General features: G+C 62.0%; 57 protein-coding genes (2 of these 57 cut by a window edge). 31 read left to right on the forward strand and 26 right to left on the reverse strand.

What is annotated here, in order from left to right; genetic code table 11:
- The 5 genes from ACF8RA_RS15210 to gatC form a co-directional block, all read right to left on the reverse strand.
- Nucleotides 1-1,006 carry the 5' portion of a calcium/sodium antiporter gene (locus ACF8RA_RS15210; protein ID WP_176683760.1) on the reverse strand. It extends 38 nt beyond the left edge of the window, so the window shows 1,006 of its 1,044 coding nt (coding positions 1-1,006); it begins with the start codon at nt 1,004-1,006; its stop codon lies off the left edge, out of view.
- A gap of 60 nt (nt 1,007-1,066) precedes the next feature.
- Nucleotides 1,067-1,441: a septal ring lytic transglycosylase RlpA family protein gene (locus tag ACF8RA_RS15215; RefSeq protein ID WP_392487881.1), complete on the reverse strand. Its 375-nt coding sequence runs from the start codon at nt 1,439-1,441 to the stop codon at nt 1,067-1,069.
- Between the two features lie 128 nt (nt 1,442-1,569).
- Entirely contained in the window at nt 1,570-3,015 is a 1,446-nt protein-coding gene (gene gatB / locus ACF8RA_RS15220) for an Asp-tRNA(Asn)/Glu-tRNA(Gln) amidotransferase subunit GatB (RefSeq protein WP_176683758.1), read from the reverse strand.
- A gap of 11 nt (nt 3,016-3,026) precedes the next feature.
- A complete protein-coding gene (gene gatA / locus ACF8RA_RS15225) occupies nt 3,027-4,478 on the reverse strand; it encodes an Asp-tRNA(Asn)/Glu-tRNA(Gln) amidotransferase subunit GatA (RefSeq protein ID WP_176683757.1) in 1,452 nt (483 codons plus the stop codon).
- A 15-nt stretch (nt 4,479-4,493) separates the two neighbouring features.
- Entirely contained in the window at nt 4,494-4,781 is a 288-nt protein-coding gene (gatC, locus tag ACF8RA_RS15230; protein ID WP_003255165.1) for an Asp-tRNA(Asn)/Glu-tRNA(Gln) amidotransferase subunit GatC, read from the reverse strand.
- A 205-nt stretch (nt 4,782-4,986) separates the two neighbouring features.
- On the opposite strand from gatC, the gene mreB reads away from it, so the two are divergent.
- From mreB to tldD, 8 genes are all read left to right on the forward strand, one after another.
- Entirely contained in the window at nt 4,987-6,024 is a 1,038-nt protein-coding gene (gene mreB, locus ACF8RA_RS15235; protein WP_003255163.1) for a rod shape-determining protein MreB, read from the forward strand.
- Nucleotides 6,025-6,190: 166 nt separating this feature from the next.
- Nucleotides 6,191-7,243: a rod shape-determining protein MreC gene (gene mreC / locus ACF8RA_RS15240; RefSeq protein ID WP_176683826.1), complete on the forward strand. Its 1,053-nt coding sequence runs from the start codon at nt 6,191-6,193 to the stop codon at nt 7,241-7,243.
- Entirely contained in the window at nt 7,243-7,731 is a 489-nt protein-coding gene (mreD, locus tag ACF8RA_RS15245) for a rod shape-determining protein MreD (protein ID WP_176683756.1), read from the forward strand. The genes mreC and mreD overlap by 1 nt, the downstream gene beginning before the upstream one ends.
- A 32-nt stretch (nt 7,732-7,763) precedes the next feature.
- On the forward strand, nt 7,764-8,375 hold the full coding sequence (locus ACF8RA_RS15250; RefSeq protein WP_176683755.1) for a nucleoside triphosphate pyrophosphatase: 612 nt from the start codon (nt 7,764-7,766) through the stop codon (nt 8,373-8,375).
- A gap of 54 nt (nt 8,376-8,429) precedes the next feature.
- A complete protein-coding gene (rng, locus tag ACF8RA_RS15255; protein WP_021781845.1) occupies nt 8,430-9,887 on the forward strand; it encodes a ribonuclease G in 1,458 nt (485 codons plus the stop codon).
- An 82-nt stretch (nt 9,888-9,969) separates the two neighbouring features.
- Nucleotides 9,970-13,791, forward strand: a complete 3,822-nt coding sequence (locus tag ACF8RA_RS15260) for a YhdP family protein (protein WP_392513848.1) — start codon at nt 9,970-9,972, stop codon at nt 13,789-13,791.
- Between the two features lie 8 nt (nt 13,792-13,799).
- Nucleotides 13,800-14,651 (forward strand): carbon-nitrogen hydrolase family protein, encoded by an 852-nt coding sequence (locus tag ACF8RA_RS15265; protein ID WP_176683753.1) that lies wholly within the window; start codon nt 13,800-13,802, stop codon nt 14,649-14,651.
- Between the two features lie 2 nt (nt 14,652-14,653).
- A complete protein-coding gene (tldD, locus tag ACF8RA_RS15270; protein WP_209967842.1) occupies nt 14,654-16,093 on the forward strand; it encodes a metalloprotease TldD in 1,440 nt (479 codons plus the stop codon).
- A 57-nt stretch (nt 16,094-16,150) separates the two neighbouring features.
- On the opposite strand, the gene yjgA is transcribed toward tldD, so the two are convergent.
- Nucleotides 16,151-16,672, reverse strand: a complete 522-nt coding sequence (yjgA, locus tag ACF8RA_RS15275; protein WP_003255152.1) for a ribosome biogenesis factor YjgA — start codon at nt 16,670-16,672, stop codon at nt 16,151-16,153.
- Nucleotides 16,673-16,781: 109 nt separating this feature from the next.
- Between yjgA and pmbA the strand changes: the two genes are divergently transcribed.
- From pmbA to ACF8RA_RS15305, 6 genes are all read left to right on the forward strand, one after another.
- Nucleotides 16,782-18,128, forward strand: a complete 1,347-nt coding sequence (gene pmbA, locus ACF8RA_RS15280) for a metalloprotease PmbA (RefSeq protein ID WP_176683751.1) — start codon at nt 16,782-16,784, stop codon at nt 18,126-18,128.
- 243 nt (nt 18,129-18,371) lie between these two features.
- Nucleotides 18,372-18,773, forward strand: coding sequence for a hypothetical protein (locus ACF8RA_RS15285; RefSeq protein WP_012051310.1), 402 nt, complete (start codon nt 18,372-18,374; stop codon nt 18,771-18,773).
- Nucleotides 18,766-20,142, forward strand: coding sequence for a class II fumarate hydratase (locus ACF8RA_RS15290; protein ID WP_392487883.1), 1,377 nt, complete (start codon nt 18,766-18,768; stop codon nt 20,140-20,142). Before ACF8RA_RS15285 ends, ACF8RA_RS15290 begins: the two co-directional genes overlap by 8 nt.
- A gap of 27 nt (nt 20,143-20,169) precedes the next feature.
- Nucleotides 20,170-20,631 carry a hypothetical protein gene (locus ACF8RA_RS15295; protein ID WP_176683749.1) on the forward strand — a complete coding sequence of 154 codons (462 nt, stop codon included), beginning with the start codon at nt 20,170-20,172 and terminating at the stop codon, nt 20,629-20,631.
- 1 nt (nt 20,632) lies between these two features.
- Entirely contained in the window at nt 20,633-21,244 is a 612-nt protein-coding gene (locus tag ACF8RA_RS15300) for a superoxide dismutase (RefSeq protein ID WP_176683748.1), read from the forward strand.
- Between the two features lie 11 nt (nt 21,245-21,255).
- Entirely contained in the window at nt 21,256-22,149 is an 894-nt protein-coding gene (locus ACF8RA_RS15305) for a ZIP family metal transporter (RefSeq protein WP_049586462.1), read from the forward strand.
- Between the two features lie 23 nt (nt 22,150-22,172).
- On the opposite strand, the gene ACF8RA_RS15310 is transcribed toward ACF8RA_RS15305, so the two are convergent.
- From ACF8RA_RS15310 to ACF8RA_RS15355, 10 genes are all read right to left on the reverse strand, one after another.
- Entirely contained in the window at nt 22,173-22,445 is a 273-nt protein-coding gene (locus ACF8RA_RS15310; RefSeq protein ID WP_010952144.1) for an HPr family phosphocarrier protein, read from the reverse strand.
- 19 nt (nt 22,446-22,464) lie between these two features.
- The gene (gene rapZ / locus ACF8RA_RS15315; RefSeq protein WP_176683746.1) at nt 22,465-23,319 is read right to left on the reverse strand and encodes an RNase adapter RapZ; all 855 of its coding nucleotides are present in this window, start codon (nt 23,317-23,319) and stop codon (nt 22,465-22,467) included.
- A 2-nt stretch (nt 23,320-23,321) separates the two neighbouring features.
- Entirely contained in the window at nt 23,322-23,786 is a 465-nt protein-coding gene (gene ptsN, locus ACF8RA_RS15320; RefSeq protein WP_003255137.1) for a PTS IIA-like nitrogen regulatory protein PtsN, read from the reverse strand.
- 12 nt (nt 23,787-23,798) lie between these two features.
- On the reverse strand, nt 23,799-24,107 hold the full coding sequence (gene hpf / locus ACF8RA_RS15325; protein WP_003255135.1) for a ribosome hibernation-promoting factor, HPF/YfiA family: 309 nt from the start codon (nt 24,105-24,107) through the stop codon (nt 23,799-23,801).
- 79 nt (nt 24,108-24,186) lie between these two features.
- On the reverse strand, nt 24,187-25,680 hold the full coding sequence (locus tag ACF8RA_RS15330) for an RNA polymerase factor sigma-54 (RefSeq protein ID WP_028697418.1): 1,494 nt from the start codon (nt 25,678-25,680) through the stop codon (nt 24,187-24,189).
- A gap of 176 nt (nt 25,681-25,856) precedes the next feature.
- Complete coding sequence (lptB, locus tag ACF8RA_RS15335) at nt 25,857-26,582, reverse strand: LPS export ABC transporter ATP-binding protein (protein WP_176683745.1); 726 nt, start codon at nt 26,580-26,582, stop codon at nt 25,857-25,859.
- Entirely contained in the window at nt 26,583-27,107 is a 525-nt protein-coding gene (gene lptA / locus ACF8RA_RS15340) for a lipopolysaccharide transport periplasmic protein LptA (protein ID WP_209967834.1), read from the reverse strand.
- A complete protein-coding gene (gene lptC, locus ACF8RA_RS15345) occupies nt 27,094-27,666 on the reverse strand; it encodes an LPS export ABC transporter periplasmic protein LptC (protein WP_176683743.1) in 573 nt (190 codons plus the stop codon). The genes lptA and lptC overlap by 14 nt, the downstream gene beginning before the upstream one ends.
- 8 nt (nt 27,667-27,674) lie before the next feature.
- Nucleotides 27,675-28,199 carry a KdsC family phosphatase gene (locus ACF8RA_RS15350; protein WP_392519323.1) on the reverse strand — a complete coding sequence of 175 codons (525 nt, stop codon included), beginning with the start codon at nt 28,197-28,199 and terminating at the stop codon, nt 27,675-27,677.
- Nucleotides 28,200-28,211: 12 nt separating this feature from the next.
- Complete coding sequence (locus ACF8RA_RS15355) at nt 28,212-29,186, reverse strand: SIS domain-containing protein (RefSeq protein WP_176683741.1); 975 nt, start codon at nt 29,184-29,186, stop codon at nt 28,212-28,214.
- A gap of 248 nt (nt 29,187-29,434) precedes the next feature.
- On the opposite strand from ACF8RA_RS15355, the gene ACF8RA_RS15360 reads away from it, so the two are divergent.
- The 10 genes from ACF8RA_RS15360 (at nt 29,435) to hisC (ending at nt 37,524) form a co-directional block, all read left to right on the forward strand.
- Complete coding sequence (locus ACF8RA_RS15360) at nt 29,435-30,244, forward strand: ATP-binding cassette domain-containing protein (RefSeq protein WP_003255127.1); 810 nt, start codon at nt 29,435-29,437, stop codon at nt 30,242-30,244.
- A complete protein-coding gene (mlaE, locus tag ACF8RA_RS15365) occupies nt 30,244-31,041 on the forward strand; it encodes a lipid asymmetry maintenance ABC transporter permease subunit MlaE (RefSeq protein ID WP_003255125.1) in 798 nt (265 codons plus the stop codon). Before ACF8RA_RS15360 ends, mlaE begins: the two co-directional genes overlap by 1 nt.
- Complete coding sequence (mlaD, locus tag ACF8RA_RS15370; protein ID WP_176683740.1) at nt 31,041-31,526, forward strand: outer membrane lipid asymmetry maintenance protein MlaD; 486 nt, start codon at nt 31,041-31,043, stop codon at nt 31,524-31,526. Before mlaE ends, mlaD begins: the two co-directional genes overlap by 1 nt.
- Before the next feature lie 9 nt (nt 31,527-31,535).
- Complete coding sequence (locus tag ACF8RA_RS15375; protein WP_176683739.1) at nt 31,536-32,183, forward strand: phospholipid-binding protein MlaC; 648 nt, start codon at nt 31,536-31,538, stop codon at nt 32,181-32,183.
- Entirely contained in the window at nt 32,180-32,482 is a 303-nt protein-coding gene (locus ACF8RA_RS15380; protein ID WP_176683738.1) for a lipid asymmetry maintenance protein MlaB, read from the forward strand. The genes ACF8RA_RS15375 and ACF8RA_RS15380 overlap by 4 nt, the downstream gene beginning before the upstream one ends.
- 117 nt (nt 32,483-32,599) lie before the next feature.
- A complete protein-coding gene (locus ACF8RA_RS15385) occupies nt 32,600-32,839 on the forward strand; it encodes a BolA family protein (RefSeq protein WP_003255121.1) in 240 nt (79 codons plus the stop codon).
- A gap of 23 nt (nt 32,840-32,862) precedes the next feature.
- A complete protein-coding gene (gene murA, locus ACF8RA_RS15390) occupies nt 32,863-34,128 on the forward strand; it encodes a UDP-N-acetylglucosamine 1-carboxyvinyltransferase (protein ID WP_176683737.1) in 1,266 nt (421 codons plus the stop codon).
- A gap of 91 nt (nt 34,129-34,219) precedes the next feature.
- Nucleotides 34,220-34,855, forward strand: a complete 636-nt coding sequence (gene hisG, locus ACF8RA_RS15395) for an ATP phosphoribosyltransferase (RefSeq protein ID WP_176683736.1) — start codon at nt 34,220-34,222, stop codon at nt 34,853-34,855.
- 294 nt (nt 34,856-35,149) lie between these two features.
- Complete coding sequence (gene hisD / locus ACF8RA_RS15400; protein ID WP_176683735.1) at nt 35,150-36,475, forward strand: histidinol dehydrogenase; 1,326 nt, start codon at nt 35,150-35,152, stop codon at nt 36,473-36,475.
- 2 nt (nt 36,476-36,477) lie between these two features.
- Nucleotides 36,478-37,524, forward strand: coding sequence for a histidinol-phosphate transaminase (gene hisC, locus ACF8RA_RS15405; RefSeq protein WP_176683734.1), 1,047 nt, complete (start codon nt 36,478-36,480; stop codon nt 37,522-37,524).
- A gap of 407 nt (nt 37,525-37,931) precedes the next feature.
- On the opposite strand, the gene ACF8RA_RS15410 is transcribed toward hisC, so the two are convergent.
- Nucleotides 37,932-39,116, reverse strand: a complete 1,185-nt coding sequence (locus ACF8RA_RS15410) for an alkaline phosphatase family protein (protein ID WP_392487587.1) — start codon at nt 39,114-39,116, stop codon at nt 37,932-37,934.
- Between the two features lie 139 nt (nt 39,117-39,255).
- Between ACF8RA_RS15410 and ACF8RA_RS15415 the strand changes: the two genes are divergently transcribed.
- From ACF8RA_RS15415 to ACF8RA_RS15430, 4 genes are all read left to right on the forward strand, one after another.
- The gene (locus tag ACF8RA_RS15415; RefSeq protein WP_176683732.1) at nt 39,256-39,906 is read left to right on the forward strand and encodes a FadR/GntR family transcriptional regulator; all 651 of its coding nucleotides are present in this window, start codon (nt 39,256-39,258) and stop codon (nt 39,904-39,906) included.
- 13 nt (nt 39,907-39,919) lie between these two features.
- Nucleotides 39,920-41,200 (forward strand): CynX/NimT family MFS transporter, encoded by a 1,281-nt coding sequence (locus tag ACF8RA_RS15420; protein WP_392519325.1) that lies wholly within the window; start codon nt 39,920-39,922, stop codon nt 41,198-41,200.
- A 108-nt stretch (nt 41,201-41,308) separates the two neighbouring features.
- Nucleotides 41,309-41,785 carry a nuclear transport factor 2 family protein gene (locus tag ACF8RA_RS15425; RefSeq protein ID WP_176683730.1) on the forward strand — a complete coding sequence of 159 codons (477 nt, stop codon included), beginning with the start codon at nt 41,309-41,311 and terminating at the stop codon, nt 41,783-41,785.
- On the forward strand, nt 41,778-42,119 hold the full coding sequence (locus tag ACF8RA_RS15430; RefSeq protein WP_176683729.1) for a GIY-YIG nuclease family protein: 342 nt from the start codon (nt 41,778-41,780) through the stop codon (nt 42,117-42,119). Before ACF8RA_RS15425 ends, ACF8RA_RS15430 begins: the two co-directional genes overlap by 8 nt.
- Here the strand turns inward: ACF8RA_RS15430 and yejK are convergent.
- A complete protein-coding gene (gene yejK / locus ACF8RA_RS15435; RefSeq protein WP_021781869.1) occupies nt 42,067-43,074 on the reverse strand; it encodes a nucleoid-associated protein YejK in 1,008 nt (335 codons plus the stop codon). The two genes, ACF8RA_RS15430 and yejK, sit on opposite strands and share 53 nt — an antisense overlap.
- Nucleotides 43,075-43,444: 370 nt before the next feature.
- Here yejK and ACF8RA_RS15440 point away from each other — a divergent pair, with 370 nt between their 5' ends.
- Nucleotides 43,445-43,726: an HU family DNA-binding protein gene (locus ACF8RA_RS15440; protein WP_003255106.1), complete on the forward strand. Its 282-nt coding sequence runs from the start codon at nt 43,445-43,447 to the stop codon at nt 43,724-43,726.
- Nucleotides 43,727-43,773: 47 nt separating this feature from the next.
- Here the strand turns inward: ACF8RA_RS15440 and rlmF are convergent, their stop codons facing one another.
- The 5 genes from rlmF to ACF8RA_RS15465 form a co-directional block, all read right to left on the reverse strand.
- Nucleotides 43,774-44,727 carry a 23S rRNA (adenine(1618)-N(6))-methyltransferase RlmF gene (gene rlmF, locus ACF8RA_RS15445; RefSeq protein WP_176683728.1) on the reverse strand — a complete coding sequence of 318 codons (954 nt, stop codon included), beginning with the start codon at nt 44,725-44,727 and terminating at the stop codon, nt 43,774-43,776.
- 178 nt (nt 44,728-44,905) lie between these two features.
- Nucleotides 44,906-47,752 (reverse strand): valine--tRNA ligase, encoded by a 2,847-nt coding sequence (locus ACF8RA_RS15450; protein ID WP_176683727.1) that lies wholly within the window; start codon nt 47,750-47,752, stop codon nt 44,906-44,908.
- A gap of 180 nt (nt 47,753-47,932) precedes the next feature.
- On the reverse strand, nt 47,933-48,298 hold the full coding sequence (locus ACF8RA_RS15455) for a DNA polymerase III subunit chi (RefSeq protein ID WP_209967819.1): 366 nt from the start codon (nt 48,296-48,298) through the stop codon (nt 47,933-47,935).
- 5 nt (nt 48,299-48,303) lie between these two features.
- A complete protein-coding gene (locus ACF8RA_RS15460) occupies nt 48,304-48,732 on the reverse strand; it encodes a DNA polymerase III subunit chi (protein WP_176683725.1) in 429 nt (142 codons plus the stop codon).
- Nucleotides 48,733-48,782: 50 nt separating this feature from the next.
- Nucleotides 48,783-50,276, reverse strand: coding sequence for a leucyl aminopeptidase (locus ACF8RA_RS15465; RefSeq protein WP_392519327.1), 1,494 nt, complete (start codon nt 50,274-50,276; stop codon nt 48,783-48,785).
- Between the two features lie 301 nt (nt 50,277-50,577).
- Between ACF8RA_RS15465 and lptF the strand changes: the two genes are divergently transcribed.
- Together lptF and lptG are read left to right on the forward strand one after the other, a co-directional pair.
- Nucleotides 50,578-51,693: an LPS export ABC transporter permease LptF gene (gene lptF / locus ACF8RA_RS15470; protein WP_004575655.1), complete on the forward strand. Its 1,116-nt coding sequence runs from the start codon at nt 50,578-50,580 to the stop codon at nt 51,691-51,693.
- Nucleotides 51,686-52,747, forward strand: a complete 1,062-nt coding sequence (gene lptG / locus ACF8RA_RS15475) for an LPS export ABC transporter permease LptG (RefSeq protein ID WP_176683723.1) — start codon at nt 51,686-51,688, stop codon at nt 52,745-52,747. The genes lptF and lptG overlap by 8 nt, the downstream gene beginning before the upstream one ends.
- Nucleotides 52,748-52,895: 148 nt before the next feature.
- Here lptG and ACF8RA_RS15480 read toward each other — a convergent pair whose 3' ends face one another.
- The 3 genes from ACF8RA_RS15480 to gcvT all read right to left on the reverse strand — a co-directional run.
- A complete protein-coding gene (locus ACF8RA_RS15480) occupies nt 52,896-53,384 on the reverse strand; it encodes an RDD family protein (protein ID WP_003255094.1) in 489 nt (162 codons plus the stop codon).
- 90 nt (nt 53,385-53,474) lie between these two features.
- Nucleotides 53,475-53,684 (reverse strand): cold-shock protein, encoded by a 210-nt coding sequence (locus ACF8RA_RS15485; protein ID WP_014589840.1) that lies wholly within the window; start codon nt 53,682-53,684, stop codon nt 53,475-53,477.
- A 357-nt stretch (nt 53,685-54,041) separates the two neighbouring features.
- Nucleotides 54,042-55,009, reverse strand: the 3' portion of a protein-coding gene (gene gcvT, locus ACF8RA_RS15490; RefSeq protein WP_176683721.1) for a glycine cleavage system aminomethyltransferase GcvT. 154 nt of this gene lie beyond the right edge of the window; the window shows 968 of its 1,122 coding nt (coding positions 155-1,122); its start codon lies beyond the right edge, outside the window; it ends in the stop codon at nt 54,042-54,044.

A 55,009-nucleotide genomic window follows, 5' to 3' on the forward strand; every position in this document is an offset into this window, starting at 1 on the left:
GCAACACTGTGGCGAGCACCGGCAGTACATAGAACAGCATCAAGCGCTCCAGGCGACCAGCCAGCGGCATACCCATGGTAAAAGCCGCCACATGCAGGCCGTAAGCCAGGTACAGGCAAAGAAACACCAGGCCTTCGGCGCGAGTGATGCGGTAACCGGAATAGAACACTGGCAGGCTCAGGACGGCAACGCCGAGCATTACAGGCAGATCGAAAGATAGCGCGTTAGGCGAAATCGACAGTGGCTCCGGGGTGATCAGTGCGGTGAGGCCCAGTACGGCCAGCAGGTTGAACAGGTTGCTGCCGATCACCGTGCCCACGGCGATCTCCCGTTCGCCACGCAAGGCGGCGATCAGCGCAGCGGCCAGTTCCGGCAGGGAGGTGCAGATGGCGACCACCGTCAGGCCGATGATGCGCTCGGACAGGCCCAGGTCGGTGGCCACCTCGATGGCAGCTTCCAGCAGCAAGTGGCCCGCCAGGCTCAGCAGGCCGAGGCCGACCAATACCTGCAACAGCGTACCTGACCAGAAGCGCCCGGCCCCGGACCTGGTGGCGTCCGGGGCCGGGTAGGTGCGTGCATAGTGGCGCGACTGATGCCAGAGCATTGCCAGGTAACCGGCCAGCCCCAGCAATAGCAGTGCCCCTTCAACCCTGCCCAGGCGGGCATTGGCGGACAGTGCATACACCAGTCCGCTGGCGACGATCATCAATGGAATGTCCAGACGCACCAGTTGGCGTGACACCCGCAGCGGAATGATCAGCGCGGCCAGGCCGAGAATGACCAGTACGTTGAAGATATTGCTGCCGATCACGCTGCCTACTGCCACATCCGGCGCGCCTTGGTAGGCAGCCTGCAGGCTTACGGTCAATTGTGGCGCGGTGCTGCCGAAGGCCACCAGGCTCAGGCCTATTATCAGCGGGCGAACGTGCAGGCGCTGCGCCAGGCGCAAAGCGGAGCGCACCAGTAGCTCGGCGCCGCCGACCAGCAACAGCAGGGCAACGCCCATTTGCAGCAGGCTAAAAGTGGGAAGGGTGGCCAGGTCGAAAATGGTCGGACTCCTGTCGCGTCAGTCGCTAAGCCCTTGTACCCGGACGCGCGCTGTTCCGCTACGGAGCATGCCGATTTTTTCTGCTGCTGCGCGAGACAGGTCAATCAGGCGGCCCCGGGTGTGCGGGCCACGGTCGTTGATGCGAACCACCACACTGCGCTGGTTGGCCATGTTGGTCACCAGTACTCGCGTGCCGAAAGGCAGGCTGCGGTGGGCGGCGGTAAGGCCGTGCTGGTTGAATGGTTCGCCACTGGCAGTGCGTTTGCCGTGGTGGCGCGACCCGTAATAGGACGCGGTACCCGTCCGGTCGTAACCGCGCGGGTCGATGTCATGGCTGGCGCAACCGGCCAGGAAAGAAAACAGGGCGAGAGTGCCGAGGGATCGTTTTAGCAAGTCAGGTGCTCTCCGGTGCGGCCATTCGCGGGTAAACCCGCCCCTACAGGTAAAGCGCAGGCTTGTGTAGGAGCGGTTTTAGCCGCGAACGAGGGCGAAGCCCTCGCAGCATTACAGGGGGAAAATCATCACCCTTCGAGCTTGGCCTTGAGCAATTGGTTCACCTGCCCCGGGTTGGCCTTGCCTTTGGAGGCTTTCATGGCCTGGCCGACGAAGAAGCCGAACATCTTGCCGCGCTTGGCCTCATCGGCTGCACGATACTGTTCGACCTGCTCGGCATTGGCTGCCAGCATTTCGTCGAGCATCTTGTCGATCGCACCTGTATCGGTAACCTGCTTCAGGCCTTTGCTCTCGATGATGCTGTCGGCATCGCCTTCACCGGCGGCCATGGCCTCGAACACGGTCTTGGCAATCTTGCCGCTGATGGTGTTGTCACGAATGCGCAGCAGCATGCCGCCCAGTTGCGCGGCACTGACCGGCGCCTGATCGATTTCGACACCCAGCTTGTTCAGCAGGCTACCCAGTTCGACCATGACCCAGTTGGCCGCCAGCTTGGCATCACCCCCGATTTTCACCACTTCTTCGAAGTAGTCCGCCTGTTCGCGGCTGGAAGCCAAGACGTTGGCATCGTAGGCCGACAGGCCGTACTGGCTCTGGAAACGCTCGACCTTCTGGGGTGGCAGCTCCGGCAGGCCGGCGCGGATGGTTTCGAGGAAGCTGTCCTCGATGACCACCGGCAGCAGGTCCGGATCGGGGAAGTAACGGTAGTCGTTGGCTTCCTCTTTGCTGCGCATGGAGCGGGTTTCGTCCTTGTTCGGGTCGTACAGGCGGGTTTCCTGCACCACTTTGCCACCGTCTTCGATCAGGTCGATCTGGCGCTGGATTTCGCTGTTGATCGCGCGCTCGATGAAACGGAACGAGTTGACGTTCTTGATTTCGCAGCGAGTGCCAAACTCGGTCTGGCCTTTCGGGCGGATCGATACGTTGCAGTCGCAGCGCAGCGAACCTTCGGCCATGTTGCCGTCGCAGATGCCCAGGTAGCGCACCAGCGCGTGGATCGCCTTGACGTAGGCGACGGCTTCCTTGGCGCTGCGCATGTCAGGCTCGGAGACGATTTCCAGCAGCGGGGTGCCGGCACGGTTCAGGTCGATGCCGGTGGAACCGCTGAAGTCTTCGTGAAGGCTCTTGCCGGCGTCCTCTTCCAGGTGCGCGCGGGTTACGCCGATGCGCTTGATGGTGCCGTCTTCCAGTGCGATGTCCAGGTGGCCCTTGCCGACGATCGGCAGGTCCATCTGGCTGATCTGGTAGCCCTTGGGCAGGTCCGGGTAGAAGTAGTTCTTGCGTGCGAACACGTTGCGCCTGCCGATCTCGGCATCGATGGCCAGGCCGAACATGCACGCCATGCGCACGGCTTCCTCGTTCAGCACCGGCAGTACGCCGGGCATGCCCAGGTCAACCAGGCTGGCCTGAGTATTCGGCTCGGAGCCAAAGGTGGTAGCGCTGCCGGAGAAGATCTTCGACTGGGTGGCGAGCTGAGTGTGAATTTCCAGCCCGATCACAACTTCCCATTGCATGTGTGAATTCCTCAGAAGCCGTTGGGGGCGCGGGTGTGCCAGTCGGTCACCTGTTGGTAGCGGTGCGCGACGTTGAGCAGGCGGCCTTCCTGGAAGTATGGCGCCAGCAGTTGCACGCCGACCGGCAGGCCGTCGACGAAGCCCGCAGGCATCGACAGGCCTGGCAGGCCTGCCAGGTTGGCGGTGATGGTGTAGACGTCTTCGAGATAGGCGGCAACCGGGTCGCTGCTCTTGGCGCCGAGCTTCCAGGCCGGGTTTGGCGTGGTCGGGCCGAGAATCAGGTCGACATCGTTGAAGGCGGCCATGAAGTCGTTCTTGATCAGGCGGCGGATTTGCTGCGCCTTCACGTAATAGGCGTCGTAGTAGCCGGCCGACAGGGCGTAGGTACCGACCATGATACGGCGCTGTACTTCAGCGCCGAAGCCTTCGCCGCGTGAGCGCTTGTAGAGGTCGGTGAGGTCTTTCGGCTCTTCGCAGCGGTAGCCGAAGCGTACGCCGTCGAAACGCGACAGGTTGGAAGAGGCTTCGGCCGGGGCGATCACGTAGTAGGCCGGAATGGCATGCTGCATGTTCGGCAGGCTGATTTCCTTGACCACTGCGCCGAGCTTTTCCAGCTCTTTGACGCTGGCCTGGACCAGGTCGGCGATGCGTGGGTCGAGACCGGCGCCGAAGTACTCTTTCGGCAGGCCGATGCGCAGGCCCTGAAGTGAAGCGTTCAGGTTGGCGCTGTAGTCCGGCACCGGCTCTTCGATGCTGGTGGAGTCCTTGGCGTCGAAACCGGCCATGCCTTGCAGCAGCAGCGCGCAGTCTTCGGCGGTGCGGGCCAGCGGGCCGCCCTGGTCGAGGCTGGAGGCGTAGGCGATCATGCCCCAGCGTGACACACGACCGTACGTCGGCTTGAGGCCGGTGAGGTTGGTCAGTGCCGCGGGCTGGCGGATCGAGCCGCCGGTGTCGGTGCCCGTGGTGGCGGGCAGCAGGCGCGCGGCCACTGCAGCGGCCGAACCACCGGATGAGCCGCCTGGCACGTGCTCGAGGTTCCACGGGTTCTTCACCGCGCCGTAATGGCTGGATTCGTTGGCCGAACCCATGGCGAACTCGTCCATGTTGGTCTTGCCCAAGGTGACCATGCCGGCTTCGGCCAGCTTGGCGACCACGGTGGCGTCATAGGGCGCCTTGAAGTTGTCGAGCATCTTCGAGCCGCAGCTGGTGCGTACGCCGTTGGTACAGAACAGGTCTTTGTGGGCGATCGGTGCACCCAGCAGCGCGCCGGTTTCGCCAGCGGCGCGACGGGCATCGGCGGCACGCGCCTGGCCCAGGGCCAGGTCGTCGGTGATGCTGATGAAGCTGTTGATCTGAGGGTCGAGCTGTTTGATGCGCGCCAGTAGCGCGCCGGTCAGCTCTTCGGAAGAAAACGATTTGTCGGCGAGTCCGCGGGCGATCTCGGCCAGGGTCAATTGATGCATGGCAGGCTCTATCCCTTACTCGATGACTTTGGGAACCAGGTACAGACCGCTTTCGGTCGACGGCGCAATGGCCTGGTAGGCGTCGCGCTGGTTGCTTTCGGTGACTTGGTCGGGACGCAGGCGCTGGCTGGCCTCCAGCGGGTGGGCCAGGGGCTCGATGCCAGTGGTATCGACCGCTTGCATCTGGTCGACCAGGCCGAGAATGCTGTTCAGGGCGTCAGTAATGCGTGGCAGTTCGCCATCATTCAGGCCCAGGCGGGCCAGATGGGCGATCTTTTCCACGTCGCAGCGTTCAAGCGCCATGAGGATCTCCAAGGGAAACAAAGAACGGAATTTGGGTCCGCAGTGAGGAACATGTCAGCTTTCTGGCGGTCTAACGGCCGCGAAATTCTGCTGGCGTGCTCGGAAAAACAGCCAATTTAACATATTGGCTCCTTGCCCAAAATCCCTGCCATTGTTAGAGTTTGCCGCACTTTTTTACCCACGCTTTCCCCAGGGTCACTTTCCCATGTTCAAGAAACTGCGTGGCATGTTTTCCAGCGATCTTTCGATCGACCTGGGTACTGCCAACACCCTTATTTACGTGCGTGAGCGCGGTATCGTCCTGAATGAACCCTCGGTTGTTGCCATCCGTACCCATGGCAACCAGAAAAGCGTCGTCGCCGTCGGTACCGAAGCCAAACGCATGCTGGGCCGTACGCCTGGCAACATTGCAGCCATTCGTCCGATGAAGGACGGCGTCATCGCCGACTTCAGCGTCTGCGAAAAAATGTTGCAATATTTTATCAACAAGGTTCACGAGAACAGCTTCCTGCAGCCAAGCCCGCGCGTGCTGATCTGCGTGCCGTGCAAGTCGACCCAGGTAGAGCGCCGCGCCATCCGCGAGTCGGCCCTCGGTGCGGGGGCCCGTGAAGTGTTCCTGATCGAAGAGCCGATGGCCGCTGCCATCGGTGCAGGCCTGCCGGTTGAAGAGGCCCGCGGTTCGATGGTCGTCGATATCGGTGGTGGTACCACTGAAATCGCCCTGATCTCGCTGAACGGCGTGGTCTATGCCGAGTCCGTCCGTGTGGGCGGTGACCGCTTCGATGAAGCCATCGTGACCTACGTGCGCCGCAACTACGGCAGCTTGATCGGCGAATCCACCGCCGAGCGTATCAAGCAGGAAATCGGTACTGCCTACCCAGGTGGTGAAGTACGTGAAGTCGACGTGCGTGGCCGCAACCTGGCCGAAGGTGTGCCGCGTGCCTTCACCCTGAACTCCAACGAAGTGCTCGAAGCGCTGCAGGAATCGCTGGCGACCATCGTCCAGGCGGTCAAGAGCGCCCTTGAGCAATCGCCGCCCGAGCTTGCTTCGGACATCGCCGAGCGCGGCCTGGTGCTGACCGGTGGTGGTGCGCTGCTGCGTGACCTCGACAAACTGCTGGCCCAGGAAACCGGCTTGCCGGTAATCGTTGCCGAGGACCCGCTGACCTGCGTCGCCCGTGGCGGCGGTCGCGCCCTGGAAATGATGGACAAGCACGCGATGGACCTGCTCTCCAGCGAGTGATCCCGCTCGCTGTTCACGAGCGCCCGGTTTACAGGTAGTACACACAGTGCTACCTGTATGTGCTGCGCTGGTGCCCGTTTGGGGCACCGTATCCGTCAACCCGCAACCAGGCTGGTGCGTTGTTCCATGTCCAATGACCTCCTGAGTCGTCCACGAGGAACGGCCCATTAAACCGCTTTTCTCCAAGGGCCCTTCGCTGGGCGTTCGCCTCCTCGTTCTTGTGGTGATGTCGGTCGCGTTGATGGTTGTCGACGCGCGCTTCGACGTGCTCAAACCCGTGCGCAGCCAGATGGGCCTGGTGCTGATGGAATCGTACTGGATCACCGATTTGCCGCAGCGTGCCTGGCAAGGTGTGGCCGGCCAGTTCGGTAGCCGCACCGAGCTGATTGCCGAAAACGAGAAGCTCAAGACCGAAGCCCTGCTGCTGCAGGGGCGCCTGCAGAAGCTGGCAGCCCTGACCGAGCAGAACGTGCGGCTGCGCGAGTTGCTCAACTCTTCGGCGCTGGTCAACGAAAAGGTTGAAGTGGCCGAGCTGATCGGTGTCGACCCCAACCCGTTTACCCACCGCATTCTGATCAACAAGGGTGAACGTGATGGTGTGTTCCTGGGCCAGCCGGTGCTCGATGCCCGCGGCCTGATGGGCCAGGTCGTAGAGTTGATGCCCTACACCGCGCGGGTACTGTTGCTGACCGATACCACCCACAGCATTCCGGTGCAGGTCAACCGCAACGGTCTGCGTGCCATCGCCAGCGGCACTGGCAACCCGGAACGCCTGGAGTTGCGCCATGTGGCCGACACTGCCGACATCAAGGAAGGCGACCTGCTGGTCAGTTCCGGCATGGGGCAGCGCTTTCCTGCCGGCTACCCGGTGGCCACGGTCAACGAAGTGATCCACGATTCCGGCCAGCCCTTTGCCATCGTTCGTGCCATCCCTACCGCCGCACTCAACCGCAGCCGCTATATGCTGCTGGTGTTCAGTGACCGACGTAGCCCGGAGCAGCGCGCCACCGATGCCGCCATTGCCCAGGAAGAGGCTGATCGCAAGGGCGCTGCACCTGCTGGCCATCCGACCGCTACCAGTGATCAGGTCGCACCCGCCGCTGGCACGCCTGCCGCGTCGGTCACACCGGCAGCACCGGCCACTCCGGTCGCGCAGCCAGCAGTCCCGTCTGCTGCACCTGCCACGCCGGCCGCACCCGCTCAACTCCGGAGGCAATGATGGCTGCATCACGCCGCAATAACGGCTGGATCATCTGGCTTACTTTCGCCATCGGCCTGCTGCTCAGCGTTTCCCCCATGCCGCAGTTCATGGAGGTGTTCCGGCCCATGTGGCTGGCCTTGCTGGTGTCGTTCTGGACCCTTGCCGTGCCGAACAAAGTCGGCATGACCACGGCGTTCGTGTTGGGCCTGGCCGAGGACGTGCTGTATGGCACCCTGTTGGGGCAGAATGCGCTGGTTCTTACCTTCATCACCTTTCTGGTGCTGTCCCTGCAGCAGCGTCTGCGCATGTTCCCCATGTGGCAGCAAAGCCTGGTCATTCTGGTGATCTTTGGTATCGCCCAGTTGATCCAGTTGTGGCTCAGCGCACTGACCGGCAACCGCCTACCCACCCTGGCGCTGGTCTGGTCGGCGGTGATCAGTGCCTTGCTCTGGCCGTGGATCAGCTTTGCCTTGCGCGACCTGCGTCGACGCTTGCATATCAACTGACGGCAACGCGCCGCTGACAGGGAGATGTCTGAATGACCCCGTTATACCTGGCTTCCGGCTCGCCCCGTCGTCGTGAACTGCTGACGCAGATCGGCGTGCCGTTCATCGTCATCAGCGCCCCCGTCGATGAAACTCCGCTACCCAGCGAAAGCGCCCCTGCCTACGTCGAACGCCTGGCCCGGGCAAAGGCTGCCGCCGGCCTGGCCAGCATCGATGGCCCGGCTGTAGTGCTCGGCGCTGACACCGCAGTGGTACTCGATGGTCGTATTCTCGGCAAGCCGGAAAACCGCGAAGATGCCTTGGCCATGCTGGCTGACCTGTCAGGCCGTGAGCATCAGGTGCTGACCGCTGTCGCTCTGGACGATGGCCAGCGGGTGCACAGTTTTTGCGTTACCAGCAAGGTGCGCTTTCGCGCCATCGGCACCGATGAAGCGCAACGCTATTGGGCCAGCGGCGAGCCAGCAGACAAGGCTGGCAGCTATGCCGTGCAGGGGCTGGGTGCGGTTTTCGTCACCGGCCTTTCCGGCAGCTACTCGGCGGTGGTCGGCTTGCCGCTCTGTGAAACGGCCGATTTGCTTGGCCAGTTCGGCATCGCCTGCTGGCAATCGCTCGCGCATACGCCAGAGGTAACAAACCCGCAGTAGCCAGCAGTGCATACGCCATCCATCATAAGAAAGAACCTTTGACGAGAGCCTGCCATGAGTGAAGAGATCCTGATCAACATCACCCCGATGGAGTCACGTGTGGCGGTGGTGGAAAACGGGGTGCTGCAGGAAGTGCACGTCGAGCGCACCCAGCGCCGTGGCATCGTCGGCAATATCTACAAGGGCAAGGTGGTGCGTGTGCTGCCAGGCATGCAGGCGGCCTTCGTCGACATCGGCCTTGAGCGCGCTGCATTTATCCATGCCTCGGAGATCTCCCAGCGTGAAGGCTCGGCGGTAGAGAACATCACCGCACTGGTACATGAAGGCCAGGCTCTGGTGGTGCAGGTGACCAAGGACCCGATCGGCACCAAGGGGGCGCGCCTGACCACCCAGCTATCGATTCCGTCGCGCTACCTGGTGTACATGCCACGCAGCAGTCATGTCGGTATCTCGCTGAAAATCGAGGACGAAGCCGAGCGTGATCGCCTCAAACAGGTGGTCAGCGACTGCATGGATAGCGAGAACATCAAGGATGCCGGCGGCTTCATCCTGCGCACCGCCGCCGAAGGCGCGCGTGCCGAGGAGATCTTGCAGGACATTCGCTACCTGCGCCGCCTGTGGGAGCAGATTGGCACCCAGATCAAGACCTGTGGCGCGCCCACGGTCATTTATGAAGACCTTGGCCTGGCCCTGCGTACCCTGCGTGACCTGGTCAACCCGAAGATCGAGAAGATCCGCATCGACTCGCGGGAAACCTTCCAGAAGACCACGCAGTTCGTCGGCGAGCTGATGCCGGAAATAGCCGACCGCCTCGAACATTACCCGGGCGAGCGCCCTATCTTTGACCTGTACGGCGTCGAAGACGAGATCCAGCGGGCCCTGGAGCGCAAGGTGCCGTTGAAGTCCGGCGGTTACCTGGTGGTCGACCCGGCCGAAGCGATGACCACCATCGACGTCAACACCGGGGCTTTCGTCGGCCATCGCAACCTCGAAGAAACCATCTTCAAGACCAACCTCGAGGCCGCTACCGCCATCGCCAGGCAACTGCGCCTACGCAACATTGGCGGCATCATCATCATCGACTTCATCGACATGGAAGACGAAGATCACCAGCGCCAGGTTCTGCGTACCCTGGAAAAACAGCTGGAGCGCGATCACGCCAAGACCAACATCATCGGCATCACCGAACTGGGCCTGGTGCAGATGACCCGCAAGCGCACGCGGGAAAGCCTGGAGCAGGTGCTGTGCGAGCCGTGCCTGGCCTGTCAGGGCCGCGGCAAGCTGAAAACGCCCGAGACCATCTGCTACGAAATATTCCGCGAGATCCTGCGTGAGGCCCGCGCCTATCAGGCCGAAGGCTACCGTGTGCTGGCCAACCAGAAGGTGGTCGACCGCCTGCTGGATGAGGAGTCAGGCAACGTGGCGGAACTGGAAGCCTTCATCGGTCGAACCATTCGCTTCCAGGTCGAGTCGATGTATTCGCAGGAACAGTACGACGTGGTGCTGCTCTGAGGCCTTCTGAAACACGCCACGGTATCGTCGGGCTGGTAAAACCGGCACTACGGGCCATCATGGATAAACGACTTGGAGGGCCATGGCCATGGGACGTCTGAACCGCGTTCTTGTCGCTCTGACCCGCTGGGGGTTGGGCATTTGTGCCCTGCTGGCCGTATTGGTGGCGCTGTATGTCAGCCTTGGCCGTGAACTGGTGCCGCTGGTCGCCGAGTACCGTGCCGACTTAGAAAGCAAGGCCGAGCAGGCGCTGGGCCTGCCCGTGCATGTCGGTGCCCTGGAAGGGCACTGGAGCGGGTTGGCCCCCGTGCTGCGGGTGCGCGACCTGCAACTGGGCGAAGGCACCAAGGCGCTGCGGCTTGACGACGTCATGGTAGTGCCCGACATCTGGGCCAGCCTCACCGCCCGTGAAGTGCGCCTGGCGCGCATTCAGCTGGGCGGGCTGCAACTGATCCTTCGCGAGAACGAGCAGGGCGCCTGGAGCCTGGAGGGCCTGCCGAAGAAGGACGACGCGCCGCTGGACCCTGCCGACTTGCTGCAGCGCCTGCGGCAGTTGGGGCGCATCGATGTATTCGACAGTCTGGTCACCCTGCACCCCTGGCAGCGCGACCCGCTGACCCTGACTTATGTGAGTGCTGGCCTGCAGGCCGGTGCCACACGTCAGGCATTGGACTTGCGCGCGACCCTGCCTGATGGCCAGCCCCTGGCGCTGAGCCTGAACAGCCGTATGTCGGCCGAGGCTTGGCGTGATGGCGAGGTACAAGCCTATGTGAGCCTGCCGCAAAGTGACTGGGCACATTGGTTGCCACCCAGGGTGTTGGGGCAGTGGCATGCGGATACCCTGCGGGCGGGCGGTGAGTTCTGGATCGGCTGGGGCAAGGGGCAGTTGCAACGGGCCGTCGTAAGGCTCAATGCACCCAGGCTGCAGGGGGCCTATGCCGGGCGCAAGGCTGCCGACCTGAATAACCTCGCTTTGGGCGCCTGGTTCCAGCGCCGGGAGCAAGGCTTCGATGTGGTCGTCGACTCGTTGGCCATGGACCTCGGCAAGGCCCGCTGGGAGTCTCACCTGCAGTTGCAGCAGCGCCCTGGCCAGAACGCAGCCGATGAAAGCTGGCAGTTACAGGCCGACCGCCTCGACCTCACTCCGCTGACTCCGCTGATCGACGCCCTGGCACCATTGCCGGACAAGGTGAAGGATGTGGTCGATGGCTTGAAGGTGACCGGTGCGTTGCGCAATGTGCGCCTCGAGGTCAGGCCCAAGGCCGAGGGTGACCAGCGCCTGCAGTTCGCGGCCAACCTGGAGAAGGTAGGCTTCGATGCTTATTACAACGCTCCGGCGGCCGGTAACGTCAGTGGCAGCATCAACGGTGACCTGGGCCACGGCGAGCTGCGCCTGGATACCGATGCGTTCATGCTGCATCTGTACCCGATCTTCGCCAAGCCCTGGCACTACCAGAAGGCGAATGCGCGCCTGACCTGGACCTTGGACAAAGACGGTTTCACCCTGATTGCGCCCTATCTCAAGGTGCTGGGCGAAGAGGGCAAGATCGCCGGCGACTTCCTGATTCGCCTGTTCTTCGAGGAAGGCCGCGAGGACTACATGGACCTGCGCGTCGGCCTGACCGAAGGCGATGGCCGCTATACCGCCAAGTATCTGCCCGAAGTGCTCAGCCCGGCCCTCGACGAATGGCTGCGCAGCGCGATCATCAAAGGTGCTGTGGACCAGGGCTACTTCCAGTATCAGGGCTCGCTGAACCATGGCGCAGCGCCGGAGGCGCGCAGCATCAGCCTGTTCTTCAAGGTGCATGACGCCGCCCTGGACTTCCAGCCCGGTTGGCCACAGGTGCAGCATGTGGATGGCGATGTGTTCATCGAGGACAGTGGCGTGCGCATCTTGGCCCGGCGAGGCGTGCTGCTCGACACCAAGGTCAGTGATGTAACAGTGGATATCCCGCATGTCGACGGTGACCAGCACAGTCACCTTTACCTGGACGGCGACTTCGACGGTAGCCTGGGTGATGGCCTGAAGATTCTCAAGGAGGCGCCCATCGGCACTGGTGAAATTTTCGCCGGCTGGGAAGGTGAGGGGCCGCTGAAGGGCAAGGTCAAGCTCGATATCCCGCTGGCCCATGGGCAGCGCCCAAAAGTGCAGGTGGACTTCGCCACCAGCGATGCGCGCCTGAAAGTTGCTCCGCCCAGCCTGGAGTTGAGCCGCCTGAAGGGAGACTTCAGCTTCGATTTCGACAAGGGCCTGAGTGGCAAAGGCATCAGCCTACAGGCCTTCGGCAAGCCGGTAACGGCTCGAATAACCGCTGAAGGTCAGGCTGGGCAGATGCAGACCCGCATCAATGCCAATGGCCAGGTATCGCTCAAGACGCTGACTGACTGGCTGCAATTCAACCAGGCTTTGCCGGCATCCGGTGACCTGCCGTATCAGTTGCAACTCAGTCTGGGGAGCCGGGACAACCACCTGAGTGTCACTTCCAGCCTCAAGGGCCTGGCCATCGACCTGCCGGCTCCGTTTGGCAAAGCGGCGGCAGATACCCGTGACAGCCGTTTCGACATGAGCCTTCAGGGACCGGAGCGGCAATTCGATGCCGCCTACGCCGACCTTGCCCGCTTCGCCTATGCCGCACCGGCCGAGAAGTTGACTCAGGGCCGTGGCGAGCTAGTGCTGGGCACAGGCGACGCCCGGGTACCTGCCAGCCAAGGGCTGAGGGTGCGCGGGCGACTGGAGACGCTGGACCTGGCCCCCTGGCAGGAACAGGCTGCCCGGCTGGCTGGCGACGACCCGGGTGGCAGCGCGCGGCAGAACTTGCAAAGCGTCGACCTGAGCATAGGCCAGTTGAAAGCCTTCGGCATGGATCTGAACCAGGCCGTGGTTCGCCTGGCCCGGGCCGGCCCGGCCTGGGATTTGCGCCTCGACAGCAAGGAAGTCATCGGTAACGCACGCGTTCCGGATGCCAAGGGCGTGCCCATGGCCGTGCGCATGCAGACCTTGCGCCTGCCTGCCGCCAGCGCCGCTGAGCAGCAGGCTGAAGACGGCCCCGACCCGCTGGCCTCGTTCGATCCGCGCAAAGTCCCGGCACTGGACCTGAGCATCGACAAGCTCTATCGCGGTGACGATCTTTACGGCAGCGCCTCGATCAAGCTGCGGCCGACCGCACGTGGCGTTAAAGCCAGTGATATCGACCTCGATCTGAAGGGGTTGCGCATCGATGGCGGCGGTGGCTGGGAAGGTGAAACGGGCAAAACCAGCAGTTGGTACAAAGGGCGCCTTGACGGCAAGAATCTGGCGGATGTGCTCAAGGCCTGGGGCTTTGCCCCGACTGTGACCAGCCGCGACTTCCGCCTGGATGTGGATGGCCGCTGGCCGGGCTCGCCCGCCGCGGTGGGCCTGAAACGCTTCTCGGGCAGCATGGATGCGGCGCTGCGCAGCGGCCAGTTCGTCGAGGTCGAAGGCAGCGCACAAGCACTGCGGGTGTTCGGCCTGCTCAACTTCAACTCGATTGGCCGGCGCCTGCGTCTGGACTTTTCCGACCTGTTTGACAAGGGCCTGGCCTATGACCGGGTCAAGGGCTTGCTGGTGGCCAGTAGTGGCGTGTACGTGACCCGCAATCCGATTACCGTGACCGGCCCGTCGAGCAACTTCGAGCTCGACGGCACGCTGGACATGGTCAGCGACCGGGTCGATGCTGACTTGCAGGTGAGCCTGCCGGTGACCAACAACCTGCCGCTGGCAGCGTTGATCGTCGGCGCGCCGGCTGTGGGCGGTGCGCTGTTCCTGGTCGATCGGCTGATCGGTGACCGCGTGTCACGCTTTGCCAGCGTGCACTACCGTGTCGAAGGGCCGTGGAAAGAGCCTAGAATCACATTTGTGAAACCTTTCGAGAAATCCCGCTAGGAGTACCCATGAAGGCAGCGGTAATCCAGATGGTCAGCCAGGACGACGTGCAGGCCAACCTGCAGCGTGCCGGTGCCCTGTTGGAGCAGGCCGCGTTGGGCGGCGCGCGGTTGGCGGTGCTGCCAGAGAACTTTGCCGCCATGGGGCGCAAGGACGCTGCTGCCATCGGCCGTGCCGAGGCTTTGGGGCAAGGGCCCATTCTGCCATGGTTGAAACGCACCGCCCGCGACCTCAAGTTATGGATTGTTGCCGGTACTTTGCCCTTGCCACCGGCCGGCCAGCCCGATGCCAAGGCCCATGCGTGCTCGTTGCTGATCGATGAACACGGCGAGGTGGCGGCACGGTATGACAAGCTGCACCTGTTTGACGTGGACGTAGCCGACAACCGGGGCCGTTACCGCGAGTCGGATGACTACGCACAGGGTGCTCAGGTAGTGGTGGCTGATACGCCGGTCGGGCGGCTGGGGCTGAGCGTGTGTTACGACCTGCGCTTTCCCGAACTGTACAGCGCGCTGCGCGCTGCCGGCGCGGAGCTGATCACCGCACCGGCAGCTTTTACTGCAGTGACCGGCGCAGCACACTGGGAGGTGCTGGTGCGTGCCCGGGCCATCGAAACCCAGTGTTACCTGCTGGCTGCGGCACAGGGCGGCGCCCACCCCGGTCCACGGGAAACCCATGGTCATGCGGCGATCGTCGACCCTTGGGGGCGCATTCTCGCAGAACAGGCGCAAGGTGAAGCGGTACTGCTTGCCGAGCGCGACATTGAAGAACAAGCGTCCATTCGGGCGCGCATGCCGGTGGTATCGCACCGGCGCTTTTTTTCGCAGGGCGCGTTGCGGCCTGCGCATACCTCGGAGTGACTATGAGCCAGATGTTATCCACCGTCAGCGAGCAGCTCCTGGCCCCAGGCGGCTTGACCCTGGACAGCCTGCAGAGCGTGCTGGGTGAGTTGGCTGGCCCCGGCATCGACGCCGCCGACCTGTATTTCCAGGGCCAGATCTCGGAAACCTGGGCGCTGGAAGACGGCATCGTCAAAGAGGGCAGCTTCAACCTCGACCAGGGCGTGGGCGTGCGTGCCCAGTCCGGCGAAAAAACCGGCTTCGCCTACAGCAACGCGATCAACCTTGAAGCGCTGACCTCGGCAGCCCGTGCTGCCCGTTCGATTTCCCGTGCCGGGCAGAACGGCACGGTGCAAGCCTTCCGCAGCCAGGAGGTGGCCGCCCTGTATGCCGCGGACAACCCGCTGGACGTGCTCAGTCGTGCCGAAAAGGTCGAGTTGCTTAAACGTGTCGATGCCGCCACCCGTGCCCTGGACCCGCGCATTCAGCAGGTCAGCGTGAGCATGGCTGGGGTTTGGGAGCGTATTCTGATTGCTGCGGCCGATGGCAGCCTGGCCGCCGACGTACGTCCGCTGGTGCGCTTCAATGTCAGCGTCATCGTCGAGCAGAATGGCCGTCGCGAACGCGGTGGGCAGGGCGGTGGCGGGCGTACCGATTACCGCTTCTTCACCGAAGAGCGGGTGATGGGCTATGCCCGCGAGGCTCTGCGCCAGGCCCTGGTGAACCTGGAAGCGATCCCGGCGCCGGCCGGTACCTTGCCGGTGGTGTTGGGCCCGGGCTGGTCGGGCGTGCTGTTGCACGAGGCTGTTGGCCATGGCCTGGAAGGCGACTTCAACCGCAAGGGCAGTTCGGCATTCAGCGGCCGCATTGGCGAGAAAGTGGCGTCGAGCCTGTGCACCATCGTTGACGATGGCACCCTTGAAGGCCGCCGTGGTTCTCTGAGCGTGGACGACGAAGGCACCCCGACCGAATGCACCACGCTGATCGAGAATGGTGTGCTCAAGGGCTACATGCAGGACAAGCTGAACGCGCGCCTGATGGGCATGGCAGTGACCGGCAACGGCCGCCGTGAATCTTACGCGCACCTGCCGATGCCACGCATGACCAACACCTACATGCGTGCCGGCGAAAGCGACCCGCAGGAGATCATCGCGTCGGTGAAGAAGGGGATCTACTGCGCCAATCTCGGTGGTGGGCAGGTGGATATCACCAGCGGCAAGTTCGTGTTCTCCACCAGTGAGGCCTATCTGATCGAGGACGGCAAGATTACCGCGCCGGTGAAGGGCGCAACCTTGATCGGTAATGGTCCCGAGGCGATGAGCCGGGTTTCGATGGTCGGTAACGACCTGGCACTGGACAGCGGGGTAGGGACGTGCGGCAAGGACGGGCAGTCGGTGCCGGTCGGGGTGGGGCAACCTACCTTGAAGCTGGATGCGATTACCGTAGGCGGTACGGGCGCTTGATGGCTTCGGGAGTCGTTGTGGGAGCGGGCATGCCCGCTCTCACAGGGGCCCAGCCTGTCAGCGTAGCCCGCGTTGCAACTCGTCGAGGTCGCGAATGTACTTGAACACCTTGCGCGCGGCGGCAGGCGGCTTGTTCCGCGCCTTCTCGTGCTGGGCATGGCGCACCAGCGAGCGCAGTTGCTGGCGGTCGGTGTCGGGGTACTCGTTGACGAAGCGCTCGAGGTCTTCGTCGTTACCGTCGATCAACCGGTCACGCCAGCGCTCCAAACTGTGGAAGCGTTCGTTGTACTGGCGAGTCGAGCTGTCCATCTGCTCGAGCAAGGCGTGGATGGCATCGAGGTCTTGCACGCGCATGAGCTTGCCGACGAACGACATGTGGCGTTTACGGGCGCCATGAGCGGTGTGCTTGCTGGCCTCGGCCAGTGCCTTGCGCAGCTCGTCGGTCAATGGCAGGCGCGCCAAGGTATCGGCCTTGAGCGTGGTAAGCCGCTCGCCGAGTTCGACCAGCGCATGCAGTTCGCGCTTGATCTGGGTTTTGCTTTTTTCGCCGTCGAAGGCGTCGTCGTTTGAATCAACCATGGTGGCAGTCCGCTAGAAATCGCCGCCATGATAACCAGTCGGGGGCCGCTTGTCCGGCCCGGTCGTAGAATGACCCCAAGCCGTACGCAGAATTTGAGTGGAGAGAACCATGAGTGCAGTCCAGAGCGTAGGTCCGAGAGACCTGCCAGCATTGCAGGAACAGGTCGAGGCGATCATCGCCGAGGCGCGTCGTCAGGGGGCCAGTGCCTGCGAAGTGGCGGTGTCGCTGGAGCAGGGGCTGTCCACCACCGTACGCCAGCGTGAGGTCGAAACGGTCGAGTTCAACCGCGACCAGGGCTTTGGTATCACCCTCTATGCTGGCCAGCGTAAAGGTTCGGCCAGCACCTCGGCCAGTGGCCCGGAGGCGATCCGCGAGACCGTCGCCGCAGCGCTGGCAATTGCCAGGCACACCTCCGAGGATGAATGCTCGGGCTTGGCCGACGCGGCACTGATGGCGCGTGAAATCCCTGATCTGGACCTGTACCACGACTGGGATATCGAGCCCGAGAAGGCCATTGAAATGGCCTTGGCCTGCGAGGCCGCGGCCTTCGACGCCGACCCGCGCATCCTCAACGCCGATGGCACCACCCTCAATACCCACCAGGGCTGCCGCGTGTATGGCAACAGCCATGGATTCATCGGTGGTTACGCCTCGACCCGGCACAGTCTGAGCTGCGTGATGATTGCCGAAGGCGACGGGCAGATGCAGCGTGACTACTGGTACGACGTGAACCGCCAAGGCAACCTGCTGGCCGACCCGCGCAGCATCGGCGTGCGCGCTGCCCAGCGTGCCGCCAACCGCCTTGGCGCCCGGCCGGTGCCGACTTGCGAGGTACCGGTGCTGTTCTCGGCCGAATTGGCCGGTGGCCTGTTCGGTAGCTTCCTGTCGGCCATTTCCGGCGGCAACCTCTACCGCAAGTCGTCGTTCCTGGAGGGTACCATTGGCCAGCGCCTGTTCCCTTCCTGGCTGACCCTCGACGAGCGCCCGCATATTCCGCGTGCGTTGGGCAGTGCTGCGTTCGACGGTGATGGCCTGGCCACCTATGCCAAACCTTTTGTCGAAAAAGGCGAGCTGGTGTCGTACTTGCTGGGCACCTACTCCGGGCGCAAGCTGGGTTTGCCGAGTACTGCCAATTCCGGTGGCGTGCACAACCTGTTCGTCAGCCACGGTGTCGAAGATCAGGCCGCGCTGATTCGCCGCATGGGGCGCGGGCTGCTGGTGACCGAACTGATGGGGCATGGCTTGAACATGGTGACGGGGGACTATTCCCGCGGTGCGGCGGGGTTCTGGGTCGAGAATGGCGAGATTCAGCATGCCGTGCAGGAAGTCACCATCGCCGGAAACATGAAGGACATGTTCCAGCAGATTGTCGCGATTGGCAGCGATCTTGAAACCCGTAGCAACATTCATACGGGCTCGGTGCTGATCGAGCGGATGACCGTTGCTGGTAGCTGATCTTTAGCCTGCGCCGGCCCTTTCGCGGATCAATCCGCTCCTACACGGTAGTGGACGCACATCGGGGTTGGACACCGGCCGTTGTAGGAGCGGGTTTACCCGCGAAGAGGCCGGCACACACTACACCTTTCTCTGCAAATCCGAAGACCCGGCCCTCGCGCCGGGTTTTTATTTCATCACCTTTTTCTTGAAGTGATTCTGTTTATCACTTAATAATGAATATCATTATCCAGTAACCCGGCGATGATGTTCATGAAATCCGTCCTCCGCGAACTGCCCTACCTGGAAAACTGGCGCTGGCTCAGCCGGCGCATTCGCTGTGCGCTCGACCCCGACGAGCCGCGCCTGATCGAGCATTACCTGGCCGAAGGCCGCTATCTGGTGTGTTGCACCGAAACCTCGCCATGGACGGTGGCGCTGACAGCGTTTCGCCTGCTGCTGGATACCGCCTGCGATCGCATGCTCCCCTGGCATTGGCGTTGCCTGTGCCTGGATCAGGCGTGGCGCCCTCTGCTGGACCTGCGCAACCTCGACCGCCAGGAACAGAACCAACGCTGGCAACCCTACGCCCTGCAGTTGGCCAATTGCCGTCTGCTGCCTTCGATTTCTCCCGATGAACTGATGCAAGGATTTGATGATGAGTGATACCCGTATCGAGCGTGACAGCATGGGTGAGCTGCAGGTGCCGGCCCAGGCCCTCTACGGCGCCCAGACCCAGCGCGCGGTCGACAACTTCCCGATCAGCGGCCAGCGTATGCCGGCCCAGTTCATTCGTGCCTTGTTGCTGGCCAAGGCCGCTGCGGCCAAGGCCAACGTCGAACTGGAGCAACTGTCTGCCGGGCAGGGCCAGGCTATCGTCAAGGCTGTCGAGCAACTGCTGGCCGAGGACTTCATCCAGCACTTCCCGGTGGATGTGTTCCAGACAGGCTCTGGCACCAGTTCGAACATGAACGCCAATGAGGTGATCGCCACCTTGGCTACCCATGTACTGGGTGAGGCGGTCAATGCCAATGACCACGTCAACTGTGGCCAGAGCAGCAATGACATCATTCCGACCACCATCCACGTCAGTGCCGCGCTGGCCCTGCACGAGCAGTTGCTGCCAGCCCTGGCGCACCTGGTACAGGTGATCGAGGTCAAGTCGGCACAAGTACATTCATTCGTGAAGACCGGTCGTACTCACCTGATGGACGCGATGCCCGTGCGCATGAGCCAGGTGCTGGATGGCTGGGCTGCGCAGATCAATGCTGCCAAGGCGCATATCGAAGCGATGCTGCCGCACCTGCAGGCGCTGGCCCAGGGCGGAACTGCCGTGGGTACCGGCATCAATGCCCATCCACAGTTCGCGGTCGGTTTCGCTCGCCAGCTCAGTGGCCTGACCAAGGTCGAGTTCACGCCCGGCCAGAACCTGTTCGCCCTGATCGGCTCGCAGGACACTGCCGTGGCGTTGTCTGGCCAGCTCAAGACCACCGCTGTGGCGTTGATGAAAATCGCCAACGATCTGCGCTGGATGAACTCCGGCCCGCTGGCCGGTCTGGGCGAAATCGAGCTGCAAGCTCTGCAGCCGGGCTCTTCGATCATGCCAGGCAAGGTCAACCCGGTGATCCCGGAGGCCACTGCCATGGTCTGCGCCCAAGTGATTGGCAACGACGCGACCATCGCCGTCGCCGGCCAGTCCGGTAACTTCGAGTTGAACGTGATGCTGCCGGTGATCGCCCGTAACCTGCTGGAAAGCATCGAACTGATGGCCAACGTCAGCCGCTTGCTGGCCGACAAAGCCATCGCCACCTTCAAGGTCAACGAAGACAAACTCAAGGAAGCCCTTGCGCGCAACCCGATCCTGGTCACTGCATTGAATCCGATCATCGGCTACCTCAAAGCCGCCGAAATCGCCAAGACCGCCTACAAGCAAGGTCGCCCAATCATCGATGTTGCGCTGGAGCACACCGACCTGTCCCGCGACCAGCTCGAAGCGCTGCTGGACCCGGAAAAGCTCACCGCCGGCGGTATCTGACACTGCGTCACCGCCCAGGAGACAGCCATGCAGCACTGGAAACGCACCACGGAAACCGCCAACCGCCTATTCGAACAAGGCGAGCTGGTGGACGCCCGGGAACACTACCTGCAAGCCTTGGCGTTGGCCCAGGTGCTGTTCGAGCGCTGGCATGACGTGGACGAAGCGGTGGCTGCATTCGTCATCGCCCACCACAACCTGGCTGACCTGCACCTGCGCCTTGACCAGCCGCATGAAAGCGCCGACTACCTGTGCGCTGCTCACCAGCGACTGCTGCAGGCCTGCCAGGAAGTGCGCCTGCCTCAGGCGCTGCGTGATGCCGCCTTGCGCCACAGTGCGCGCACTTACACCGAGCTGCTGAGTTTCATTGCCGAGTATGGCCAGTACCCGCGTACCGAGCGCTTGCTCAACCGCCACAGCGCCGGGGCCAGCGAGCTCGCTGCCCAGCCGGATGTAACACCCAGAACCCATGCCTACGGAATTCACTGACATGCCCCATACCTTGCCTGCATTGCCATACGCCTACGATGCGCTGGAACCACACATTGATGCCCAGACAATGGAAATCCACCACACCAAGCATCACCAGACTTACGTGAACGGCCTCAATGCCGCCCTCGAAGGTACCGAGTGGGCCGAATGGCCGGTGGAAAAACTGGTCGCTGCCGTCAAGCAACTGCCGGAAAACCTGCGTGGCGCCGTGACCAACCACGGCGGTGGTCACGCCAACCACAGCCTGTTCTGGACTGTCATGTCGCCTCAGGGCGGTGGCGAGCCTGTGGGCCAACTGGCGCAAGCCGTCACTGCACAACTTGGCGGCTTCGAGGCTTTCAAGGAGGCTTTCACCAAAGCCGCGTTGACCCGCTTCGGCAGCGGATGGGCCTGGCTCAGCGTGACGCCGCAAAAAACCTTGATGGTGGAGAGTAGCGGCAACCAGGACAGCCCGCTGATGCACGGCAATACGCCGATCCTCGGCCTGGACGTGTGGGAGCACGCGTACTACCTCAAGTACCAGAACCGTCGTCCGGAATACATCGGTGCCTTCTACAACGTCATTGACTGGGTGGAAGTTGAACGTCGTTACCTTGAAGCCCTGAAGTGAGTCGGACCGGTATGCGCTCTGAGGTGATGTCTGTCAGCAGTGTGCGCCTGTTCCGCCTGGCGCTTGGGACTTTGCTTTTGCTGGCTGGCGCCGCGTTATTGGTGGCGCGGGGCCTCGCCTGGCTAGACCTCGACCCGCGCATGCTGCGCGCCCTGGAGGGCGGTGCTTTGTGCGCACTGGGTACGGCACTGGGCGCAGTACCGGTACTGGTCATTCGCAATATGCCGGTGGCGCTGGCGGATACGCTATTGGGCTTCGGTGCTGGCGTGATGCTGGCGGCCACCGCGTTTTCCCTGATCATGCCGGGCCTGGCGGCGGCTCAGTCTATTGGCTTCAGCCCTTGGGGGGCAGGTGGCCTGGTCAGTTTTGGCCTGATGTTCGGGGCGTTGTGCCTGTTCCTGGTCGACCTCAAGGTATCCTGGGCTTCGCCGGAGGCGTTGGTGGGCACGGCAAACCAGCCGGTGATCGCAGCGCGCATCTGGCTGTTCGTGATTGCCATAATTGCCCACAACATCCCCGAAGGTATGGCCATTGGTGTGTCGGCCGGGGGTGGAATGGCCGACGCCGACAGCCTGGCCATGGGCATTGCCTTGCAGGATGTGCCTGAGGGGCTGGTGATCGCGCTGGTGCTGGCAGGGGCGGGCATGCCGCGCTTCAAGGCCTTCCTGATCGGCGCAGCCTCAGGCCTGGTCGAGCCGCTGGCGGCGTTGATCTGTGCCTGGCTGGTGAATGTTGCCGAACTGCTGCTGCCGCTGGGGCTGGCCTGTGCAGCGGGGGCGATGTTGCTGGTGGTCACCCAGGAAATCATTCCAGAATCGCGCAGCAACGGCCATCATCGTCTGGCCAGCCTGGGGCTGTGTACAGGTTTCTGTCTGATGATGGTGATGGATACCGCGATGTCCTGATGCAAGCGCAGGTGTGTGGGGGGCTATTCGCCTTCGTCAAAGAAGTTGTTGATCAGCTCGACCAGTGCGTCCATGGCGTCGCTGTCCTGCTCGCCTTCGGTATGCAGGTGCACCTGGGTGCCTTTGCCTGCTGCCAGCATCATCACCGCCATGATGCTCTTGCCATCCACCAGCTTGTCCGGGGCGCGACCGACCCGCACCTGGCAGGGGAAGCGGCCGGCCACACCGACGAACTTGGCTGCCGCCCGGGCATGCAGACCCAGCTTGTTGATGATGGTGATTTCGCGGGCGGGCATCGTGGGGCGGATCCTTGGGCTAGAGGTCGCGATGGCGGACCTGGACGTTTTTCAGGGTTTTCTGCAGCTGTCGACCAAGGCGCTCGGTGATGTACACCGAACGGTGATGGCCGCCAGTGCAGCCGATGGCGATGGTTACGTAGGCGCGGTTGCTGGCAGCGAAGCGGGGCAACCACTTGAGCAGGTAGCTGGAGATGTCGTTGTACATGTCTTCGACATCCGGTTGTGCGGCCAGGTAGTCGATCACGGGTTGATCGAGACCCGAGTGCTCACGCAGCTCTGGCTTCCAGTAGGGGTTGGGCAGGCAGCGCACGTCAAAAACCAGGTCGGCGTCGACCGGCATCCCCCGCTTGAAACCGAACGACTCGACCAGAAACGCTGTGCCGGGCTCGGGCTGGTTCAGCAGGCGCAGCTTGATCGAGTCACGTAACTGGTACAGGTTCAGGTTGGTGGTGTCGATCTTCAGGTCGGCCAGGTCGGCAATAGGGCCCAACAATTCGCTTTCCACGCGGATCGCTTCCGCGAGCGAGCGGTTGGCGTTGGTCAGGGGGTGCCGCCTGCGGGTTTCCGAGAAACGTTTGAGAAGGACCTCTTCATCGGCATCCAGGTACAACACGTCACACTGGATGTGCCGGGCGCGGGCTTCTTCAAGCAGTTCGGGGAAGCGCGTCAGGTGGCTGGGCAGGTTGCGCGCATCGATAGACACCGCCACCTTGGGCTGCAGCAAATCGGTGTTGATCAGTGCATTTTCCGCCAACTGCGGCAGCAGCCCGGCGGGTAAATTGTCGATGCAATAGAAACCGCTGTCTTCCAGGACATCGAGGGCGGTGCTCTTGCCGGAGCCGGACCGGCCGCTGACGATGATCAGGCGCATGTTCAGTGCTCGTTCTGTACGTCCAGGACAACCTGGAACAGGGCCTCATTGCTGGTGGCCGCACGCAGCCGATCACGGACTTCCTTGCGATCGAGCATGCTGGCGATCTGACGCAGTAGTTCAAGGTGGGCATCGGTGGCCGCTTCGGGCACCAGTAGCACAAACAGCAGGTCAACCGGCGCGCCATCGATAGCGTCGTAATCGATAGGGGCTTCCAGGTGCAGCAGGGCGCTGACGGGAGCGGAGCATCCTTCAAGCCGGCAGTGCGGGATGGCGATGCCATTGCCGAAACCGGTAGAACCGAGCTTTTCCCGGGCTACCAGTTTTTCGAAGACGTCCTGCATCTCCAGTTCTGGCACTTGGTCGGCGATGACAGTGGCGACCTTTTCCAGGGCGCGCTTCTTGCTGCCGCCCGGCACGTTCACGAGGGAACGGCCGGGGGTCAGGATGGTTTCAAGTCGGATCATGGATGAGGGGGATCAGCGGGCAGCTGCACCTTGCAGCAGGCTTTGCTGTTTTTCCTTGTGTTTTTTCAGTTGGCGGTCGAGCTTGTCGGCCAGGGCGTCGATCGCTGCATACATGTCTTCGTGTTCGGCGTTGGCTACCACTTCGCCGCCGGGAATCTGCAGGGTCGCCTCGACCTTCTGCTGAAGCTTCTCGACTTTCATGATTACCTGCACGTTGGTGATCTTGTCGAAGTGACTCTCCACGCGGGCGAGCTTTTCAAGCACGTAATCGCGCAGTGGCTGGGTGACTTCTACATGCTGTCCACTGATATTGACTTGCATACAGCTTCTCCTTTGTTGCCCGTGCATAAAGAGGCAGGTCTTGCACCTGCCACGAAAACGCTGTGGCACATCTCAGGGGCTACATCAGTCGCTTGCGCTCGCTCGACGGTGCGATGCCGAGTGACTCGCGGTACTTGGCGACGGTGCGACGGGCTACCTGGATGCCTTGTGCCTCCAGTAAACCAGCGATCTTGCTGTCACTCAATGGCTTTTTCTGATTTTCCGCTGCAACCAGTTTCTTGATGATCGCGCGGATCGCCGTGGACGAGCATTCTCCGCCTTCGGAGGTGCTGACATGGCTGGAGAAAAAGTATTTCAGTTCGTAGATGCCACGCGGGGTGTGCATGTATTTCTGCGTGGTAACCCGTGAGATGGTCGATTCGTGCATGCCTACTGCTTCGGCAATATCATGCAGCACCAGCGGCTTCATCGCTTCGTCGCCGTGGTCGAGGAAGCCGCGCTGGTGCTCGACGATCTGCGTGGCGACCTTCATCAGGGTCTCGTTGCGGCTTTGCAGGCTCTTGATGAACCAGCGCGCTTCCTGCAGCTGGTTGCGCATGAAGGTGTTGTCGGCGCTGGTGTCGGCACGGCGAACGAAGCCGGCGTATTGAGGGTTGACGCGCAGGCGTGGGATGGCTTCCTGATTCAGTTCTACCAGCCAACGGTCGCTGTCCTTGCGCACGATGACGTCGGGCACCACGTACTCGGGCTCGCTGGACTCGATCTGCGAACCCGGGCGCGGGTTAAGGCTTTGCACCAGTTCGATGACCTGGCGCAGTTCGTCTTCCTTGATTTTCATCCGCCGCATCAGCTGGCTGTAGTCGCGGCTGCCGAGCAGGTCGATGAAGTCGGTGACGAGGCGCTTGGCTTCGGTCATCCACGGAGTTGTAGCGGGTAGTTGGCGCAGTTGCAGCAACAGGCATTCACCGAGGTTGCGGGCGCCGACGCCAGCCGGCTCGAACTGCTGGATGCGGTGCAGTACTGCTTCGACCTCGTCCAGCTCGATATCCAGCTCCGGGTCGAAACCGGCACAGATTTCCTCGAGTGTGTCCTCCAGGTAGCCCTGACCGTTGATGCTGTCGATCAGGGTCACGGCAATCAAGCGGTCGGTATCGGACATCGGCGCCAGGTTCAACTGCCACAGCAGGTGGCTTTGCAGGCTCTCGCCGGCCGATGTACGGGTGGTGAAGTCCCACTCGTCGTCATCGTTGCTCGGCAGGCTGCTGGCGCTGGTCTGGTAGATATCTTCCCAGGCGGTATCGACCGGGAGCTCGTTGGGGATGCGCTCGCTCCACTCACCGTCTTCCAGATTGTCGGCGCTGACGGCGCTTTCCTGGAAGCTGTTGTCCTGAACTTCGGCGGCCGGTTTGTTCTCGGCGTTGTCGGCCATCGGGTCGCTGTTGTCGAAGTCTTCGCCGTCTTCCTGACGTTCGAGCATCGGGTTGGACTCCAGCGCTTCCTGGATTTCCTGTTGGAGGTCCAGGGTAGAGAGCTGGAGCAGGCGGATGGCCTGTTGCAACTGAGGTGTCATCGTCAGTTGCTGGCCCATTTTTAGGACGAGCGATGGTTTCATGGCAGGGGCTTAATACCTTGTTCGCCGGCGCGCATGCGCCATCCACTACACGAGGGCGCCGGAGCGCCAGATCAAGCAAGTTTTATGCCTTAAATTGTAGCGTTTGCCTAGAGTACCGTAACAACTTTACCCGCAGTCTCACGGCTTGCTTGCCAGTACTTCAGGCGCTTTTCGGGTCAGAGGCGGAACTCGTGGCCCAGGTAAACTTCTTTGACCAGGTCGTTTGCCAGGATGGTTTCAGCGTCGCCTTCGGCGATCAGTCGGCCATCGTTGACGATGTAAGCGGTCTCGCAGATATCCAGGGTTTCACGCACGTTGTGGTCGGTAATCAGTACACCGATACCTTTGGCCTTGAGGTGGTGGATGATCTGCTTGATGTCGCCGACCGAAATCGGGTCGACACCGGCGAACGGTTCGTCCAGCAGGATGAATTTGGGTGCGGTCGCCAGGGCGCGGGCAATCTCGACACGGCGGCGTTCGCCACCGGACAGGCTCATGCCGAGGTTGTCGCGGATGTGGCTGATGTGGAACTCCTGCAGCAGGCTTTCCAGCTCTTTGCGGCGGCCGTCCCGGTCGAGGTCCTTGCGGGTCTCGAGGATGGCCATGATGTTGTCGGCTACCGACAGCTTGCGGAAGATCGAGGCTTCCTGGGGCAGGTAGCCGATGCCGGCGCGCGCGCGGCCGTGCATGGGCTGGTAGCTCACATCGAGGCTGTCGATCAGTACGCGGCCCTGTTCGGCCTGGACCAGACCGACAATCATGTAGAAGCAAGTGGTCTTGCCGGCGCCGTTGGGGCCGAGCAGGCCGACGATCTGACCGCTTTCGATCGACAGGCTGACATCACGTACTACCTGTCGCCCCTTGTAGCTCTTTGCCAGGTGCTGGGCTTTGAGGGTTGCCATTTACTCGGCCTTCTTCTTGGGCTGGATCACCATGTCGATACGCTGACGGGGTGTTGTCACGTTGCTACCGCGACCGGCGGTGGCCACCTGGGTCTGGGTGTTGTAGACGATCTTCTCGCCTTCGGTGGTGTTGCCTTCGTTCTCGACCTTGGCGCGGTCGGTGAGAATTACCAGGTCCTTCTGCGCCTGGTACTGGATGGTCACGCCCCAGCCTTTCATCTTGTCTGGCTTGGCTGCGCTCTGCTGCTGCTCGAAGTAGGCCAGGTTGCCCACCGAGGTCACTACGTCGATATCGCCGGAGGCGGAGCGGGTAATGGTCACGGTGTTGCCTTTGATCATCATCGAACCCTGGGTGATGATCACGTCGCCGGTGTAAGTGGCCACGCCTTGCTTGTCATCCAGGTGGGCGTTGTCGGCCTGGATGCGAATAGGCTGGTCACGGTCATTCGGCAGGGCGAGGGCGCTCGCGCTTCCCAGTGCTGCGCTCAGGCTGAGCAAAAGGGGGAGGGTTTTAACGAGCCTCATACTGTCCTCTTACGTTAGAGAGCAAGTCCATCTTGCCTTCTTTCAAATACGCTTTCATGCCTTTGCCCGTAGTTGTGCCTCCGGCGCCGTCGATTCTAACGGCTTGCTCGGTCTGCGCATATTGCTTCTGCGGGAACACGGTCATGCGTGAGCTGGTAATGATGGTTTCACGCTGCTTTTCATCGGTGCGGGCAATCCGTACCTTGTCAATCAGTTCGACCTCGGTACCGTCCGGATTGACCTCGGCGCGTGTGCTCTGCACATGCCACGGGTACGCAGTGCCGCGGTACAGGTGCAGGTCCGGAGTGGTCACCTGGGTGATTTCGCTGGTCTTGAGGTGTTCGATCCTGTCGGCGGTCATTTCGTATTGCAGTTTGCCGTCGGGCAGGAACTGCACGCTGTGGGCGTTGATCGCGTAGTAATCGATGGCGCTTTCGTCGACCTGGGCCACAGGCTTGTCGAGGAAGCTTTCCGGGCTGACATTCCAGTAGCCGATGGCTACCAATAGGGCGGCTATCGCCCCGAGCAGCGCAATGTTTCGGGCTTTCTTGCTGAGCATGGGCAGCCTTACAGGTAGTTGGCGTTGGCAGCGTCCAGGGTGCCCTGGGCGTGCATGATCAGTTCGCAGAATTCACGGGCCGCGCCTTCGCCGCCGCGTGCCTGGGTCACGCCGTGGGCATGCTGGCGTACGAATGGTGCGGCGTTGGCTACGGCCATGCCCAGAGCCACCCGGCGAATCACCGGCAGGTCGGGCAGGTCGTCGCCCAGGTAAGCCACTTGATCATAGCTTAGGCCCAGTTCGGCGAGCAGGCCGTCAAGTACCACCAATTTGTCCTCCCGGCCTTGGAAGAGGTGCGGGATACCGAGGTTCCTGGCCCGGCGTTCGACCACTGGTGTCTTGCGCCCGCTGATGATCGCGGTGGTCACGCCCGAGGCCATGAGCATCTTGATGCCCTGGCCGTCGAGGGTATTGAACGTCTTGAATTCGCTGCCATCCTCGAGGAAATACAGGCGCCCGTCGGTGAGCACGCCGTCCACGTCGAACACTGCCAGCTTGATGTCTTTGCCGCGTTGCATGAGGTCCTGGTTCATTCCATCGCTCCTTTACATTACGCCGGCGCGCAGCAGGTCATGCATGTTCAGGGCACCGGTAGGGCGGTCTTCACGGTCCACCACCACCAGAGCGTTGATCTTGTGGTCTTCCATTATCTTCAGGGCTTCGGCGGCGAGCATGTCGGCACGCGCAGTCTTGCCATGAACGGTCATGACCTGGTCGATCAGAGTGGTGTGCACATCGATGTTGCGGTCCAGGCTGCGGCGCAGGTCACCGTCGGTGAAGATCCCGGCCAGCTTGCCGTCGGCTTCGACGATCACGGTCATGCCCAAACCTTTATGGGACATTTCCAGCAGCGCGTCCTTGAGCAGGGTGCCGCGTGGTACTTGAGGCAGATCGTCGCCGGCGTGCATCACGTTCTCGACCTTCAGCAGCAGGCGGCGGCCCAGCGCTCCCCCGGGGTGTGAGAAGGCAAAGTCCTCGGCAGTGAAGCCGCGGGCTTCAAGCAGGGCGATGGCCAGGCAGTCGCCCAGCACCAGCGATGCGGTTGTCGAGGAAGTGGGGGCCAGGTTCAGCGGGCAGGCCTCTTGCTCGACGCGGGCGTCAAGATTGACTTCGGCGGCCTGGGCCAGCGGCGAGTCGGGGTTGCCAGTCAGGCTGATCAGCTTGATACCCAGGCGCTTGATCAGTGGCAGCAGGGTGACGATTTCGGCAGTGCTGCCGGAATTCGACAAGGCAAGGATGACATCGTCGCGAGTGATCATGCCCATGTCGCCATGGCTGGCTTCGGCCGGGTGTACGAAAAACGCCGGGGTGCCGGTGCTGGCCAGGGTTGCGGCGATCTTGTTGCCGATGTGCCCGGACTTGCCCATGCCGACCACGACGACCCGGCCCTTGCTGGACAGAATCAGTTCGCAGGCTTTGACGAAATTGTCGTCGATGCGCGCCAAAAGGGCCTCCACGGCCTTGAGTTCCAGGCGCAGAGTGCGTTGGGCGGATTGGATCAGCTCGCTGGATTGGCTCATGTCGAAAAAGCAATGCCTGATGAAAAGGCGACGATTATACGCGTAATGATGAAAACCCTCACCTCCTCGATTACTGCAGCAAATACCACCAAAGTCTGTCGCGGGGCTGAACGGCTGGTTGCCCGGCCTTGGGGCGGCGCTGTCAGCGGTGCTATAGTTCGCCGCTATTCGGCCTGTCAGGGGTGCTTGTGCCTTCCAGATGGAGGCCGGCGTCCATTAGGACGAGGCTGCATAAGCAAGGAGTCTAGATGAGTGTGGATAGCGCCTACGCGGTCGAGTTGAAGGGTGTGACCTTCAAACGCGGTTCGCGCAGCATTTTCAGCAACGTCGACATCAGCATCCCGCGCGGCAAGGTCACCGGCATCATGGGGCCATCGGGTTGCGGCAAGACCACGTTGCTCCGCCTGATGGGCGCGCAGTTGCGCCCCGCGAGCGGTGAGGTATGGGTTGCCGGGCAGAACCTGCCGACGCTGTCGCGCAGCGACCTGTTCGACGCCCGCAAGCAGATGGGCGTGCTGTTTCAGAGCGGCGCGTTGTTCACCGACCTCGATGTGTTCGAGAACGTTGCGTTCCCGCTGCGCGTGCATACTCAGCTGTCGGACGAGATGATCCGTGACATCGTGTTGATGAAGCTGCAGGCCGTGGGCCTGCGCGGTGCCATCGACCTGATGCCCGACGAGCTGTCCGGTGGCATGAAGCGCCGTGTGGCACTGGCCCGGGCGATTGCCCTGGACCCGCAGATCCTCATGTACGACGAACCGTTCGTCGGCCAGGACCCGATCGCCATGGGGGTACTGGTGCGCCTGATTCGCTTGCTCAACGATGCTTTGGGCATCACCAGTATCGTGGTTTCCCATGACCTGGCAGAAACCGCCAGCATCGCCGATTACATCTACGTGGTAGGTGACGGTCAGGTGCTGGGCCAGGGGACGCCTGATGAGCTGATGGGCTCGGACAATCCACGGATCCGCCAATTCATGAAAGGCGATCCGGACGGCCCGGTTCCCTTCCACTTTCCCGCGCCTGACTACCGCGCCGACCTGCTGGGGGCGCGTTGATGCGCAGAAAATCCTTACTCGAACGTGTCCGCCTGCTGGGCCGCTCGGCAATCGACGTGCTGGCCGTGCTCGGGCGTTCGTGCCTGTTCCTGTTCCATGCGCTGGTCGGTCGCGGTGGCATTGGCGGCGGTTTCCAGCTGCTGACCAAGCAGTTGTACTCGGTCGGTGTGCTGTCGCTGGCGATCGTCGTCGTGTCCGGGGTGTTCATCGGCATGGTGCTGGCGCTGCAGGGCTACAGCATCCTGACCAAGTACGGCTCGGAGCAGGCGGTAGGGCAGATGGTCGCCCTGACCCTGCTGCGTGAACTTGGCCCGGTGGTAACGGCATTGCTGTTTGCCGGCCGTGCCGGTTCCGCGCTGACCGCTGAAATCGGCAACATGAAGTCTACCGAGCAGCTGTCGAGCCTGGAAATGATCGGTGTCGACCCGCTCAAGTACATCGTTGCACCACGCTTGTGGGCCGGTTTCATCTCGCTGCCGTTGCTGGCGCTGATCTTCAGCGTGGTCGGTATCTGGGGTGGTTCGTGGGTGGCGGTGGACTGGCTGGGCGTCTACGAGGGCTCGTTCTGGGCCAACATGCAGAACAGCGTTTCTTTCACTGACGACGTGCTCAACGGGCTGGTCAAGAGCCTGGTGTTTGCTTTCGTCTCGACCTGGATCGCCGTATTCCAGGGGTACGACTGTGAGCCCACCTCAGAAGGGATCAGCCGTGCAACCACCAAGACCGTGGTCTATGCCTCGTTGGCAGTGCTGGGTCTGGACTTTATTCTGACCGCCTTGATGTTTGGAGATTTCTGATGCAAAACCGCACCCTGGAAATCGGTGTCGGCCTGTTCCTCCTGGCCGGGATCCTGGCGCTGCTGCTGCTGGCCCTGCGTGTCAGCGGGCTGTCGGCCAGCCCGAGCAGTGATACCTATAAAGTTTATGCTTACTTCGACAATATCGCCGGTTTGACGGTCAGAGCTAAAGTGACCATGGCCGGTGTGACCATCGGCAAGGTCACCGCCATCGATCTGGACCGTGATTCCTACACCGGTCGGGTGACGTTGCAGCTGGACAAGTCGGTCGATAACCTGCCGACCGACTCCACTGCCTCGATCCTGACCGCCGGTTTGCTTGGTGAGAAGTACATCGGCATCAGCGTTGGCGGTGAAGACGAAGTCCTCAAGGATGGTTCAACCATCCATGACACTCAGTCGGCACTGGTGCTGGAGGATCTGATTGGCAAGTTCCTGCTCAACTCTGTTGGCAAGGAACCGAAAGAAGCGCAACCGGCTAATTAAGGAGTATCCATGATTTCGATCCTGCGACGTGGCCTGCTAGTGCTACTGGCGGCCTTCCCCCTGCTGGCTCTGGCTGCGCAGACACCGCACGATGTGGTTCAGGGCACCACCAATGAACTGCTCGGCGACCTCAAGGCCAACAAGGAGCAGTACAAGTCCAACCCCAACGCCTTCTATGACTCACTCAACCGCATTCTCGGCCCGGTGGTGGATGCTGACGGTATCTCGCGCAGCATCATGACCGTGAAGTACTCGCGCAAGGCGACCCCGGAGCAGATGCAGCGCTTTCAGGAGAACTTCAAGCGCAGCCTGATGCAGTTCTATGGCAATGCCTTGCTCGAATACAACAACCAGGGCATCACTGTCGACCCGGCTAAAGCCGATGACGGCAAGCGCGCCAGCGTCGGCATGAAGGTTACCGGCAACAACGGTGCCGTTTACCCCGTGCAGTACACCCTGCAGAACATCGGCGGCGAGTGGAAGGTGCGTAACGTGATCGTCAACGGCATCAACATTGGCAAGCTGTTCCGTGACCAGTTCGCCGATGCCATGCAGCGCAACGGCAACGACCTGGACAAGACCATCGATGGCTGGGCAGGCGAAGTGGCCAAGGCCAAGCAGACGGCCGACAGCTCGCCAGAGAAGAGCGTCAAATGAGTGAGGCTGCTGTAAGCATGGCAGAGCCGGGCGTGCTACGTCTGACTGGCGTGCTGGATTACCGCAGCGGCCCGGCCTTGCGCAAGCAAGGCAAGGTGCTGATCGATGGCTCGCGCGAGCCGCGACTGGTGCTTGATTGCTCGGCTGTCGAGAAGTCTTCGAGTGTCGGCCTGTCGCTACTGCTTGGGTACATTCGTGATGCTCAGGCCACCGGCAAGGCGTGCGAGGTGCGTGGCATGCCCGACGACATGCGGGAAATTGCCGAGGTCTATGATCTCGATGAAGTGCTGGCAAGCTAATGGCCAGGCACGAATGATGGCCCCTCGGTCAGCGAAGCCTTCGTTGGGCTTCGCAGGCGAGGGGCTTTTTTGTATGATGGCCGACCCGTGCGCATCGGGCGCCGATTGAGGTTGAGCATGCAGGCCGTAGAAGTTAAAAGCTTCCTTGAAGAGAAATTGCCGGGTTCCCGGGTCGAAGTTGAAGGCGAAGGCTGCAACTTCCAGTTGAACGTGATCAGCGACGAGTTGGCTGGCCTGAGTCCGGTCAAACGCCAGCAGGCGATCTATGCTCACCTGAATCCGTGGATCGCCAATGGCAGCATCCATGCGGTAACCATGAAATTTTTCAGCAGCGCAGCCTGGGCTGAGCGCACCTGAGCCAACTTGGCGGCGAGACTCCAATGGACAAACTGATTATTACTGGCGGCGCTCGCCTTGACGGCGAGATCCGCATTTCGGGTGCGAAGAACGCAGCCCTGCCGATTCTGGCAGCGACTCTGCTGGCCGATGGCCCGGTCACCGTGGGCAACCTGCCGCACCTGCACGACATCACCACCATGATCGAGCTGTTCGGACGCATGGGCATCGAGCCTGTGATCGACGAAAAGCTGTCGGTGGAGATCGATCCACGCACCATCAAGACCCTGGTCGCGCCGTACGAGCTGGTCAAGACCATGCGCGCCTCGATCCTGGTGCTGGGCCCGATGGTTGCCCGTTTCGGCGAGGCCGAAGTGGCCCTGCCTGGCGGTTGCGCCATCGGCTCGCGCCCGGTCGATCTGCATATTCGTGGTCTTGAGGCCATGGGGGCGAAGATCGAAGTGGAAGGCGGCTACATCAAGGCCAAGGCGCCTGAAGGTGGCCTGCGCGGTGCGCACTTCTTCTTCGACACCGTCAGCGTGACCGGTACCGAGAACATCATGATGGCCGCTGCCTTGGCCAAGGGCCGCAGCGTGTTGCAGAACGCCGCGCGTGAGCCTGAAGTGGTCGACCTGGCCAACTTCATCAACGCCATGGGCGGGAACATTCAAGGTGCAGGTACCGACACCATCACCATCGATGGTGTCGAACGACTGGATTCGGCCAACTACCGCGTGATGCCGGACCGCATCGAGACCGGTACCTACCTGGTCGCCGCTGCCGTGACCGGTGGCCGTGTCAAGGTCAAGGACACCGACCCTACCATCCTTGAAGCCGTGCTGGAAAAACTCAAGGAAGCGGGTGCCGACATCACCACCGGCGAAGACTGGATCGAACTGGACATGCATGGCAAGCGGCCGAAAGCCGTCAACCTGCGTACCGCCCCGTACCCGGCGTTCCCGACCGACATGCAGGCGCAGTTCATCTCGCTGAATGCCATTGCCGAAGGCACTGGCGCGGTGATCGAGACCATCTTCGAAAACCGCTTCATGCACGTTTACGAAATGCACCGCATGGGCGCGCAGATCCAGGTCGAAGGCAACACTGCCATCGTCACTGGCGTCAAGGCGCTGAAGGGTGCCCCGGTCATGGCCACCGACCTGCGTGCTTCCGCCAGCCTGGTGCTGTCGGCGCTGGTTGCCGAAGGCGATACCCTGATCGATCGCATCTACCACATCGACCGTGGTTACGAGTGCATCGAGGAAAAACTGCAGATGCTCGGCGCGAAAATCCGCCGCGTACCGGGCTAATGCCCCGCGGGTGCAAGGACGCACCTTTTGAATTGAATGCGGCCAGGTCGATGACCTGGCCGGCAGCAGCCGCTTAAGGACCGACGTTCCAATGTTGACCATCGCGCTTTCCAAAGGCCGTATTCTCGACGATACCTTGCCGTTGCTGGCCGAGGCTGGCATCGTGCCGACCGAAAACCCGGACAAGAGCCGCAAGCTGATCATCCCTACCACGCAGGACGACGTGCGTCTGCTGATCGTGCGTGCCACCGACGTGCCGACCTATGTCGAGCATGGTGCCGCCGACCTGGGTGTGGCCGGCAAGGACGTGCTGATGGAGTACGGCGGCCAGGGCCTGTATGAGCCCCTGGACCTGCAGATTGCCCAATGCAAGCTGATGACCGCGGGCGTAGTCGGCGCAGCCGAGCCCAAGGGGCGCCTGCGCGTGGCCACCAAGTTTGTCAACGTAGCCAAGCGTTACTACGCCGAACAAGGTCGCCAGGTCGACATTATCAAGCTGTATGGCTCGATGGAGCTTGCACCGCTGATCAACCTTGCCGACAAGATCATCGACGTGGTCGACACCGGCAACACCCTGCGTGCCAACGGCCTGGAGCCCCAGGAGCTGATCGCCACGATCAGCTCGCGCCTGGTGGTCAACAAAGCCTCCATGAAAATGCAGCACGCCCGTATCCAGAGTCTGATCGAGACGCTGCGCGAAGCGGTCGAATCGCGACACCGCGGCTAACGCTCTACTTGCTGCGCGCGGCCTTCGCTGTCGCGCCCGTCTATCCGCGTCATAGCCATTTTTCTCGGGTGCCCGCGCGGATGGACTGGTAGCTTGGGATTGTGCGAAAAGTCGCCGAGCGGCGATCATGCAAGAACGAAAACAGGCGAGGAACGGCCGGGGTCGCGCCCGACTTTGCTGGTTGCAAATGAGCATTCCGAGCCTGTTTTTAACGTAGCATGGTCGTCGCGCAGGCACTTTTCGCCCAACCCCCTAGGGCGCCTGAGCATTCGCTATTATTACGAGGCCCTCGCCATGACCGTGTCCACTGCAATTGCCCGTCTCAACGCTGCTGATCCGGATTTCGCCCGACATCTGGATCATCTGCTGAGCTGGGAAAGTGTGTCCGATGACGCGGTCAATCAGCGCGTGCTCGACATCATCAAGGCCGTGCGCGAACGCGGCGATGCGGCACTGGTGGAATTCACCCAGCGTTTCGATGGCGTTGATGCCAAGTCGATTGACGACCTGATCCTTGATCGCGCGCGCCTGGAACTGGCGCTGACCCGTATCACCCCCGTCCAGCGTGAAGCCCTGGAAAAGGCCGCCAACCGTGTGCGCATCTATCACGAGCGGCAGAAGCAGGATTCCTGGCAGTACACCGAGGCCGACGGCACCGTGCTCGGCCAGAAGGTCACCCCGCTGGACCGTGCTGGCCTGTATGTGCCGGGCGGCAAGGCGTCGTACCCGTCGTCGGTGCTGATGAACGCCATCCCGGCCAAGGTTGCCGGCGTGGCTGAAGTGGTGATGGTGGTACCGACCCCGCGGGGTGAGGTCAACGAGCTGGTGCTGGCGGCTGCCTGCATCGCCGGTGTCGACCGGGTGTTCACCGTCGGCGGTGCCCAGGCCGTGGCTGCGCTGGCCTACGGCACTGAAAGCGTGCCGCAGGTGGACAAGATCGTCGGCCCGGGCAACATCTACGTTGCCACCGCCAAGCGCCACGTGTTCGGCCAGGTAGGCATCGACATGATCGCCGGCCCCTCGGAAATTCTCGTGGTGTGCGACGGCCAGACCGACCCGGACTGGATCGCAATGGACCTGTTCTCCCAGGCCGAGCACGACGAAGACGCCCAGGCCATCCTGGTCAGCCCGGATGCCGCCTTCCTCGATCGCGTGGCCGCCAGCATCGACAAGCTGATGCCGACCATGGAGCGTGCCGATATCATCGAGAAGTCGATCAATGGCCGTGGTGCGCTGATCCAGGTGCGAGACATGCAGCAGGCCATGGAAGTGGCCAACCGCATCGCACCGGAGCACCTGGAGCTGTCGGTGGCCGACCCGCAAGCCTGGCTGCCACACATTCGCCACGCTGGCGCGATCTTCATGGGCCGCCACACCAGCGAAGCGCTGGGCGATTACTGCGCTGGCCCTAACCACGTGCTGCCCACTTCAGGTACCGCGCGTTTTTCGTCGCCGCTGGGGGTGTATGACTTCCAGAAGCGTTCGTCGATCATCTTCTGCTCCGAGCAGGGCGCGTCCGAGCTGGGTCACACTGCCTCGGTCCTGGCCCGTGGCGAGTCGCTTACTGCCCACGCCCGTAGTGCCGAATACCGTATCCTGACCCAAGACAAGGGGAACTGAGCATGAGTCGATTCTGGAGCCCCTTCGTCAAGGGCCTGGTGCCTTACGTGCCGGGCGAGCAACCCAAGCTGGCGCGCCTGGTCAAGCTGAACACCAACGAAAACCCCTATGGCCCGTCACCCAAGGCGCTGGAGGCCATGCGCGGCGAGCTTAACGATAACCTGCGCCTGTATCCGGACCCGAACGGTGACCGTCTCAAGCAAGCGGTGGCCGAGTACTACGGCGTGACGCCGGCGCAAGTGTTTGTCGGCAACGGCTCGGACGAGGTGCTGGCGCACATCTTCCATGGCCTGTTCCAGCACGATGCGCCCCTGCTGTTCCCGGACATCAGCTACAGCTTCTACCCGGTCTACTGCGGGCTGTACGGCATTGCCTTCGAACAGGTGGCGCTGGATGAGCAGTTCCAGATCCGCATCGAGGACTACAAAAAGCCCAACGCTGGCATCATCTTCCCCAACCCCAACGCGCCGACCGGTTGCCTGATGCCGTTGCAGGTGGTGGAGCAGTTGCTGCAGGCCAACCGTGATTCGGTGGTGGTTGTGGATGAGGCCTACATCGATTTCGGTGGTGAAACGGCGATCAGCCTGGTGGACCGCTACGATAACCTGCTGGTTACCCAGACGCTGTCGAAGTCGCGCTCGCTGGCGGGTCTGCGAGTTGGCCTGGCGGTAGGGCACCCGGACCTGATCGAAGCGCTGGAGCGGATCAAGAACAGCTTCAACTCCTATCCGCTGGACCGTGCAGCTATCGTCGGCGCGGCGGTGGCGTTCGAAGACCGTGAGTATTTCGAGGAAACCTGCCGCAAGGTGATAGACAGCCGCGAGGAACTGGTCGGGCAGTTGCAGGCCAAGGGCTTTGAGGTGCTGCCGTCGGCTGCCAACTTCATCTTCGCCCGCCACCCCCAGCAGGATGCTGGCGAGCTGGCGGCACGCTTGCGCGAGCAGGGCGTGATCGTGCGGCACTTCAAGCAGCCGCGTATTGCCCAGTTCCTGCGGATCACCATCGGTACGCCGGAAATGAACCAGGCACTGCTGGATGCGTTGAACTGACGTGTAGGAGCGGGTTTACCCGCGAATACGGTAGCGGCGGCAGCGGCGAACGGTCGGTTGAAATTGGCCAGCAGGCCCGGCCCATTCGCGGGTGAACCCGCTCCTACAACAGCCTGTGCGCGTCCATCGTAGGAGCGGGTTTACCCGCGAATACGGTAGCGGCGGCAGCGGCGAACGGCCGGAGGAAATTGGCCAGCAGGCCCGGCCCATTCGCGGGTGAACCCGCTCCTACAACAGCCTGTGCGCGTCCAATGTAGGAGCGGGTTCACCCGCGAATACGGTGACGGCTGCGACGGTGAATGACCGGGGATATTGGCCAGCAGGTCCGGCCCTTTCGCGGGTGAACCCGCTCCTACGGGGATCGCGCAAGCCCTTGAGAAGCGACAGAACAGTTGCTTCGCAAGGGCTTAATAGCGGCGGTCTTCGATCAAAAACGGCTTGGCTGCCGGCCTGTTGCGCACCGCCGACGGTGTACCATCAAGCACCAGTACATAATCGTTCTGCTTGTCCATCCCTTCCGGATCGGTCCATTGCTCGTCTCTGGCCGCAACCTGGGCAACCACATGGCCGTTCTTGATAATGGTCAGATAGCCATTGGCGCTGCTATTCCAGCGTAGCCGTCCTTTGTTTTCGTCGGCCCGCGCCTTGCGTACGCCGGTATCACCCAGTAAAGGCGTGCCGTCCAATAGCCATTCCGGCTGCAGCTTGAGGCCCATGTGGCGCAGCACCGTAGGCGCTACCGAGGTCTGCGCGGGTAGCCCGTACAGGTTGCCGGGTCCAGGCATCTCCACGGGAATGCTCAGCTCGGTCAGCTCCTCATTCAACGGCTTGTTGCTGGCGATGAAAATACGCTTTTCCTGCTCCGAAGCACCACCATGGCCTTTCCCCCAATAATCGCGGCCATGGTTGGTACTGACGATTACCAGCCAGTCTTCCTGCGGGAACATGCGACGCCGCTGGTCTACCTTGTCCAACAGCCGTCCGATCTCGCTGTCGGCCTTGCGCAACGCCTGCGCATAGCGCTCACCATAACCCCTGTGATGGCCGATCTGGTCAGGTTCGTCCAGTTGAATGAACGTGAAATCAGCAGGTGTGTCGTCGAGGATCTGCAACGTACGCTCAATCACCTGTTCATCTGGCAAACCACTTTCGCGTACATCGGCGTCATGGGCGTCCTCCAGCAGAAATGCCGTGTTGATGGGCGACCCGTTGACGATGCTGGAGAGGTAGGCATTGGGGTAGGCCAGGCGTAGCCGCTTGAACAGGCTCGGAAACGCCGGGTTTACCCGTTGCGAGTCGTCGTCCGATTTAACGCCATGCTTGTTGCTCCATACCCCGGTCAGCAAAGTGATCCAGCCTGGACCGCTCAAGGTGGGTTGCTCGCTGGATTTACCATTGACCCCCCCGGCGTAAGCCTTGCCGTAGTGCAGACGCTGTTTCAGGTTGGTCGCATCGCCCAGTTGCAGGTATTGCTGCAACTGTACGCCGTCAAGGCCGATGAGCAGGGTTTTAGGGCGGCTCGGGTGCCGGGCCGTGTCACAGCCTGGCTGCAGGGTCAGGAACAGCAGTAACAGCAAACTCGCCAGTCGCATGTTGGCGCATCCTTGAAAGCACGCAACGAGCGTTGCAACAAAGTGGCATGCCCACAACTGGCAGAAATACCAGGTGGTTTACGTTTTTGCCTGCAATCCAGTAAGCTGCACCAATTCGTCGGATGATTGGTTGAGTGGCATGAATACAGAGCTGACCAAGCGCTCCCTGGTGGAGTTGGCCGTAGAGCGCATGCGCGAATGCATCGTGCTGGGCGATTGGCAGGTCGGTCAGCGCCTGCCTACCGAGCCAGAGCTTGCCTTGCAACTGGGCATCAGCCGCAACACCGTGCGTGAGGCCATGCGCGTGCTGGCGTTCAGTGGCCTGGTGGAAATTCGCCAGGGCGACGGCAGCTACCTGCGCACTGCCCAGGACCCGCTGCAGGCGGTGCATGCGATGTCCCGGTGTACGCCCGATCAGGCCCGTGAAACCCGCCATATCCTCGAGGCGGAGGCCGTCGGTCTGGCAGCTTTGCGCCGTACCGATGCCGACCTGCAAGCGCTACGGGATGCTCTGGAAGGCAGTGCCGGGCATTTTCACGGCGATGTCGATGCCTATGTGGCCTGCGACCTGGTGTTCCACCAGCGGCTGGTCGATGCCGCCCACAACCCGGCATTAAGCGAGTTGTACCGTTACTTTTCCGGGGTCGTGGCTGCCGCTCTGCAACACAATATGGCGACCGTTCCGCGCTGCCAGGCTACGTTCGACTTGCATGGGCAGATCCTCGACGCCATCGAGCAGCATGACGCTGAACGGGCCAAGCGCCTGAGCCGTACCCTCATTGAATCCTGACACCGAGAAGGCCATGGCTGAATCCATCACCCGTAATACCCCGTCGGACGAGCGGGATCTCGATGAGCTGCTGATCGACGCTGAAGCTGACGACGAGCAGGTCCAGCAGCAGGCTGTGGTGCTGCGGCGGCCCTGGCTGTTGCTGTTGGGCCTGGTGCTGGTGGCCCTGAACCTGCGCCCGGCATTGTCAAGCATGGCGCCGGTGCTGGGCCAAGTATCTGAAGGCCTGGGGCTGAATGCTTCGCAGGCTGGATTGCTGACCACCTTGCCGGTGCTCTGCCTGGGCCTGTTTGCTCCCTTGGCGCCGGTGCTGGCGCGGCGCTTTGGCAGCGAGCGGGTGATTCTTGGCATCCTCGTCACCCTGGCACTTGGCCTCGTGGTACGAAGCACCTTTGGGGCTATTGGGGTGTTCCTCGGCAGCCTGATGGCGGGGGCCAGCATCGGCATTATCGGCGTGTTGTTGCCGGGTATCGTCAAGCGCGACTTTCCGCAGCACGCTGGCACGCTGACCGGCGTCTATACCATGGCATTATGCCTGGGCGCTGCCATGGCCGCGGGTGCCACCGTACCTTTGGCCCAGCATTTCGACGGCAGCTGGGCACTAGGGTTGGGCTTCTGGGTGCTGCCGGCCTTGCTGGCCATGCTGGTGTGGCTGCCACAGGCCCGCCAGGGGCATGGTCTGCACAAGGTGGCCTATCGCGTGCGAGGCCTGTGGCGTGATCCATTGGCCTGGCAGGTGACCCTGTACATGGGCCTGCAGTCATCACTGGCTTACATCGTGTTCGGTTGGTTGCCATCGATCCTGATCGGCCGCGGCCTCAGCCCGACCGAGGCAGGGCTGGTGCTGTCAGGGTCGGTAATCGTGCAGTTGATCAGCTCGCTCAGCGCCCCCTGGCTGGCCACCCGCGGCAAGGACCAGCGGCTGGCGATCGTGGTGGTCATGGCCGGTACGCTGGCGGGGCTGTTCGGTTGCCTGTATGCGCCACTTTCCGGACTGTGGGGGTGGGCCATTGTGCTGGGCCTGGGGCAGGGCGGTACCTTTGCCCTGGCGCTGACCTTGATCGTGCTGCGCTCGAAGGATGCCCACGTGGCGGCGAACTTGTCGAGCATGGCCCAAGGGGTGGGTTATACCCTGGCTTCGATGGGGCCATTTGCGGTGGGCCTGGTGCATGACCTGACTGGCGGCTGGGCGGCCCTGGGCTGGATTTTTGCGGTGCTGGGCGTCGGCGCCATCGTGTTCGGTCTGGGGGCCGGGCGGGCGCTGCATGTGCAGGTGACCAGCGAGAAAGTCTGAGGCCTGTTTTGCAGTACCGTCCTCTTACCCGCCAAGAGGACGGTACTGGCATAAGCCATCGGGGCAGATTATCGTGCAGCTTTCGAACCTAGGACGGACCAGCCCCCCATGAGCGATGCCAACCGCGCCCTGATCACCCGTTTCTACCAGGCTTTCCAGCGCCTGGATGCCGACGCCATGCTGGCCTGCTACAGCAACGATATCGTTTTCAGCGACCCGGTGTTCGGCACCCTGCGCGGCAAGGACGCAGGCGATATGTGGCGGATGCTCACTACTCGCGCCAAGGACTTCACCCTGACATTCGACAGCATACGCGCAGATGAGCACAGTGGCAGCGCGCACTGGGTGGCTACCTACCTGTTCAGCCAGACCGGGCGTATTGTGGTCAACGATATCCAGGCACGCTTTGTCATTCGTGATGGGCTGATTTGCCAGCATGACGACACCTTTGACCTGTGGCGCTGGTCGCGGCAAGCGTTGGGTATTCCTGGAATGCTGCTGGGGTGGTCGCCGCTGATGCAGAACAAGGTCCGCCTGCAGGCATTCAAGGGGTTGCGCGCATTCCAGCAGGCCCAGGGTGAGTGAAGTCGTCGAACCTGCTGTTGGTAAGCCCTGGTTCGTTTATCTGGTAAGGGCAGCCAATGGCTCGTTGTATTGCGGCATCAGCGATGACCCGCAGCGTCGGTTCGCCGCGCATCAGAAAGGGCAGGGCGCCCGCTATTTCAAGACCAGCCCGGCCCAGGCACTGGTCTATGTGGAGCAGTGGCCGGACAAGAGCGCGGCGCTGCGCCAGGAGCGGTTGGTGAAACGGCTGCGCAAGTCGGCGAAGGAGGCACTGGTGGCCTCCTTTGGCGGCTTGGGGGATATCAGTCCTTGCGGCGCTTCAGCTGATCCACCAACGTTGTTGGCAGCCCCTTGATGATCAAGGTCCCCGCCGCTTCGTCATACTCCACCTTGTCCCCCAGCAGATGCGCCTCGAAGCTGATCGACAGCCCCTCTGCACGCCCGGTGAAACGGCGGAACTGGTTGAGTGTGCGTTTGTCAGCAGGAATTTCCGGCGACAGGCCGTAGTCCTTGTTGCGGATGTGATCGTAGAACGCTTTGGGGCGATCCTCGTCGATCAGGCTGGACAGCTCTTCCAGCGTCACCGGCTCGCCCAGCTTGGTCTGGGTAGTGGCGTACTCGACCAGGGTCTGGGTCTTTTCGCGGGCAGATTCTTCCGGCAGGTCTTCACTTTCGACGAAATCGCTGAAGGCCTTGAGCAGGGTGCGGGTTTCGCCCGGGCCGTCGACGCCCTCCTGGCAGCCGATGAAGTCGCGGAAGTAGTCCGACACCTTCTTGCCGTTCTTGCCCTTGATGAACGAAATATACTGCCTGGAGTTCTGGTTGTTCTTCCACTCCGACAGGTTGATGCGTGCTGCCAGGTGCAGCTGGCCAAGGTCGAGGTGACGCGAAGGGGTCACGTCGAGCTCGGCATTCACCGCCACGCCTTCGCTATGGTGCAGCAGGGCGATCGCCAGGTACTCGGTCATGCCTTGCTGATAGTGGGCAAACAGGATGTGGCCGCCGGTGGACAGGTTGGACTCTTCCATCAGCTTCTGCAGGTGCTCGACAGCCACGCGGCTGAAGGCGGTGAAGTCCTTTTCTTCATCCAGGTACTGCTTCAGCCAGCCGCTCAGCGGGTAGGCCCCCGATTCGCCGTGGAAAAAGCCCCAGGCCTTGCCTTGCTTGGCGTTGTAGCTGTCATTGAGGTCGGCCAGCAGGTTTTCGATGGCATCGGAGGCAGCCAGTTCGGAGTCACGAGCATGCAGCACGGCGGGGCTGCCATCGGGCTTTTTGTCGATCAGGTGAACGATGCAATGACGGATTGGCATGGAATTCTCGGCGAGCTGCAAAAGTTGCCAAGTTTAACCTAGACCTGAGGTGATGCAGTGGCCGTATGTTGGCAGATATGTCTGTTGTTCGTTTTTTGTTCAATTTTGTGGTTTTTCAGCTGAAACCCCCGAAAAACCTGCATTTAATCAAAGTGCGAAGCGGATATTTATCCATTCCTGTGGTAGTTTTGCGCGGTCTTGCGCCCCTCGTGTGGCGCATTGCTGGCAGCACGCTTTCGCCGTGTCGAACCAAACGCCGATTTTCGTATCTACATACGCGATTGGCGCGGCCCTCCATTTCAAGGGGCTGGCCCGATAACGTCGTAGTTCGCTGCATAACCATCGAATTTGATAGGGAAGGAACACCACCATGGCATTGACCAAAGACCAACTGATTGCCGACATCGCCGAATCGATCGCCGCGCCAAAAGCCACCGCCAAGAATGCTCTGGAGCAACTGGGCCAGATCGTTGCCGACCAACTGGAAAACGGCGCTGAAATCACTCTGCCAGGCATCGGCAAGCTGAAAGTCTCCGAGCGTCCTGCCCGTACCGGCCGCAACCCTTCGACTGGCGCTGCCATCGAAATCGCTGCCAAGAAAGTCGTCAAGTTCGTTCCAGCCAAAGTGCTGACCGACGCCATCAACAAGTAATTGTTGTTTTGACGAAACCGCGCCCGGCTTGCCCGGGCGCGGTTTTTTCATGCCTGTGATTTACGCTGGGCGTGCCAGGTCTGGCGTGCGGCGTCGTCATGGAAGCTCCAGGCGACCATGCGGCTCTGTTTCTGTCCCTGGCCCATCTCAATGATGCGCACGGCCTTGGCGCCGGATTTCTTCAGTGCGGCTTCGATTCCTGGCAGGTTGCTGGCCTTGGACACCAGGCTGGTGAACCACAGCACCTGTTCGGCGTACTGCACGCTTTCGCCAACCAGCTGGGTGACAAAGCGGATTTCTCCGCCTTCGCACCACAGTTCATTGTTCTGGCCACCGAAGTTCAGCACCGGCAGCTTGCGTTTGGGGTCCTGCTTGCCGAGGTTCTTCCATTTGCGCTGGCTGCCGCGGGTGGCTTCGTCGCGTGAGGCATGGAAGGGCGGGTTGCACAGTGTCAGGTCGAAGCGTTCGCCCTCCTGCAGCAGGCCGCTGAGGATGTGCGCTCGGCTGGCCTGCTGGCGCAGGGAAATGGCTTTGCCCAGGCCATTGGCCTGGACGATAGCCTTGGCCGAGGCCAGAGCCACCGGGTCGATGTCTGAGCCGAGGAAGCGCCAGCGGTAGTCGCTGTGGCCCAGCAGTGGATAGATGCAGTTGGCCCCCACGCCGATGTCCAGCGCGCGCACTTGGGCGCCCCTTGGGACGTCGCCGGCATTGTCATCGGCCAACAGGTCGGCGGCTACGTGGATGTAGTCGGCACGGCCAGGAATGGGCGGGCACAGGTAATCGGCCGGGATGTCCCAGTGCTGGATGCCGTACTGGGCCTTGAGCAGTGCACGGTTGAACACGCGTACGGCTTCGGGGTTGGCAAAGTCGATGCTGGGCTTGCCGTGGGGGTTGGTGATGGTGAAACGGGCCAGATCAGGGTGGGCCTTGATCAGGCTGGGGAAGTCGTAGCGACCCTGGTGGCGGTTGCGCGGGTGCAGGGTGGGTTTGTTCGGGGTCATGGCAGTGTCCAGCCCTATACGAGCGGTGGCTTGAAGAACCTGGGGCTGCTATGCAGCCCTTTCGCGACACAAGGCCGCTCCCACAGGAGGGTGGCGCCTTGAGGGTTGGCGCCGTCCTGTGGGAGCGGCCTTGTGTCGCGAAAGGGCCGTGCAGCGGCCCCAACGGTCTCTCTAGTGATTACAGCGCAGCAATCCGCGCATGCTGCTCGGTGAAGTTGGCCAGGGCCTGTTCAGACTCGGCCAGCTTGGCGCGTTCTTTCTCGATCACGGCAGGCGGGGCCTTGTCGACGAAGGCTGCGTTGGACAGCTTGCCGCCAACACGTTGCACTTCACCTTGCAGACGCTGGATTTCCTTGTTCAGGCGCGCCAGCTCGGCATCCTTGTCGATCAGCCCGGCCATTGGCACCAGCACTTGCAGGTCACCTACCAGGGCGGTGGCCGACAGCGGCGCTTCGTCGGCATCACCCAGTACGGTGAACGACTCGACCTTGGCGAGCTTCTTCAGCAGCGCTTCGTTTTCCTGCAGGCGGCGCTGGTCGTCGGCGTTGGCGTTCTTCAGGAACAGCGGCAGCGGCTTGCCGGGGCCGATGTTCATTTCGGCGCGGATATTGCGCAGGCCGACCATCAACTCTTTCAGCCACTCGATGTCGCCTTCGGCAGCGGCGTCAATGCGTGCTTCGTTGGCCACTGGCCATGGCTGCAGCATGATGGTCTTGCCGTCGATGCCGGCCAGCGGCGCGATGCGCTGCCAGATTTCTTCGGTGATGAACGGCATGAACGGATGCGCAAGACGCAGTGCCACTTCCAGTACGCGCACCAGGGTGCGGCGAGTGCCGCGGGCGCGCTCTACCGGGGCGTTTTCGTCCCACAGTACCGGTTTGGACAGCTCCAGGTACCAGTCGCAGTACTGGTTCCAGATGAACTCGTACAGCGCCTGGCTGGCCAGGTCGAAGCGGAACTGCTCCAGCTGGCGGGTTACTTCGGCTTCGGTACGCTGAAGCTGCGAGATGATCCAGCGGTCGGCCAGCGACAGCTCGTAGGCTTCGCCGTTCTGGCCACAGTCTTCACCCTTGTCCAGCACGTAGCGGGCGGCGTTCCAGATCTTGTTGCAGAAGTTGCGATAGCCTTCGACGCGGCCCATGTCGAACTTGATGTCGCGGCCAGTCGAGGCCAGCGAGCAGAAGGTGAAGCGCAGGGCGTCGGTGCCGTAGCTGGCAATACCTTCGGGGAACTCGGCTTTGGTCTGCTTGGCGATCTTCTCGGCAAGCTTGGGCTGCATCATGCCGCTGGTGCGTTTTTCCAGCAGGGCGTCGAGGGTGATACCGTCGACGATGTCCAGCGGGTCCAGCACGTTACCCTTGGACTTGGACATCTTCTGGCCCTGGCCGTCACGTACCAGGCCGTGCACGTACACGGTCTTGAACGGTACCTGCGGGGTGCCGTCTTCGTTCTTGATCAGGTGCATGGTCAGCATGATCATGCGCGCAACCCAGAAGAAGATGATGTCGAAGCCAGTCACCAGCACGTCGGTGGAATGGAACTTCTTGAGGAATTCGGTCTGTTCCGGCCAGCCCAGGGTGGAGAACGTCCACAGGCCCGAGCTGAACCAGGTGTCGAGTACGTCGTCATCCTGGCGCAGGACCACGTCGGCGCCCAGCTTGTGCTTGGTGCGTACTTCTTCCTCGCTGCGGCCGACGTAGACCTGGCCAGCCTCGTCGTACCACGCCGGAATACGGTGGCCCCACCACAGCTGGCGGCTGATGCACCAGTCCTGGATATCACGCATCCAGGAGAAGTACATGTTCTCGTATTGCTTGGGCACGAACTGGATGCGGCCATCTTCCACGGCAGCGATGGCAGGTTCTGCCAGCGGCTTGGTGGAAACGTACCACTGGTCGGTCAGCCACGGCTCGATGACCGTGCCGGAGCGGTCGCCTTTCGGCACTTTCAGGGCGTGGTCGTCGATGCTGACCAGCAGGCCCTGGGCGTCCAGGTCGGCGACGATCTGCTTGCGCGCGACAAAGCGGTCAAGGTTGGCGTACTGGGCCGGCAGTTGGGTGTCGACCTGCTCGTTGACGCTGCCGTCGAGGTTGAAGGCCTGGGCGTTGGCCAGCACGAAGGCATTCTTGTCGAAGATGTTCAGCAGCGGCAGGTTGTGACGCTTGCCGACTTCGTAGTCGTTGAAGTCGTGGGCCGGGGTGATCTTCACGCAACCGGTACCGAACTCGGGGTCGCAATAGTCATCGGCGATGATCGGGATGCGGCGGCCGACCAATGGCAGCTCGACGAATTTGCCGATCAGTGCCTGGTAGCGTTCGTCGTTCGGGTTGACTGCCACGGCGGCGTCACCCAGCAGGGTTTCCGGACGCGTGGTGGCAACCACCAGGTAGTCCTGGCCTTCGGCGGTCTTGGCGCCGTCGGCCAGCGGGTAGCGCAGGTTCCACAGGTGGCCTTTCTCGTCGTGGTTTTCCACTTCGAGGTCGGAGATGGCTGTGTGCAGCTTGGTGTCCCAGTTGACCAGGCGCTTGCCGCGGTAGATAAGGCCGTCTTCATGCAGGCGCACGAACGCTTCTTTCACTGCTTCGGACAGGCCATCGTCCATGGTAAAGCGCTCGCGGCTCCAGTCTACCGACGAGCCCAGGCGGCGAATCTGGCGGCTGATGTTGCCACCGGACTGATCCTTCCATTCCCAGACCTTTTCCAGGAACTTTTCGCGGCCCAGGTCATGACGGTTCTGGCCTTTGGCTTCAAGTTGGCGCTCGACCAGCATCTGCGTGGCGATACCCGCGTGATCGGTGCCTGGCTGCCACAGGGTATCGCGGCCTTGCATGCGGCGGAAACGGATCAGGGCGTCCATGATCGCGTTGTTGAACCCGTGGCCCATGTGCAGGCTGCCGGTCACGTTCGGCGGCGGGATCATGATGGTGTAGGACTCGCCTGCACCTTGTGGAGCGAAATAGTTCTCGGACTCCCAGGTGTTGTACCAGGAAGTTTCGATTGCGTGCGGCTGGTAGGTCTTATCCATGCGCGGCGGGACCCTGTGCATTTATTCGGGAAAGCCGGGAAGTATAACCAAGCTGGGGGCCGCAGGCGACAAGCTGCTGACAACTGTCGGAACAGTGTCGCCTGCCTCGCGGGCAAAGCGCAGGCTTCGAACCTGTGGGAGCGGGCTTGCCCGCGAAGCAGGCGACACCGCTGCCCGGTTCTACTCGGAACGCTTGATCAGCCGCTCGATCCGCGCATCCAGCCGGCGCTTGATTTCGTTCTCGATATGCGGGGTGAAGTCGTTGATCACGTCTTGCATGATCATCTGCGCTGCGGCACGCAGCTCGCTTTCCAGGTGCAGCAGGGTGTCCTGGCGGCGGGCCTGCGGGTCGTCCTCGGGTTCGGCAGCGACCGGTTCGGCGGGCGCCGCGGGGGCGCTGGCGGTTTCGTCCAGCAGCAACGGAATCTGCTCTACCGTCTCGGTGAGCAGCGGCGGTTGCAGGTCGGCGTCGCCAAGCAGCTGACGGATCGACTCGAGGTCATCGAGCAGGTGGGCGGAATCGGGCAAAGGGGAGGGCTTGTCCATCGTCGTCAAAGTCGCTGTAAGCGGTGGTCTTGCAGAGCATAGCCCTGTTCACGGTAGAAACGGAATCGCTCTCGGGCTGATTGGCGGATAGCGGGCTCTTCAACGACGATTTCGGCCACCCGCTCGAACTGCCCGACAAAGCCCGGCACGCTGGCGCCGAGGTTGATCAGCAGACCACAGTGCTTACCTGCGTCGTCGGCCAGGCCCAGAACCACGCCAGTATCGGCATGCACCTCGGCCAGGTCGTGGGGCACGAAGGCCTCGCCCTTGAAGCGCCACAAACGTTGGTCCAGTTCACTGCGCTGTTCTGCATCCTGGCAGTGCAGATAGACCTGGTGGCCGAGGCGCCAGGCCTTTTCGCACAGCTTGCAGGCGAAATCGAGCCGCGCCGACAGCGAGTCGGTGGGCAAAATGTAGAAGTCGACTTTGCTCATGGTGGGAATCGCCGGCCGGTGGCGCGCAAGGCACCACCGGATTCACGGCGTCAGGCGCCAGCGCGGTCCAGCAGGTACTGGGTCAGCAGAGGTACCGGGCGGCCAGTGGCGCCTTTGTCCTTGCCGCCACTGACCCAGGCGGTACCGGCGATGTCCATGTGCGCCCAGTTGTAGGCTTTGGCGAAGCGCGACAGGAAGCAGCCAGCGGTGATCGTACCGGCCTTCGGCCCACCAATGTTGCCCATGTCGGCGAACGGGCTGTCCAGTTGTTCCTGGTATTCATCGAACAGCGGCAACTGCCAGGCACGGTCGTCGGCGCGCTTGCCGGCATCGAGCAACTGCCCGACCAGGTCGTCGTTGTTGCCCATCAGGCCGGAGGTGTGGCTGCCCAGGGCGACGATGCAGGCGCCGGTCAGGGTGGCGATGTCGATGACCGCCTGCGGTTTGAAGCGCTCGGCGTAGGTCAGGGTGTCGCACAGCACCAGGCGGCCTTCAGCATCGGTGTTGAGGATTTCCACGGTCTGGCCACTCATGGTGGTGACGATGTCACCCGGGCGGGTAGCACCGCCGCTTGGCATGTTCTCGGCGCAGGCCAGCAGGCACACAAGGTTGATCGGCAGTTGCAGTTCGAGCACTGCATGCAGGGTGCCGAACACACTGGCGGCGCCGCACATGTCGTACTTCATTTCGTCCATGCCGGCGCCTGGCTTGAGGCTGATGCCGCCGGTGTCGAAGGTAATGCCTTTACCCACCAGCACGAAAGGCTTTTCGGCCTTTTTGCCGCCCTGGTAATTGAGCACGATCAGGCGTGGTGGCTGGTCGCTGCCCTGACCCACGGCGTAGAACGCGCCCATGCCCAGGTCCTTGATCTTTTTCTCGTCCAGCACTTCAACCTTGAGGGCCTTGTGCGCCTTGCCCAGGTCTTTGGCCTGTTCGGCCAGGAAGCTTGGGTGGCAAAGGTTAGGCGGCAGGTTGCCAAGGTCGCGGGTGAAGGCCATGCCGCTGGCGATGGCGCTGGCATGCTTGACCGCGCGCTCGACTTCGGCCTGGCCGGCTTTGTCGGCCAGCAGGGTGACCTTTTTCAGCGCGCGCGGCTCGGCTTTCTGGCTCTTGAAGCGGTCGAACACATACTCGCCGTCCAGCAGGGTTTCGGCCAGCAGGCGGTACTTGCCGTAATGGGCGTCGCGGTTGCTGACCGCGATATCGTCCAGGGCCAGCACTGCGTCAGTGCCGTTCAGGCCCTTGAGCACGCCAGCGACACTGGTCACCAGTTTGCGCCAGGCGCGGTCGCCCATGGCTTCTTCCTTGCCGCTACCTACCAGCAGCACGCGCTCGGCCTTCAGGCCCGGGAGGTTCTGTAGCAGCAGGGTCTGGCCCGGCTTGCCGGCCAGGTCGCCGCGCTTGAGCACGGCGCTGATGGCACCTTCGCTGGCCAGGTCGGCAGCCTTGGCAACAGCGCCGAGCTTGCGGTTTTCCCCTACCGGAAGGACCAGGGTGGCGGTTTTTACGGATGCAGCAGCTACGCTTTTTACAACCAGTTCCATGACAGGATCCCCGAATGATCGATACGAATGGCGCTGTGTGTTCCAGCGCTCTGGACGGGCCTGGCCGCGTCGTCGCGCACCAGCGGAAAAGCTGCCAGTTTGAGCCTGTGGCAAGCGTGCTGACAACCCCGATGTGCGCCTTCGTACGCGGCCAAGTGACAGGGGCGGTCAATCACAGGATAATGCGCGCACTTTACATGGAGGTTCGCCTTTGGCGAACCGGCATTGGTCTTGGATGTACTAAGTCATTGTTTGGCGCCATTGCATGGCTGTCCGCCCTGACAACCCAGGAGTGTCTGGTTTGATCGTCTTTCGTTATCTGTCCCGCGAGGTCCTGGTCACCTTGAGCGCCGTCAGCGCTGTGCTGTTGGTGATCATCATGAGCGGGCGCTTCATCAAGTACCTGGCCCAGGCTGCCCAGGGCGTGCTCGACCCGGGCGTGTTGTTCCTGATCATGGGCTTCCGCTTGCCAGGCTTCCTGCAACTGATCCTGCCTCTGGGGCTGTTCCTCGGCATCCTCCTGGCTTACGGGCGCCTGTACCTGGAAAGCGAGATGACCGTACTGTCGGCCACGGGCATGAGCCAGCAGCGCCTGCTGGGCATGACCATGGCACCGGCTGCCCTGGTTGCCCTGCTGGTGGCCTGGCTGAGCCTGAGCCTGGCCCCGCTGGGCGTGGCCCAGGTGCAGCAGATCATCAGCCAGCAGGACGCCCTGACCGAGTTCGACACCTTGGTGCCGGGCCGCTTCCAGACCTTGCGTGATGGTTCGCGGGTAACCTATACCGAGCAGTTGTCGGATGACCGTATCAACCTGGGCGGGGTGTTCATCTCCGAGAAGCGCTTCAACCAGGACAAGACCAAGGACCGCGCCCCGTCGGTGCTGGTCGCCGAGAAGGGCCACCAGGAAATCCAGGCCGACGGCAACCGCTACCTGGTCCTGGAGAACGGTTACCGCTACGACGGCAACCCGGGCCAGGCCGACTACCGCGCCATCAAATATGACACCTACGGTGTGCTGCTGCCCAAGCCGGAAGTCGCCGAGGAAGTGACCGAGCGCGAAGCGCTTCCCACTTCCGAACTGATCGGCAAGGAGGGCCTGCGTGAGCGTGCCGAGCTGCAATGGCGGCTGTCGCTGCCGATCCTGGTGTTCGTCGTCACCCTGCTGGCGGTGCCGCTGTCGCGGGTCAACCCGCGCCAGGGCCGCTTCCTCAAGCTGCTGCCGGCAATTCTTCTGTACATGGCCTACCTGACAATGCTGATTTCCGTACGCGGCGCCCTCGAGAAGGGCAAGCTGCCGATTGCCTTGGGCATGTGGTGGGTCCACGGCCTGTTCCTGCTGATCGGGCTTGGCCTGATGTACTGGGAGCCGCTGCGCCTCAAACGCGCCGCCCGCCGTGCGGAGGTGGCCCATGGCTAAGCTCGATCGCTACATCGGCCAGAGCGTGCTGCTGGCCATTCTGGCTGTGCTGGGGATCATCCTCGGCCTGGCTTCGCTTTTCGCCTTCATCGATGAGATGGGCGACCTGAGTGACACCTACACGTTGATGGAAGCGGGCAACTATGTCCTGCTTACCGCACCTCGGCGGCTGTATGAAATGCTGCCAATGGCCGCCTTGATCGGTTGCCTGATCGGTCTTGGCAGTCTGGCCAGCAGCAGCGAGCTGACCATCATGCGTGCGGCTGGCGTGTCCATCGGCCGTATCGTCTGGGCGGTGATGAAACCGATGCTGGTGCTGATGCTGGTTGGTCTGCTGATTGGCGAATATGTGGCTCCGGTGACCGAGAACAAGGCCCAGGCCGACCGTTCCCTGGCCCAAGGTGGTGGTGAAGCACAAAGTTCCAAGCGCGGTATGTGGCACCGCCAGGGCGAGGAGTATGTGCACATCAACGCCGTGCAGCCCAATGGCCTGCTGCTGGGCGTGACCCGCTACCGCTTCGACAGCGAGCGCAAGATTGTCACCTCGAGCTTTGCCCGCCGTGCGCAGTACCAGAACGACCACTGGCTGCTCGCTGATGTGCGTACCACCTACTTCCGTGGCGACCACACCGAGGTGGTCAGCGCGCCGGAGGAACGCTGGGATGTTTCGCTCACGCCAGAACTGCTCAATACCGTGATCCTCGCGCCGGAGTCGCTTTCGATTACCGGGTTGTGGGACTACATCCACTACCTGTCTGACCAGGGCCTGAACAACTCCCGTTACTGGCTGGCGTTCTGGAATAAGGTGCTGCAGCCGATGGTTACGGCGGCCCTGGTGCTGATGGCGATCTCGTTCATCTTTGGCCCGCTGCGTTCGGTAACCCTTGGTCAGCGTGTGTTCACGGGTGTACTGGTGGGCTTCGTGTTTCGCATTGGCCAGGACCTGCTCGGGCCTTCGAGCCAGGTATTCGGCTTCCCGCCGCTGCTGGCGGTAGTGATACCGGGGGGCATCTGTGCCTTGGCCGGCCTGTGGTTGTTGCGCCGGGCAGGGTAATAGCCTGAGGTACACAAGAAAGCCGACCTCAGGGTCGGCTTTTTCATGGGTGTTGATCTATTCCGGCCTCTTCGCGGGTAAACCCGCTCCTACAGGTACCGCGCAAGCATCAAGAAAGGGCCCGAACCGGCAACGCCAATCCTCTGGCTTATTTCTTCTGTTTAGGCACCCGCACCAGCTGGCTTTCCGAATAGATGTCATGCCAACCGCGCTTGCGCTTGTCGATCAGCACCCAGAAAAAACCCAGCCCCAGGCACAGCCACGAGGCAATCGATACGACGAACCGCAATAGCGCCTGCCACAGGCTGATGGCCGAACCATCGGCATTCTGCACCCGAACGCCCCATACCTGCATACCGAGCGTCTGCCCACCGTGGGTCCAGAACTTGGCAAAGAAGCCGAACAGGGCAAACAGCAATACCGTAGACAGCAGTGGGTCGCCATCCAGTGCGCCAGCCTCGGTCAGCTCGCGCATGCGTGCTTCACCGATGATCGACATCTGAATCATCTTGTAGGCGCCGGCGGTCACGATCAGCAACGCGGTGCACAGTAAAAAGTCATAGAACATCGCTGCCAGGCGCCGGCCCAGGCCGACCGGCGGAAAATCCCCCTGGGGTGTGAGTAGAGGCTTTGACATGCAGGACGCTCCGAAAGACGAGCCTACTATTCTACGGGCAAAAAAAAGCCCCTGCACTTGGCAGGGGCTTTTCAAAGTCTGGTGCTGGATTCAGACAGGTTGAACCTTGTCAGCCTGCATGCCTTTCTGGCCCTGGACTGCTTCGAAAGTTACTTGCTGGCCTTCTTTCAGGCTCTTGAAGCCGTTGCCTTCGATAGCGCGGAAGTGCACGAAGAGATCCGGACCGCTTTCTGGGGTGATGAAGCCGTAACCTTTTTCGTCATTGAACCACTTGACGGTACCCTTCTGACGCTCAGCCATTGTCTTATTTCCTATGAAACTTAAATTTTGATGACAGTTTCTTTCGCACTTTTTTGTAAGCGAAAGATTACTGGGCTGGGTTGCAGGAAGTAAGAGACGTCGAACGGGTTGTAGCAAATCTCGGCTACTGGCCCAGGTCACGAACTGTTGCGACCCATGCAAACACAGTGCAGTGACTCTACGCCAACTGCCGAGCGAAAAACAAGCCCTTGGTCGTATGGAAAACTGGCCGTTTGCCAATAACCGACCGATTTGTCGGAAACGGCATGGCGCCTGGCCTGGCGCCATGTTCAAAAGTTATTGGGCAGGTTCGAAAACGAATATGTCGACGCTGCCCAAAACCTTCACAAAGCCGTTTCAGCCACGGTAGTAACGTGGTGTCACGAAAGGCATTTTGCTGACTTTCAAGGCCACCTTCTTTCCACGCACCACGGCAAACAGTGCAGTGTCGAGTGCAGCATGTTCACTATCGATATAACCCATTGCGACAGGTGCAGCGAGTGTCGGGCCAAAGCCCCCACTGCATACTTTACCTACCGGTTTATCGTTTGCGTCGACAATGTCCGCACCTTCACGAACAGGCGTACGCTCCTGTGGCAACAGGCCAACACGTTTGCGCGCCACACCATCGCGCAGATGGGCGAAGATCGCCTCGGCACCAGGGAAGCCGGCAGCACGTGCACCCTCGGCACGGCGCACCTTGGAAATCGCCCACAGCAGGCTGGCTTCGATCGGCGTAGTCTCGCCGTTCATGTCGTGGCCATACAGGCATAGGCCGGCTTCCAGACGCAGCGAGTCGCGTGCGCCCAAGCCGATCGGCTGTACTTCCGGTTCGGCCAGCAGGCGGCGGGCCAAGGCGTCGGCAGCGCTCACCGGTACCGAGATCTCGTAGCCATCTTCGCCGGTGTAACCCGAGCGGCTGACGAAACAGTCCACGTCCAGCAGCTTTACCCGGCGGAACTGCATGAAGGTCATGCCGGCCACTTCTGGAGCCAGACGTTCCAGCACGTTGACTGCAGCCGGGCCTTGCAGGGCGAGCAGGGCACGGTCCTCGAACAGCGGCTGCACCTCGCAACGGCTGCCGATGTGCGTTTGCAAGTGAGCCAGGTCCTGCTCCTTGCAGGCGGCGTTGACTACCAGGAACAGGGCATCGTCGCCCAGGTTGGCAACCATCAGGTCGTCGAGAATGCCCCCTTGCTCATTGGTGAACATGGCATAGCGCTGCATGCCCACCGGCAGGTCGATGATATCCACCGGTACCAGGCTTTCCAGCGCCTTGGCAGCGTCAGCGCCACGCAGAATGATCTGGCCCATGTGCGAGACGT

Source organism: Pseudomonas sp. FYR_5 (genome assembly GCF_043106315.1).
GTDB lineage: Bacteria > Pseudomonadota > Gammaproteobacteria > Pseudomonadales > Pseudomonadaceae > Aquipseudomonas > Aquipseudomonas putida_Y.

Excerpts from the sequence above, each read along its gene's own strand:
- gatB (WP_176683758.1), bottom strand. The coding sequence starts at position 3,015 with ATGCAATGGGAAGTTGTGATCGGGCTGGAAATTCACACTCAGCTCGCC.
- gatA (WP_176683757.1), bottom strand. The coding sequence starts at position 4,478 with ATGCATCAATTGACCCTGGCCGAGATCGCCCGCGGACTCGCCGACAAA.
- gatC (WP_003255165.1), bottom strand. The coding sequence starts at position 4,781 with ATGGCGCTTGAACGCTGCGACGTGGAAAAGATCGCCCATCTGGCCCGC.
- mreB (WP_003255163.1), top strand. The coding sequence starts at position 4,987 with ATGTTCAAGAAACTGCGTGGCATGTTTTCCAGCGATCTTTCGATCGAC.
- mreD (WP_176683756.1), top strand. The coding sequence starts at position 7,243 with ATGGCTGCATCACGCCGCAATAACGGCTGGATCATCTGGCTTACTTTC.
- ACF8RA_RS15250 (WP_176683755.1), top strand. The coding sequence starts at position 7,764 with ATGACCCCGTTATACCTGGCTTCCGGCTCGCCCCGTCGTCGTGAACTG.
- rng (WP_021781845.1), top strand. The coding sequence starts at position 8,430 with ATGAGTGAAGAGATCCTGATCAACATCACCCCGATGGAGTCACGTGTG.
- ACF8RA_RS15260 (WP_392513848.1), top strand. The coding sequence starts at position 9,970 with ATGGCCATGGGACGTCTGAACCGCGTTCTTGTCGCTCTGACCCGCTGG.
- ACF8RA_RS15265 (WP_176683753.1), top strand. The coding sequence starts at position 13,800 with ATGAAGGCAGCGGTAATCCAGATGGTCAGCCAGGACGACGTGCAGGCC.
- tldD (WP_209967842.1), top strand. The coding sequence starts at position 14,654 with ATGAGCCAGATGTTATCCACCGTCAGCGAGCAGCTCCTGGCCCCAGGC.
- yjgA (WP_003255152.1), bottom strand. The coding sequence starts at position 16,672 with ATGGTTGATTCAAACGACGACGCCTTCGACGGCGAAAAAAGCAAAACC.
- pmbA (WP_176683751.1), top strand. The coding sequence starts at position 16,782 with ATGAGTGCAGTCCAGAGCGTAGGTCCGAGAGACCTGCCAGCATTGCAG.
- ACF8RA_RS15285 (WP_012051310.1), top strand. The coding sequence starts at position 18,372 with ATGATGTTCATGAAATCCGTCCTCCGCGAACTGCCCTACCTGGAAAAC.
- ACF8RA_RS15290 (WP_392487883.1), top strand. The coding sequence starts at position 18,766 with ATGAGTGATACCCGTATCGAGCGTGACAGCATGGGTGAGCTGCAGGTG.
- ACF8RA_RS15295 (WP_176683749.1), top strand. The coding sequence starts at position 20,170 with ATGCAGCACTGGAAACGCACCACGGAAACCGCCAACCGCCTATTCGAA.
- ACF8RA_RS15300 (WP_176683748.1), top strand. The coding sequence starts at position 20,633 with ATGCCCCATACCTTGCCTGCATTGCCATACGCCTACGATGCGCTGGAA.
- ACF8RA_RS15305 (WP_049586462.1), top strand. The coding sequence starts at position 21,256 with ATGCGCTCTGAGGTGATGTCTGTCAGCAGTGTGCGCCTGTTCCGCCTG.
- ACF8RA_RS15310 (WP_010952144.1), bottom strand. The coding sequence starts at position 22,445 with ATGCCCGCCCGCGAAATCACCATCATCAACAAGCTGGGTCTGCATGCC.
- rapZ (WP_176683746.1), bottom strand. The coding sequence starts at position 23,319 with ATGCGCCTGATCATCGTCAGCGGCCGGTCCGGCTCCGGCAAGAGCACC.
- ptsN (WP_003255137.1), bottom strand. The coding sequence starts at position 23,786 with ATGATCCGACTTGAAACCATCCTGACCCCCGGCCGTTCCCTCGTGAAC.
- hpf (WP_003255135.1), bottom strand. The coding sequence starts at position 24,107 with ATGCAAGTCAATATCAGTGGACAGCATGTAGAAGTCACCCAGCCACTG.
- ACF8RA_RS15330 (WP_028697418.1), bottom strand. The coding sequence starts at position 25,680 with ATGAAACCATCGCTCGTCCTAAAAATGGGCCAGCAACTGACGATGACA.
- lptB (WP_176683745.1), bottom strand. The coding sequence starts at position 26,582 with ATGGCAACCCTCAAAGCCCAGCACCTGGCAAAGAGCTACAAGGGGCGA.
- lptA (WP_209967834.1), bottom strand. The coding sequence starts at position 27,107 with ATGAGGCTCGTTAAAACCCTCCCCCTTTTGCTCAGCCTGAGCGCAGCA.
- lptC (WP_176683743.1), bottom strand. The coding sequence starts at position 27,666 with ATGCTCAGCAAGAAAGCCCGAAACATTGCGCTGCTCGGGGCGATAGCC.
- ACF8RA_RS15350 (WP_392519323.1), bottom strand. The coding sequence starts at position 28,199 with ATGAACCAGGACCTCATGCAACGCGGCAAAGACATCAAGCTGGCAGTG.
- ACF8RA_RS15355 (WP_176683741.1), bottom strand. The coding sequence starts at position 29,186 with ATGAGCCAATCCAGCGAGCTGATCCAATCCGCCCAACGCACTCTGCGC.
- ACF8RA_RS15360 (WP_003255127.1), top strand. The coding sequence starts at position 29,435 with ATGAGTGTGGATAGCGCCTACGCGGTCGAGTTGAAGGGTGTGACCTTC.
- mlaE (WP_003255125.1), top strand. The coding sequence starts at position 30,244 with ATGCGCAGAAAATCCTTACTCGAACGTGTCCGCCTGCTGGGCCGCTCG.
- mlaD (WP_176683740.1), top strand. The coding sequence starts at position 31,041 with ATGCAAAACCGCACCCTGGAAATCGGTGTCGGCCTGTTCCTCCTGGCC.
- ACF8RA_RS15375 (WP_176683739.1), top strand. The coding sequence starts at position 31,536 with ATGATTTCGATCCTGCGACGTGGCCTGCTAGTGCTACTGGCGGCCTTC.
- ACF8RA_RS15380 (WP_176683738.1), top strand. The coding sequence starts at position 32,180 with ATGAGTGAGGCTGCTGTAAGCATGGCAGAGCCGGGCGTGCTACGTCTG.
- ACF8RA_RS15385 (WP_003255121.1), top strand. The coding sequence starts at position 32,600 with ATGCAGGCCGTAGAAGTTAAAAGCTTCCTTGAAGAGAAATTGCCGGGT.
- murA (WP_176683737.1), top strand. The coding sequence starts at position 32,863 with ATGGACAAACTGATTATTACTGGCGGCGCTCGCCTTGACGGCGAGATC.
- hisG (WP_176683736.1), top strand. The coding sequence starts at position 34,220 with ATGTTGACCATCGCGCTTTCCAAAGGCCGTATTCTCGACGATACCTTG.
- hisD (WP_176683735.1), top strand. The coding sequence starts at position 35,150 with ATGACCGTGTCCACTGCAATTGCCCGTCTCAACGCTGCTGATCCGGAT.
- hisC (WP_176683734.1), top strand. The coding sequence starts at position 36,478 with ATGAGTCGATTCTGGAGCCCCTTCGTCAAGGGCCTGGTGCCTTACGTG.
- ACF8RA_RS15410 (WP_392487587.1), bottom strand. The coding sequence starts at position 39,116 with ATGCGACTGGCGAGTTTGCTGTTACTGCTGTTCCTGACCCTGCAGCCA.
- ACF8RA_RS15415 (WP_176683732.1), top strand. The coding sequence starts at position 39,256 with ATGAATACAGAGCTGACCAAGCGCTCCCTGGTGGAGTTGGCCGTAGAG.
- ACF8RA_RS15420 (WP_392519325.1), top strand. The coding sequence starts at position 39,920 with ATGGCTGAATCCATCACCCGTAATACCCCGTCGGACGAGCGGGATCTC.
- ACF8RA_RS15425 (WP_176683730.1), top strand. The coding sequence starts at position 41,309 with ATGAGCGATGCCAACCGCGCCCTGATCACCCGTTTCTACCAGGCTTTC.
- yejK (WP_021781869.1), bottom strand. The coding sequence starts at position 43,074 with ATGCCAATCCGTCATTGCATCGTTCACCTGATCGACAAAAAGCCCGAT.
- ACF8RA_RS15440 (WP_003255106.1), top strand. The coding sequence starts at position 43,445 with ATGGCATTGACCAAAGACCAACTGATTGCCGACATCGCCGAATCGATC.
- rlmF (WP_176683728.1), bottom strand. The coding sequence starts at position 44,727 with ATGACCCCGAACAAACCCACCCTGCACCCGCGCAACCGCCACCAGGGT.
- ACF8RA_RS15450 (WP_176683727.1), bottom strand. The coding sequence starts at position 47,752 with ATGGATAAGACCTACCAGCCGCACGCAATCGAAACTTCCTGGTACAAC.
- ACF8RA_RS15455 (WP_209967819.1), bottom strand. The coding sequence starts at position 48,298 with ATGGACAAGCCCTCCCCTTTGCCCGATTCCGCCCACCTGCTCGATGAC.
- ACF8RA_RS15460 (WP_176683725.1), bottom strand. The coding sequence starts at position 48,732 with ATGAGCAAAGTCGACTTCTACATTTTGCCCACCGACTCGCTGTCGGCG.
- ACF8RA_RS15465 (WP_392519327.1), bottom strand. The coding sequence starts at position 50,276 with ATGGAACTGGTTGTAAAAAGCGTAGCTGCTGCATCCGTAAAAACCGCC.
- lptG (WP_176683723.1), top strand. The coding sequence starts at position 51,686 with ATGGCTAAGCTCGATCGCTACATCGGCCAGAGCGTGCTGCTGGCCATT.
- ACF8RA_RS15480 (WP_003255094.1), bottom strand. The coding sequence starts at position 53,384 with ATGTCAAAGCCTCTACTCACACCCCAGGGGGATTTTCCGCCGGTCGGC.
- ACF8RA_RS15485 (WP_014589840.1), bottom strand. The coding sequence starts at position 53,684 with ATGGCTGAGCGTCAGAAGGGTACCGTCAAGTGGTTCAATGACGAAAAA.